This is a genomic window from Nocardiopsis flavescens (genome assembly GCF_900141985.1).
GTDB classification, from domain to species: Bacteria; Actinomycetota; Actinomycetes; order Streptosporangiales; family Streptosporangiaceae; genus Nocardiopsis; species Nocardiopsis flavescens.
In genome coordinates this window covers 1-55,679 of the sequence record NZ_FQZK01000027.1, presented here as the reverse complement: position 1 = coordinate 55,679, position 55,679 = coordinate 1, and the positions used below count along the sequence as shown (strand labels likewise).

The following is a 55,679-nucleotide window of genomic DNA, read 5'->3' as shown; positions in this document are numbered from 1 at the left end:
GAGGCCGGCCCCACGGACGCCCGGCCCGAGATCGAGGACCCGCTCGCCGCGTTCGCCCTGTTCGGCACGGAGGTGGACGGGGGCCTGCTCACCGAGCCCCAGGGGGACGCCGGCGGCCGGGTGCTGTACATGCCGCGGGGGCGGGCGCTGGGCGGCACGAGCATCCTCAACGGGATGGTGTACGCGCGGGGCGCCGCCGCCGACTTCGAGGCCTGGGCGCAGGCCGGCGCGGACGGCTGGGGGTGGGCGGACGTGGAGCCGTACTTCCGGCGGCTGGAGGCGTTCGGCCCGCGACCCGGCCCCGGGCGGGGCGCGGACGGCCCGCTGCCGGTGCGGCGCAACGCCGACCCCGACCCCGTGGCCGCCGCGTTCGTGCGGGCGGCCGGGGGCGCGGGGCACCCGGTCCGGGACGACCCCAACGACGGGGAGGACGGCCGCGGGGCGGGCTTCACGCAGGCGACGATGGTGGACGGGCGCCGGGTGACCGCCTGGCGGGCGTACGTGGTGCCGGTGCTGGGGTCGCCGCTGCTCACCGTGGTCACCGAGGCCCGCGTCACCCGGGTCCTGATCGAGGACGGCCGGGCGTCGGGGGTGGAGTACCGGGGCCGGGACGGCGAGGTCCGGCGGGTGCGGGCCGGGCGCGAGGTGGTGCTGGCCGCCGGCGTGTTCGGGACCCCGCAGATCCTGCTCCTGTCGGGGGTGGGCCCCGCCGCGCACCTGCGCGGGCACGGGCTGGCGACCGCCGTGGACCTGCCGGGGGTGGGCGAGAACCTGCGCGACCACGCGGTGGTGCCGGTGGTGTGGGAGCGGACCGCGCCGGCCGCCGGGCCGCAGGGCATCGGGGTCCAGGCGCAGCTGCTGCACGACGGGCCGGGGGACGGGATGGTCCTCCCGGACCGGCAGACCATGGTCATCCCCTACGTCTACTCCACGCTCCGGGAGGGGCTGCCGGAGGCGGGGTTCACGACGGTGGCGGTGGTGCTGCACCCGTACAGCACGGGCACGGTGCGGCTGCGCTCGGCCGATCCGGCGGACCCGCCGCTGGTCGACCTCGGCCTGCTGTCCGACCCGCGGGACGTGCGGGCGCTGGCGGAGGAGGTGGCGATGCTGCGGGAGCTGGTGCGCCGCCCGGAGATGGCCGCGCACGTGGCGGCCGAGGTGCACCCCGGGGACGCGGACCCGCGGGAGTACGTGCGGGCGGCGGCCGACACCGGGCACCACCAGGTGGGGACGGCCCGGATGGGGACGGACGCGCTGGCGGTGGTGGACCCGCGGCTGCGGGTGCGGGGCGTGGCCGGGTTGCGGGTCGCGGACGCGTCGGTGATGCCGTTCCCCCCGGCGGCCAACCCGGCCGGGACGGTGTTCATGATCGGTGAGCGGGCGGCGGACCTCCTGCTCGCGGACGGCGGCGCGGGCTGACCCCGGCGGCGCACCTCCTTGTGATTTCTATCGAATTTCGATAGATTACTATCGTTGTTCGATGGAAGGGGTGCGTGTGAGGGAACCGGAAGAGGGCGTCTGATGGCGATCGTCGTCGACATCGACGTGGTGCTGGCCCGGCGCAGGATGTCCGTGGGCGAGCTGGCCGAGCGGGTCGGCATCACCCCCGCCAACCTCGCCGTCCTCAAGAACGGCCGGGCCAAGGCGGTGCGCTTCACCACCCTGGAGGCCCTCTGCGCGGCCCTGGACTGCCAGCCCGGCGACCTGCTGCGGTGGGAGCCGGGCGAGTGAGGCGCCGATCACCCCTTCTTTCGTTGAACCCTCCGGCCCCCTGTCCCGTTTCCCCCTGTGAGGGGCCGGACGCACCGGGTGCGGACGGCCGGTGATCCACGGACCCGAGGGGGACCATGCGTACCGGAACGAAGATCGCCGTCGGAGCGGGAGCCGCGGTCGTGGTGCTGGGCGGGGCGGCCCTGGTGTTCGGCCCCGGCCTGTACGCCGACATGAACGCGGACAGCGCCCAGGAGGCGCCCGCGGTCGACTCCCCCGGGGTGGGCGGGGCGACCGACCCGGCGGAGTTCGAGGGCGACTGGACGGTGGCGCGGGGCGAGTCCTACGCCGGGTACCGGCTGGACGAGGTTCTCCAGGGCGAGGACGTCACGGTCACCGGCCGCACCCCCGACGTGGACGGCACCCTGTCGGTGGCGGACGGGGCGGTCACCGCCGCCGAGATCACCGTGGACATGACCACGGTGGCCACCGACAACGGGGCCCGCGACGACTACTTCCGCGAGACCGCCCTGAACACCGCGGAGTTCCCCACCTCCACGTTCACCCTGACCGAACCGGTGGCCGTGGAGCCCGGCACCGAGTCGGTGGAGCTGGCCGGGGAGCTGACCGTCCACGGGGTCACCCGGCCGGTCACCCTGGACGCGCAGGTCGGCCTGACCGACGACGGCGCGCGGGTGGCGGGCAGCGTGCCGGTCACCTTCGCCGACTTCGGCGTCCAGGCCCCCGACCTGGGCTTCGTGTCCGTGGAGGAGGACGGGGAGGTCGAGTTCCTGCTCGACCTCGTCCGGAATCCGTGACGGAGCGGCCGCCCGGCGGGACGGCCGGGCCGTCACAGGACCTGCTGACGGCGCTGCACGCGGCGCACGCGGGCAGGCTCCACCGGTACGTCCTGCGGCTGACCGGCGACGGCCCGCTCACCCAGGACGTGGTGCAGGAGACGCTGCTGCGCGCCTGGCGGCGGCCCGAGGTGATGGCGCGGGAGGAGGACGCGGTGCGCGCCTGGCTGTACACGGTGGCGCGCAACCTGGTCGTGGACGAGATGCGCAGCGCCCGGCGCTCCCGGGAGCTGCCCACCGACCGGCCGCCCGAGCACCCGCAGGCCGACCGCAGCCAGGCGGTGCTGGACGCGTGGCTGGTGGCCGACGCCCTGTCCTCGCTGTCCGCGGAGCACCGCGCCGTGGTCGTGGGCGCCTACTACCGCGGCCGCTCGGCACAGGAGCTGGCCGCCGAGCTGGACATCCCGTCCGGGACCGTCAAGTCCCGCCTGCACTACGCCCTGCGCGCCATGCGCCTGGCCCTCCAGGAGAAAGGAGTCTCACCATGACCTCCCCCGCGGAGGGCGGCGCCGATCCGTACCGGGACTGGGACGGCGCGTACGTCCTGGGCGCCCTGGAGCCGGGCGAGCGCCGCGAGTTCGAGCGGCACCTGCTGGTGTGCGGCCCCTGCCGGGGGGCCGTCGCCGAGCTGGCCGGCATGCCCGGCCTGCTGGGCGCGGTGCCCGCGCAGGAGGCCCTGGCCATGGACGCGGCGGCCGGAGCCGAGGCGGCCAGCGGGCCGGGGGCCGTGCCGCTGGCGTCGGTGGCCGCGGCGGCCCGGCGCCGGCGCGCCCGCGGCCGGGCGCTGCTGGCGGCGGTCGCCGCCTGCGCGGTGCTGGCGGCCGGCGCCGGCGGCTGGGCGGCCGGGCGCGGCACGGCCGCCCCCGCCGCCCCGGTCGCGCAGGCGCCGGACCCGCAGGTCCCGCAGACCGTGGAGCTGAGCCCGGTGGGCGAGGTCGAGCTGTGGGCGTCGGTGACGGTCACCCCCACGGCCTGGGGGACCCGGTTCGACTGGACCTGCGACTACCCGGCGAGCGGCGGCGACGAGGACATCGTGTACACCCTGGTCCTGGTGGACGACGAGGGCGCCCGCTCGACCGCGGCGACGTGGTCGTGGAGCGAGTCCGGGGCCCCCTCCGGCCTGGGGGCCTCCACGGCGCTGCCGCTGGACCGGATCGACGGGGTCGAGATCGGCCTGGCCGGGACGGAGGGGGCGCTGGCCTCAGGCCGGGTCTGAGTCCGCGGCGGGGCGGCCGAGCAGGTGGGCCAGCGCGCCGCCCAGGTAGGGGTGGCGGAACCGGTGGCCCGCCGCCAGCAGGCGGGCGGGGACCACGCGCTGGTCGGCCAGCGCGACCTCGTCCGCGCCCTCCCGGCCGAGCAGGGCCGCGGGGGCCCAGCCGGGGACCGGGAGCGCCGCCGGGCGGCGCAGGGTGCGGGCCAGGGCCTGCGCGTACTCGGTGCCGCGCACCGGGTAGGGGGCCACGGCGTTGACCGGGCCGGCCAGGTCGCCGTCCAGGAGGGCGCGCAGGTAGATGTCGGACAGGTCGTCGGCGCCGATCCACGACAGCCACTGCCCCCCGTGGCCCAGGCGCCCGCCCAGCCCCGCGGCGAACAGCGGGTACTGGAGCCCCAGCACCCCGCCCGCCGGGGTCTGCACGATGCCGGTGCGCACCTGGACGCAGCGCACGCCCGCGGCGGCGGCCGGGGCGCAGGCCGCCTCCCAGTCGGCGACCAGGTCGGCGAGGAAGCCCTCGCCCGGGGCGCTGTCCTCGGTGAGCACCTCGTCCCCGCGCTCGGGCCCGTAGAGGCCGATCGCCGAGGCCGTGGCGAACACGGCGGGGCCGCCGTGGGCGGCGCGCGCCGCGGCCAGCTCCGCCAGGGCCCGGGTGGGGCCGATCCGGCTCTCGCGCAGCTCGTCCTTGTGGGCCCGGGTGAACCGGCCCAGGATGGGCTCCCCCGCCAGGTGCACGACGGCGTCGACCCCGTCGAGCAGGTCGGGGGCCGGGTCGGCGGGGTCCCAGCGGCGTTCTCCGGGGCCGCCCGGGTCGCGCCGCACCAGCCGGACCACCTCGTGGCCGGAGGTGGTGAGCAGCGCGCACAGGTTGCGGCCCACCAGCCCGCCCGCGCCGGTGACGGCCACGGTCAGGGTCCGCTCCGACCAGGCGCGGGAGCGCTCCAGGGCGGCCAGGTCGTCGGCGAGCTGGGCGTGCCGGTAGGCGAACATGGGCCGCAGCAGGGCCTCGGGGACGGAGGTGGCGAGCCGGTCGACGACGCGGGTGCCGCCGCCCGGGGCCTCCTCGAAGTCGTGGGCGTGCGTCCACGACAGCACCGCCGACAGCGGGCGGCCCACCAGCCGGTCGGCGAACCGGCGCGGCGGGTCGTAGCGCTCGGGCAGGTGGGCGGCGGTCCAGCGCACCCCGCCGGGGAAGGCGAGCACCGCCGTGCCGTCGCGCAGGGAGCCGGCCTCGGCCTCCAGGCGGACCGGCTGCCAGGGCGGGGCCAGGCGGGCGAACGCCCCGGGCCTGGCGTGCCAGGCGAACACCTCGTCCCGTGGTGCGGGCACCACACTCGTGTACCGGAAGACCATGCCCCCTCCTTCCCCTGCCGCTGTCGCACGTCGGGGCCCACGCTAGCGCGGGAGCCGCCGCAGTCCAGGGGACGGGCCGCGCGGGCGCCGATCCGGCCCGGTTCAGCCGTCCAGGAACGCGGTCACGGCGGCGGCGAGGGCGGCGCGGGCCTCGGCGTCGCCGATGTCGGCCGTCCCGTCGCCGGACTGTTCGCCGTAGGCGCCGAACTGGGCGTGGTTCATCCCCTCGATCTCCACCGACTCGGCGTCCGGGGGCAGGTGGCCGCGGTTGGCGGCGACCGTGGCGGGGTCGGACAGGGCGTCCTCGCCGCCGGAGACCGACAGCACGCGCAGGTCGTCCCGGCCGGCCAGGCCGGCGCCCTCGGTGGCGTAGGAGCCCCACAGGATCAGCCCGGCGGGTGCGGGGTCGGGGTCGCCGCCGGCGTGGGAGGCGGCCATGGCCCCGCCGAGGGAGTGCCCGCCCAGGTACCAGCGGTCCACGCCGCCGCCGTGGTCGGCGATGGCCCGGTCGGCGCGGTCGGGGGCCAGGACCGCGAAGTTGAGCGGCATCCGGGGGATGACCACGGTGACCCCGGTGTCGCGGACGACCGGCGCCCAGGGGGCGGCGTAGGCCTCGGCCTCCACGCGGGCGCCGGGGTAGAAGACGACGCCGGTGCCGGTGCCGCCGCCCGCGGGGGCCAGGACGACGGCGTCGTCGGCGACCTCCACCTCGACCGCGGGCAGGGCGAGGGCCTCGCCCAGCGGGCCGGGCTCGGCCCGGTAGGCGTTCAGGCCCCAGGCGGCGAACCCGCCGGCCGCGACGGCCGCCAAGACCAGGACGAGCGCGCAGGCGAGGAGCGCCCGGCGCAGCGCGGTCCCGCGCCGGGGGCTCACCGGCGCACCCCCGTGGCGGTGGCGGGGTAGGGGCCTTGCGCGGGGGCGCGTACCGCGCCTCGTGGATTTATCACGGAAACCAAGATACTTTCCTGTTAGGACTTCCGGTGACGGGACCCGCCGTCACCGGCACGCGCCGGAGCACGGAGGGCGACCATGGGAGCCAGCGCACACCAGGACACGAGGACGGGACCGTCGGTCCCGGCACAGGCCGCGGCACTGGCGGTGCTGCTGGCCGCGGCCTTCGGCAGCGCGCTGCTGGGGGTGACGGCCAGCCCCGACACCGCGGGCGAGTACGCGCGCCTGGCCCGGCCCGACTGGGCCCCGCCCTCCGCGGTGTTCGGCCCCGTGTGGACGGTGCTGTACGCCGCCATCGCGGTGTCGGGCTGGCTGGTGTGGCGGCGCGGGGGCCTGCGCGGCGCGGCCCTGGCGCTCTTCGCCGGCCAGCTGGTGCTCAACGCCCTGTGGACGCCGCTGTTCTTCGCGGCCGGGATGCGCGGCACCGCCCTGGTGGACATCGTGCTGCTGCTGGCACTGATCACCGCCACCGTCGCGGTCTTCTCCCGCACCTCCCGGGCCGCCGCGCTGCTGCTGGTCCCGTACTGGGCGTGGGTGGCCTTCGCCACCGCGCTCAACGCCGCCGTGTGGTGGCTCAACCGCGGGGCCTGACCCCCCGCCTCCCCCGCCCCGTCCGGCGCCGCCGCGCCCCGGGCGGGGCGTTCGTGTGCCCCCACCGAGGGCGAAAAAATAATTAATTACTATTTATTCTTGACGTTACCTGGATCACTCTGTCATGCTCGTCCGCAGTTGAGGAAGGCGTTCGCGCAGGTGAGCACGTACGCCCTACGCCAAGGAGGACCCCCATGGGCAGACGGCCACCACCCCGGGCGCTCGCCGCCCTCACCGCCGTCCTGTGCGCACTGGTGCTCGCCGGCTGCGGCGCCAGGCTCGGCGAGGACGGACGCATCGGCGTCGTCTACATGGACGCCCAGGGCTTCTACGCCGGGGTCCGCCAGGGCATGCAGGACTACGCCGACGGCTCCGGCCGCGAACTCCAGCTGCTGGAGCTCAACGCCCGCGGCGACGCCTCCGAGGAGAGCACCTTCGTCGACATCGCCTCCTCGGCCGACGTCGACGCCCTGGTCCTGTCCCCGGTCTCGGCGACCGCCTCCATCCCGGCCGTGCGCCTGGCGCACGAGAGCGGGGTGCCGGTGGTCTGCTACAACACCTGCATCGAGGACGAGGCCGCCCGGGAGTACGTGACCTCCTACATCCTGGGCGACCCCCACGAGTTCGGCCGCCTGCTCGGCGAGGCCGCCGCCGACCACTTCGAGTCCGAGGGCGTGGACGACCCCGCCATCGCGGTCCTGAACTGCGAGTTCGTCGAGGTCTGCGTGCAGCGCCGCGAGGGCTTCGAGGAGGCGCTCTTCGACCGCCTGCCCGCGGCCGAGATCGTCGCCAACCAGGAGGGCGCCACCATCGACGAGGCCGTCGACGTGGGCGAGCGCCTGCTCACCGCCCACCCCGACCTGGACGCCTTCTACGGCGAGGCGGGCGGCGCCACCATGGGCGCGGTCCGCGCGGTCACCAACCGCGGCCTGGCCGGGGAGGTCGTGGTCTTCGGCAGCGACATGTCCACCGACGCCGCCCGCGCGCTGGCCGACCACCGCATCCTCAAGGCCAACGTCGACATCTCCGGCACCGCGGTCGGGCTGCTGGCGGGCGAGACCGTCCAGCGCATCATCGCGGGCCAGGCGCCCGAGGAGTTCATCACCCCGGCGCCCATCGACCTCTACACCACCCCCGAGGACGGCCGGGAGTGGCTCCAGGCCCACCCGGACGGCATCCCGTGACCGGCGGCCCCCGTCCACCCGTCCGTCCCGTCCCACCCGTGGAGCACCCATGAGCGACACCACCGCCCCGGCGGCGGCGCCCGACACCGAGGTCGTGGCCCGCGTCCGCGGAGCCACCAAGAGCTACCCCGGCGTCACCGCCCTGGACGGCGCCGACTTCGAGATCCGCTCCGGCGAGGTCCGCGCCCTGCTCGGGCGCAACGGCGCCGGCAAGTCCACCCTCATCCGGCTGCTGTCCGGCGTGGAGGCGCCCGACGCCGGCGACATCGAGATCGGCGGCACCCCGCTGGCCGGCGGCGGCATCCGCCGGGCCGCCGAACTCGGCGTGGGCACCGTCTACCAGGAGCTGAGCCTGGTCCCGGAGCTGTCGGCCGCGGAGAACCTCTACCTCGGCTCCTGGCCCGGCGGGCGCGGGCGCATCGACTACGCCGCCATGCGCGCGGGCGCCGAGGAGGTCTTCGCCGAACTCGGCGTGGACATCTCCCCCCAGACCCGCGTCGGGGAGCTGCCCCTGGCCCAGCAGCAGCTGGTGGAGATCGCCCGCGCCTTCCGCGCCCGGCCCCGGCTGCTCATCCTGGACGAGCCCACCAGCGCCCTGGCCGCGGCCGAGGCCGAGACCGTGCTGGAGGCCGTCACGCGCGTCGCCTCGCGCGGGGTGGGCGTCGTCTACGTCAGCCACCGGCTGGACGAGATCCGCCGGGTCGCCGACACCGTCACCGTCATGCGCGACGGCGCCGTGGTGGAGACCGTGCCCGTCAGGGGGGCCACCACCGCGCGCATCGTCTCCCTCATGCTGGGCGGGGACGCCGGGCAGGAGCAGGCCCCGCCGCGGCGCCGCGCCCACGCCGGGGGCACCCCGCTGCTGTCGGTCCGCGACCTGTCGGTGCCGCCCAAGGTCGAGGGGGTCTCCTTCGACCTGTACCCGGGCGAGGTCCTGGGCCTGGGCGGCCTCATGGGCTCCGGGCGCACCGAGCTGCTGCGCGCCCTGGCCGGGTTCGCGCCCTGCGGCGGCACCGTGGAGGTGGACGGGACCCCGGTGGCGCGCCCCACCCCGCGGGCCATGCGGCGCCTGGGCGTGGGCATCACCCCCGAGGACCGCAAGGGCGAGGGCGTGGTCCCCCTGCTGGGCGTCTCCGAGAACATGGTCATGACCTGGTTCGGCGGCGCCTCCCGGGCCGGGACCGTGCTGCCCTCGCGGGTCTCCTCCCTGGGCCGCGACCTCATCGACCGGCTGTCGATCAAGGCCTCCGGCCCCGACACCCCGATCGTCAACCTCAGCGGCGGCAACCAGCAGAAGGCCGTCATCGGCCGGTGGCTGCACGCCGGAAGCCGCATCCTGCTGCTGGACGAGCCCACCCGCGGCGTCGACGTGGAGGCCAAGGCGCAGATCTACGGCATCGTCCGCGAGCTGGCCGGGCAGGGCGCGGCCGTCCTGTTCGTCTCCAGCGAGCTGGAGGAGCTGCCGCTGGTGTGCGACCGCGTGCTGGCCCTGCGCGCGGGGCGCCTGCACGGCGAGTTCACCGGCGACGACATCACCCTGGACAACATCATGGCCGCCGCGATGGCGGCGTGAACGGCGAGGTAGCAATGACCACCACCACCAAGGTCACCGGCGCGGCGGTCCCCGCCCGCGGCGACTTCATCGGCCGCCACGGCCACCGCCTCAACGAGATCGGCCTCCTGGCCGCCATCGCGCTCCTGTACATCGTCCTGGGGCTCACCGCCTCCGGGTTCCTGAGCCTGGACAACCAGCTCGGCCTGCTGCGCAACGCCGCCACCATCGGCATCGCAGCCTGGGGCGTCACCCTGGTGATCATCGCCGGGGAGATCGACATCAGCATCGGCCCGGCCGTCGCCTTCGCGTCGGTCATCGTCGCCACGGGCGCCACCGAGTGGAACCTGGGCGTGGTCGGCGCCATCCTGGTCACCCTGGCCATGGGCCTGCTGTGGGGCGCCCTGGCCGGGTGGCTCAGAGCCCGGTTCAACGTGCCGTCCTTCATCACCACGCTGGGGCTGTGGAGCGTCCTGGGCGGCCTGGCCCTGTACATGACCGACGCGCTGCCCGTCCCGCTGCCCGAGAGCGCCCTGCTCGACGTGCTCGGCGGGTCCGTGCTGGGCATCCCCACCGCCGCGCTGGTCATGCTGGTCCTGTTCGGCGTCTTCGCCTACGTCGCCAGGTACACCGCCTACGGGCGGTCGGTCTACGCCATCGGCGGCAACGCGGCCGCCGCGCAGCTGGCCGGGCTCAACGTCACCCGGGTGCGCGTCCTGCTGTTCGCCACCACCGGCCTGCTCGCGGCGATCACCGGCGTGCTGCTGGCGGCCCGCCTGGGCTCGGGCAACGGCGGCGCCGCCGCCGGCCTGGAGTTCGACGTCATCGCGGCCGTCGTCATCGGCGGCACCGCGCTGGCCGGCGGGCGCGGCTCGCTCGGCGGCACCTTCCTGGGCGTCGTCTTCATCACCGTCATCGCCAACGGCCTGGTCCTGCTCGGGGTCAACTCGTTCTTCCAGGACGTGGTGCGCGGCCTCATCATCGTCGGGGCCGTCCTGATCAACGTCGTCATCAGCAGGCGCAGCGCCGCCAACCGGCTCGCCTGACCCGAACGGGGGAACAACAGTGAACGCGACGGACTCCGGGCCCCTGCCCGCCACCATGCGCGGGGTGCGCCTGCCCGGCGACTCCACGGCGGTCGTGGACACCCTGCCCGTGCCCGAGCCCGGACCGGGCCAGGTGCTGCTGCGGATCGGCGCCTCGGGCATCTGCGGCAGCGACATCGGCTACATCTACCGCGAGCACAAGACGCACCGCGGCGTCGACGGCCCCGCCTACCGGGGCGTCGTGGCGGGCCACGAGCCCTCGGGCACGGTGGTGCAGGCCGGCCCCGGGTGCCGCCGGTTCGGCCCCGGCGACCGGGTCATCGTGTACCACATCGCCGGCTGCGGGCTCTGCGACAACTGCCGCCGCGGCCACATGATCAGCTGCACCGACCCGGGCCGGGCCTCCTACGGCTGGCAGCGCGACGGCGGCCACGCCGAGTACCTGCTCGCCGAGGAGTCGACCCTGGTCCCGCTGCCCGACGAGCTGTCCTTCGTGGACGGCGCGCTCATCGCCTGCGGGTTCGGCACCGCCTACGAGGGCCTGCGGCGCATCGGCGTCAACGGCGACGGCGACCTGCTGGTCGTGGGCCTGGGCCCGGTCGGCCTGGCCGCGGGCATGATCGGCGGCGGCATGGGCGCCGCCCGCGTCATCGGCGTGGAGCCCGACGAGGGGCGCCGCGCGTGGGCGCGGACCCTGGACGTGTTCGACGCGCTGGCCTCCCCGGAGGAGGCCGCCGAGGTGGTCGCCCGGACCACCGGCGGGCGGGGCGCGGCCACCGCCATCGACTGCTCCGGCTCGCGCGCGGGCCGCTCCCTGGCCCTGGAGGGGGCGGCCGAGTGGGGCCGGGTGTCCCTGGTGGGCGAGGGCGGCACCCTGGAGACCGAGGTGTCGGACACCCTCCTGCACAAGCAGCTCACCCTGTACGCGTCGTGGGTGACCTCGCTGCCCGCCATGGCCGAGCTGTCGGTCAACCTGGTCCGCTGGGGGCTGTCCCCCGAGCGGGTGGTCTCGGACCGCTTCGACCTGTCCGAGGCCGACGCCGCCTACCGGCTGGCCGCGGGCGCGAGCCGGGGCAAGGTGTGCCTGGTCAACGGGGAGGCCGGATGAGCGGCGCGGAGGTCCGCCGCGAGGGGGCGGGGGTCGGCGAGCGGATCGTCCTGGACAACGGGACGGTCCGGCTGACGGCCGCCCCCGGCCTGGGCGGGCGCCTGCTGTCGGTGCGCCTGCGGGGCCGCGAGCACCTGTACCGCAACCCGCGCCTGCTGGACGCGGACCTGCGGGCCGTCCCGGGTGTGGAGCTGGGCCCGGTGGACGGGCCGATGAGCGCGTGGAACAACGTGGGCGGGGACAAGACCTGGCCCGCGCCCCAGGGGTGGGACGGGCCCGGACAGTGGGCCGGTCCCCCCGACCCCGTCCTGGACTCGGGCGCCTACGCGGCCGAGGCCTCCTCCGCCGCCGACGGCTCCGCCGTGCTCACCCTGACCAGCGGGGACGACCCGCGGTCGGGGCTGCGCCTGCGCCGCCGCATCACCCTGGAGCCCGGCACCGCCGGGTTCCGGCTGGACCTGGAGGCGGTCAACACCTCCGGCACCGCCCGCCGGTGGGCGCTGTGGAACGTCACGCAGATCGACGGCTCCGGCGCGGCCGGGGACGCGGGCGGCGTGTACGCGGGCGTGCGCGGGCCGGGCCCGCACACCGTCCCGCTGGTGGCGGGCAACGGCAACCCGCGGGTCTTGGAGCACGCCCCGGGCGTGCTGCGGGTCCCCGCCCAGGACGTGGTGGGCAAGGTCGGCTTCCCCACGGCCTCGGGGTGGCTGGCCCACGTGGGCGCCGCCGGCACCCTGACCCAGCGCTTCGCCGTGGCGGAGGGGGGCGCCTACCCCGACTCCGGCTCGCGCGCCGAGGTCTGGCTGGAGGCGCCGGTGGACCGGCCGCTGGAGCACCTGGGCGGGCTGTGCCCGGTCGACCGGGTGACCGAGGTCGAGGCGCTGGGCCCCCTCGCCGACCTGGCGCCGGGCCAGGCGACGCGGCTGGCCGTCGAGTTCGGCCTCGGCACCGGGACGGGGCCGGTCGCCGGGGTCACCCCGGACGGCTTCTGGGAGCGGGCGCCCCGCTGGGACGCCCGGGACCCCGCGCGGCCCCGCCTGGCCGGGGCGTTCACGTCCCGCCGGGCCGGCTCCCTGGTGCACCGGGAGTCCGGCGCCGTTCTCGCGCGGGCCCTGCCCGGCGAGCCCGTACGGTTCGACACCCCGGTACCCGGGTCCGGGTCGCACACCCCGGCCGACGTGGACTTCACCCCGGAGGAGCGGTGACCGGGCCGCGGCCCCGGGGAGGCGGCGCCCGCCGGGCGCACCCGCCGACCGACCAGAGGACGGAGTGGGCATGACCGACGGCAGGCACACGGGAACGACGGCCGTGGTGACCGGGGCGGCGCAGGGCATCGGGGAGGCCACCGCGGCCCGCCTGGCCGCCGAGGGCGCCTCGGTGGTGCTGACCGACCTGTCCCCCGGCGTGGAGGGGGCCGCCGAGCGCATCCGCGCCCGCGGCGGCCGGGCCCTGGCGCTGCGGGCCGACGTGGCCGACGAGGCCTCCTGGACCCGCGTCGTGGAGGAGGCGCGCGCCGCCTTCGGGCCGGTGGGGGTGCTGGTCTCCAACGCGTACACCTTCGAGCAGGCGCCCGCGCACGAGACCTCGCTCGCCTCCTGGGAGCGGCAGCTGTCGGTCAACCTCACCGGCGCGTTCCTGGGGGTGCGCGCCTGCCTGGAGGACCTGTCCGCCCAGGGCGGCAGCGTCGTCGTCACCTCCTCGGTGCACGCCTGGTTCGGGCTCCCGGGGCGCCCGGCCTACGCCACCACCAAGGGCGGGCTCACCGCGCTGACCCGCCAGCTGGCCGTGGAGTACGGGCCGCGCGTGCGCGTCAACTGCGTGCTGCCCGGCCCGGTGCTCACCGCCGCTTGGGAGGGCGTGGGCGAGGAGGACCGGCGCGCCAGCGTCGAGCAGACCGCGGCGGGCCGCTTCGGCGACCCCGGCGAGGTCGCCTCCGTCATCTCCTTCCTGGCCTCCGCGGAGGCCTCCTACGTCACCGGGGCGAGCCTGCCGGTCGACGGAGGGTGGAGTATCTACAAGGCGTCGTCGTAAGGCGCCCGGAACGGAGGAAGCGATGGCGGCCTACTCGGGGCGCGGTGTGCACGGCCAGACGGTGCGGTTGCTGGGGGAGCGCGTGCTCTCCGGCCGGATCGGCGAGGGCGAGACGATCGACCTGGCCGCGCTCAGCGGGGAGCTGGACCTGAGCCTGACCGCGATCCGCGAGGCGATCAAGGTCCTGGCGGCCAAGGGCCTGGTGGGCTCGCGGCAGAAGAAGGGGACGTTCGTGCGCCCCCGCGGCGACTGGAACCTGCTCGACCCGGACGTGGTCCGGTGGCAGATCGCCGCGGGGGCCGGCGACGTGTTCTTCCGCGACCTGGCCGAGCTGCGCGACGCCCTGGAGCCCGCCGCCGCCCGGCTCGCCGCCGAGCGCCGCACCGGCGGCGACACCGCCGAGCTGCGGGCCGCGCTGGCGGAGATGGGCGAGACCGCGGACGGCCCGGCCGAGGAGGCCGTCCGGGCCGACCTGCGCTGGCACCGCGCCCTGCTGGCGGCGACGCACAACGAGCTGTTCACCCGCACCGACGTCTTCTTCGCCGCGGGGCTGTCCGAGCGCGACCGCCTGGTGCACGGGGGCGCGCACAAGGACCCGGTGCCCAGCCACGGGGCCGTCACCGACGCCGTCGCCGCCGGGGACCCGGCCGCCGCCGAGGCCGCCATGCGCTCCCTGCTCGCCCAGGCCCGGGAGGACCTGCTCCGCGTCACCGAGGACGACGCGCACGAAGACGATCTGGAGAGACCGCAGTGAAGATCACCCGTATCGAGACCTTCCTGGTCCCGCCCCGGTGGCTGATGTGCCGGGTGGAGACCGACGAGGGGGTCGTCGGCTGGGGCGAACCCGTGGTGGAGGGGCGGGCCGAGACGGTGCGCGCCGCCGTCGGGGAGCTGTCCGACCTCCTGCTGGGCCAGGACCCCCGCCCCGTCGAGCACCACTGGCAGCGCCTCACCAAGGCCGCGTTCTACCGCGGCGGGCCGGTGCTCTCCAGCGCCGTCGCCGGGCTGGACCAGGCGCTGTGGGACATCGCGGGCAAGAGCCTGGGCGTGCCCGTGCACCGGCTGCTGGGCGGCCCGGTCCGCGACAAGGTCCGCGTGTACGGCTGGGTCGGCGGGGACGACCCGGCCGAGCTGGCCGACGCCGTCGCCGCGCGCGTGGAGTCCGGGCTGACCGCCGTCAAGATGAACGCGGCCGGGGTGGTGGGCCGCTCGGCCACCGTCCGGGAGATCGACGCGATCGTGGGGCGGCTGGCCGGGGTGCGCGAGGTCCTGGGCCCGGACCGGGACGTGGCCGTGGACTTCCACGGCCGGTTCAACGCCGCCACCGCCCGCCGGGTGCTGCCCCTGCTGGAGCCGCTGCGCCCCATGTTCGCCGAGGAGCCGGTGCTGCCCGAGTACGGGCACCTGCTCGCCGACGTGGTGCGCTCCAGCCCGGTGCCGATCGCCACCGGGGAGCGGCTGTTCGGCCGGAGCGAGTTCCTGCCCGCGCTCCAGGCGGGCATCGCGGTCGCCCAGCCGGACCTGTCGCACGCCGGGGGGATCTCCGAGGTGCGCCGGATCGCCTCGCTGGCCGAGACCTACGACGCGCTGCTGGCCCCGCACTGCCCGCTGGGGCCGCTGGCCCTGGCGGCGAGCCTGCAGGTCGCCTTCGCCACGCCCAACTTCCTCATCCAGGAGCAGAGCATGGGCATCCACTACAACCGGGACGCCGAGCTGCTCGACTACGTCCTGGACGCCGACGCCTTCGCCTTCCCCGACGGGCACATCCACCGCACCGAGGCCCCCGGCCTGGGCGTGGAGGTGGACGAGGACGCCGTGCGGCGGGCGGACCGCACCGGCCACCGCTGGCGGCCCCCGGTGTGGAGCCACGACGACGGCTCCTTCGCGGAGTGGTGAGGGGGAGGTGACGCACATGTCCGTGGAACCGTGGAGCGCCGACCGCTTCGAACTGGGCGAGGGGCTGCGCCTGCACGGCGCCGACCTGCTGGTGGTGGACATCCTCGCCGGCAGGCTCCTGCGGCTGGACCCCTCCTCCCCCGGGCCCGCCCGGGAGGTCGCCTCCCTGGGGGTGCCGCTGGGGGCGGTGGCGCCGGTCCGGGACCGGCCGGGCGCCTACGTCGCCGCGGCGGGCACCGGGGTGGCCCTGCTGGGCGCCGGCGGCGTGGAGCGGTGGCTGGGCCGTCCCGAGGACGGCGCCGCCGCCCCCATGCGCATGAACGACGGCTGCTGCGACCCGCACGGCCGGTTCTGGGCCGGGTCGATGGCCTACGACGGCACGACCGGGGCCGGGTCGCTCTACCGCACCGACCCCGGCGGCCGGGTCACCCGGGTCCTGGACGGCTACACCGTGCCCAACGGCCCCGCCTTCACCGCGGACGGAACCCGCATGTACCTGGCCGACAGCGCCGCGGGCCGCATCGACGCCTACGACGTGTCCCCGGACGGGGAGCCCGGCGGGCGCACCGTCTTCGCCCGGCTGGCCGAGGGCAGCCCGGACGGGATGCAGGTCGACGACGCCGGGCACCTGTGGGTGGCGGTCTGGGGCGCCGGGCGGGTCCACCGCTACGACCCCGACGGGGCCCTGGAGCGGGTGGTCGGGGTACCGGCCGCCCAGCCCACGAGCGTGTGCGTGGTCGACGGGCCCGAGCCGCGGCTGTTCGTCTCCTCCGCGTCCGTCGGCCTCGCCCGGCCCGGCCCCGGCGACGGCGCGGTCTTCTCGTTCCCCGCCGGGGCCGCCGCCCCGGCGGCCCGCACCTTCGGAGGCGCCCCGTGACGCCGCAGGTCGCCTGCGTGGGCGAGACCATGCTGCTGCTCACCGCGGCCGGACCGCTCCCCCTGGACCGGTCCCCGCTGCTGTCCGCGGGCGCGGCGGGCGCCGAGTCCAACGTCGCCTGCGGCCTGGCCGCCCTCGGGCACCGGGCCGCCTGGCTGGGCGGGGTGGGCGAGGACCCCTTCGGGCGGGTGGTCGTGGGGGCCCTGCGCGACCGGGGCGTGGACGTGTCCGGCGTGCGCGTGGACCCGGACCGGCCCACGGGCCTGTTCGCCAAGGACGCCTCCCCCGGGGGGACCACCGTCCACTACTACCGGGCCGGGTCCGCCGGGTCGGCGCTCGGACCGGAACTGGCCCGGCACCCGCTGGTGCGGGGCGCGCAGAGCGTGCACCTGTCGGGGGTGACCCCGGCGCTCTCCCCCGGGTGCGACGCCCTCGCCGAGGCCCTGCTGTCGGACCCGGCGCTGACGGTGAGCTTCGACGTCAACCACCGGCCGCGGCTGTGGGGGCCGGGCATGGCCGCGCCCCGGCTGCTGGCCCTGGCGCGCCTGGCCGACGTCGTCTTCGTCGGCCGGGACGAGGCCGAGGAGCTGTGGGGCACCCGCACCGCCCGCGACGTGCGGGACCTGCTGCCGGACACCGACCGGCTGGTGGTGAAGGACGCCGCGCACGGCGCCACCGAGTTCCACGGCGGACGCGAGGTGTTCGTGCCCGCGCCGCCGGTGGAGGTCGTCGAGCCGGTCGGGGCGGGCGACGCGTTCGCCGCCGGGTACCTGGCGGGGCGCCTGCGCGGCCTCGGCTCCCGGGGGCGCCTGCGGCTGGGGCACCTGTGCGCGGGGCGCGTCCTGCGGGTGGCGGGCGACCTGGCCGCCCCTCCCCCGCCGCGGCTGGTCGACGAACTCCTGGCGGTCCCCGACGAGCGGTGGACCGCGAGCGCTGCGGCGGCCGAGGCCGCCGGGAGAGGGGAAGAGGATGGGTGACGAGGGACTGGACGGCCTGTTCGCGGGGCACCGCGTGCTGGCGATCCTGCGCGGCATGCCGGTGGAGACCACGGTGGCGCTGGCCCGGCGGGCGTGGGACCTGGGCGTGACCGCGATCGAGGTGCCCGCCCGGGACGGGGCCGGGCTGGAGGCGCTGCGCGCCACCGTCCGGGCGGGGGCCGAACGCGGCCACCCGGTCGGGGCGGGCACGGTGATCACCCCGGACCAGGTGCGTGCCGTGGCCGGCGCCGGAGCGGCGTTCACCGTCGCGCCGGGCTTCGACCCCGAGGTCATGGCCGCGTCGGAGGCGGCGGGCATGCCGCACCTTCCCGGGGTGGCCACGCCGACGGACGTGCAGGGCGTGCTGCGGGCGGGCGGGCGCTGGGTGAAGGCCTTCCCGGCGACGGCACTGGGGACCGACTGGTTCCGCGCCATGGGCGGGCCGTTCCCGGACGTGCGGATCGTGGCCACCGGCGGGATGGACGCCCGCAACGCGCGGGAGTACCTCGACGCGGGGGCGCGGATGGTGGCGGTCGGGTCGGCGCTGGCCGACCCCGAGCAGATCCCGCTGCTGGCCGACCTGGTCTGAGCGGGGTCCGCGTGCCGGGGTCCGCCGGGAGGCGGGCCCCGGCACGCCCCTCCCGGCCGGGCCGCCCGCGGCACCTGGCTCCGGGGGTGCTCCGGCCCCGCACCGCATCAGGACGGGGCCGCCGCACCCGGCCGCAGCGCGTTCAGGGCGGGACCACCCGTCTCCGGGCCGCCACGCCCCGGAGACACAGCGCATCGAAGCGGGACCGCCCGGCACCCGGCCGCACCGCCCCCGGTGTCCGCAGCCGGGCCTGACAGACTGGTCCCTGCACACCAGGCGGACAGGCGCGACCGACGACCGACCACGGGGGACCAGCGTGCGACGCGACCACGACATCGTTCTGTTCGGGGCGACCGGCTTCACCGGCGGGCTGACCGCCCGGTACCTGGCGGGCCGGCTGCCCGCCGGCGCCCGGTGGGCCCTGGCCGGGCGCGACCGGGGGAAGCTGGAGGACGTGCGCGAGCGGGTCGCCGCGGCGGCGCCCGGCTCGCCCGTCCCCGACCTGCTCGTGGCCGACGTGGCGGACCCCGCCTCCGTGCGCCGCCTGGCGGCCTCGACGCGGGCCGTCGCCAGCACCGTGGGCCCCTACGCCGTCCACGGGGAGCCGCTGGTGGCGGCCTGCGCGGCCGAGGGCACCGACTACCTGGACCTGTGCGGCGAACCGGAGTTCGTGGACCGCATGTACGCGGAGCACCACGCCGCCGCCGTCGGGAGCGGGGCGCGGATCGTGCACGCCTGCGGGTTCGACTCCGTTCCGCACGACCTGGGCGCGCTGTTCACCGTCCAGCGGCTGCCCGAGGGCGTGCCGCTGCACGTCGAGGGGTTCGTGCGGGCCCAGGGGGCGCCCTCCGGCGGCACCCTGCACTCGCTGGTCGGCGCGTTCGCCGAGCCCGGTCGGGCCCTGGCCGCGGCGCGGCGGCGGCGCGCCCTGGAGGGCACCGTCCCGGGGCGGCGGGTACGGGTCGACCGGCGGGGCCTGCCGCGCACCCGGCTCGCCCGCGGGTGGACGCTGCCGCTGCCCACCCTGGACCCGCGGGTGGTGGTGCGCTCGGCGGCGGCCTCGGAGCGCTACGGGCCCGACTTCACCTACGGGCACTACGCGGCGTTCCGGCGGCCGGTCAGCGCGGTCGCCGCCGCCGCGGGGGCCGGCGGGCTGCTGGCGGCGGCGCGGGTGCCCGCGCTGCGCGACCGGCTGCTGGCGCTGCGCGCCCCCGGCGAGGGTCCCGGCGACGCCGAGCTGGCCGCGGGCTGGTTCACGGTGCACTTCGCGGGCCGGGGCGGCGGGCGCCGGGTGTACACGCGGGTGTCGGGCCCCGACCCCGGCTACCTGGGCACGGCCGTCATGCTCGCCGAGTCGGCGCTGTGCCTGGTCCACGACGACCTGCCGCCCACCCGCGGCCAGGTGACCACGGCGACCGCCATGGGCGACGCCCTCATCGCCCGGCTGCGCGCCGCCGGGTTCGGGTTCGACGTGCTGGATCCCGCCGGGGCCTGACCCCGGCGGGGGCCGGGCCTGACCCCGGCCCCCGCCCCGGCCTCACCCGGCGGTGGCCGCGGCGACCAGGAGCCGCACCCCCTCCTCGTCCCCGTCGAACGGGGGGACCGCCGCGGTGCGGGGGAAGTCCGCCGGGTCCATGCGCGACAGCGCCCGCCGAAAGCCCGGCGAGGACGCGTCCGCCGACAGCAGCAGGGTCCCGTGCACCCACTCCGTGGCGAACCCGGTCAGCGCCGCGGCCCGCCGCGGCGTGTGCCCCATCCGGTCGGTGAAGAACCCCAGCAGCGCCTCGTTCAGCGCCAGGGAGTGCGGACCGGCGATCCGCTGGGCCGCGAGCAGCTCCACGTGCCCGGGCGAGGACCGGAAGACCGCGAGCACGTGGTGCAGGAACAGGCGCAGGCCCTCCTCCGGTTCCCGCTCCCGGAGCAGGGCGAGGTCGAGCCCCGCAAGGAACGCGTCGCCGAGCCGGTGGCGCAGGTCGGCCATGTCGTCGAAGTAGGTGTACAGGGCGGTCGGCGTGACGTCGGCCTCCCGGGCCACGGCCCGCAGGGTCAGGGCCGCGAGCCCGCCCCCGCGCAGGACGCGCTCGGCGGCGGCCAGCAGGTCCGGTGCGCTGATGTCCCCCCGGGGGCCGCGCCTGCGCTGCTTCTTCGTCATCGTGGGATGCTACCGTCTCTATTTGTGCAACGAACAAATAAGATGCCGCTCCGTGCGGCGGGCCTGTTCATCATCCTGGTCCTGATCGCGATCACCCTCGTCTGCGGCCTGTTCCTGCTACTGGACACCCCCCTGCCCGGCTGGTTCGTCGTCGTCGGCCGCTGGCTGCCCGCGCTGGTGGCGCTCGCGGTGCTGCGCCTGGTGCCGCTGCCCGGCGGGCCGCTGCGCTGGATGTCCCTGCGCCCGGGCGGGTGGCGCCGCCTGGTGGGCGGCGGCCTGGCGGCGGTGGCGGCCCTGACCGCCGTCTACGCGCTCTCCGCCGCCGCGGCCGTCCTCCTGGGACCGGCCGAGCCCCAGCCGGCCGCGGCCCTGCTCCGGTTCGCCGTCCTGCTCCTGCCCTCGGTGCTGCTCTTCTCCCTGAGCACGCTCGGGGAGGAGGCCGCCTGGCGGGGCCTGCTCCAGCAGACCCTGGCCGACCTGGGGTTCTGGCGCTCGTCCGCGCTGATCTCCGGGGTCTGGGTGCTCTTCCACGTCCCGCTGCACGGCACCATGGCGCTCCAGGGAGCGCTCCCCTGGGACATGATGGCGGTCACCACGGCCGCGCTGTTCCCCCTGGGGCTGTTCCTCAGCGCCGTGACCGTCCGCTTCGGCAGCGTCTGGCCCGCGGTGTTCGCGCACGCGCTGCCGCTGTCCGCCCTCAACCTGGTGTCCAACGCCGGCGACCTCGGCGCGGGCGCCCTGTGGGGGCTGACTGCGGTGACCGCCGCCCTGCTCACGGCCGCGGCGTACCTGTTCGCCCGGGTCCCCGCGGGCGGTGCGCGGCGCGCCGGGGCCTGACCCCGGCGCGGGCGCCTCAGACCAGCAGGACGGCGACCAGCGCGAGCGCGAGCAGGACCACGAAGGCCACGGCGTGCACGCGGTCGGGCACCCGCCCCACGTGGCGCCGGGCCAGGGCGATGGCGGGCAGGGACCCGGTCAGCAGCAGCGCCGCCGCGACCAGGTCGACCGAGCCCGCGTACCCCTGCCCCGCACCCGCCCCGCCGGTGCCCAGCAGCGCGTAGACCGCGGTCCCGGCCAGGGCGACCGGCAGGCTGAGCGGGTTGGCCATGGCGGTGGCCTCCAGCATGGGCAGCCCCCGGCGGCGCAGCAGCGGCACGGTCATGACGCTGCCGCCCACCCCCAGGAAGCCGGTGACGGCGCCGATGCCCGCGCCCAGCGCCGGGACCGCCCCGCGGCGCGGCGGGCGGGCGCCCCGGCCGTCGGGCCGGTCGAGGAAGCCCCGGCGCAGCAGGCTGTCGGCGATGGTCACCACCAGGTAGGCCACGAACAGCGCGTGCTGGACCGCGCCCCCGGCCAGGGTGGCCGCCCACGCGCCGGCCGCGCTGCCCAGGCCGATGTAGGCGGCCAGCGGCCACAGGTACTCCCGGCGCAGCCGCCCGGCCCGGTACTGGGCCAGGGTCGCGGCGGAGGAGTTGACGATCATGACGGCCGTGGAGGTCGCCACGGCCACCGCCATGGCGTCCGTGCCCGGCTCGCCCCGGGCCAGCGTGAACGCGTAGACGACCGGGACGGTGACGAAGCCGCCGCCGAAGCCGAAGGCCACCGTGGTGAGGCCGCTCAGGCAGCCCAGGGCCAGGAGCGCGAGGAGGGAGGAGAGCACCCGCACCACGGTACGGACGCGGGGACCGGCGCGCATTCGGTGGAACGACAGGAACGATCGCGCACCGGACAGGTCCGGGGCACCCGGTAGGGTCCGGTCCCGTGCGCGACATACCCGTCTCCGAGGTGGAGGACATCGACCGGCCGGTCCTGGCGATCGGCACGGACTACCCGCCCGGGTTCGTGCTCGCCCTGCACCGGCACCGGCGGGCGCAGTTCCTGTACGGCGCCACGGGGGTGATGCGGGTGCGCACCGCCGACGGCGCGTGGACCGTGCCGCCCCAGCGCGCCGTGCTGGTCCCGGCGGGGACCGGCCACGAGGTGACCATGGAGGGCGTGTCCACCCGGAGCCTGTACCTGGAGCCGGCCGCGGTGCCGTGGTTCCCCGAGCGCTGCCAGGTCGTGGAGGTCTCGCCGCTGCTGCGGGCGCTGGTGTCGGAGGCGGTGGACATCGAGCCGCGCTACGACGGGCGCGGGCGGGACGGGGCGCTGGTCGCGCTGGTCCTGCACGAGCTGCGGCGGCTGGTCCCGCTGCCGCTGGACCTGCCGCTGCCCGAGCACGCGGGGCTGCGCGCGCTGTGCGAGGAGTTCCTGGAGGCGCCCGACGTGCACGACCCGCCCGCCCGCTGGGCGGCCCGGCTGCACGTCGGGGAGCGGACGCTGCACCGGCTGTTCCGGGCCCAGACCGGCATGGGGTTCGCGCGGTGGCGGCGGCGGGCCTGCGTGCTGCGCGCGCTGCCCGCGCTGGACCGGGGCGAGCCGGTGGCCAGGGTCGCCGCCGACCTGGGGTACGCCAGCCCGGCGGCGTTCTCCGCGGCCTTCTCGGCCCTGCTGGGCTCACCGCCGCGGGACCACCGGACGGCGCCCCGCACGGCCGCCCCCTGAGCCGCCCGCCCGGCACCGCGCGGCGGCCGTCCGGACGGCGGGAACGCACCGCGCAACGGTCCGCCCCGGCGCAGGGCCGTGAAACCGCGGATACACGGCACGGGCAGGCACCCGCCCCGGACGCACGGCGCGGAGCCCGGCCACCCGGCCGCCGAACCCACGAAAGCGCACGAGCGCCCCGCCCCGCCGGGGACGGCGGCCCCCGGTCAGCCCGGGAAGGCCCGCACGACCTCGGGGACCTCGCGCAGGTGGGTGGCGAGGACGGCCACGGCCGCCTCGCCGTCGTGCCCGCCCAGCAGCTCGGCGATGAGCCGGTGCTCGCGCTCGATGGTGGCCAGCCGCTCGGGGGCCTCGGTGATGGTGCGCACGGACAGGCGCACCTGGCGCGGGCGCATGGCGTCGTACATCTCGGCCAGGACCGCGTTGCCGCGGTGGCGGACCAGGGACGCGTGGAAGAGCTGGTCGAGGCGGGCCATGGTGTTCCAGTCGCGTTCGCGCCCGGCGGCCTCCATCTCCTCGATCAGCTCCCGGGCATCGGCGGGGGCGCCGCGCCGGTGCCGACAGATCTCGGTCGCGGCGTGGGACTCGATGACGAAGCGGGCCTGGTAGATCTCCTTCATCTCGGTGGAGGTGACGACGCGGACCTGGGCGCCGCGGCGCGGGACGAGCTCGACGAAGCTCTCGGCCTGGAGGCGGTGCAGGGCCTCGCGGACCGGGGTCCGCGAGGTGCCGACCTCGGCGGCCAGCACCGCCTCGTCGAGGAACCGCCCTTCGGCGTACCTCCCCGAGAGGATGGCCTCGCCGATCCATTCGTAGGCGCGCTCGCGCGCGGAACGCCGCGCCGTGCCGGGGTTTCCGCTGTTCTTTTGTTCGTCCACCGTCCCACCCTACCTTTGCACTCCGTGGATGCCCCGTGTATACATGTTGTCCACAGCACATGTTTTCATGCTGTGGATCACAACTTTTCGCAAGGAGCCCTATGAGTGAGCTGGGAGAGAAGCGGCACGCCGTCTGGTTGACGGAGCCCTCGACCGCGGCCGTGGAGATGGCCCACCTGGCCGGATTCGGAACCGTCGTCCTCGACATCGAGCACGGACTGTTCGACCTCGCCGCCCTGGACTCCCTCATCCCGTTCATCCGGGCCAAGGGCATGGACGTCATCGCCAAGGTCCTGGGGCCCGAGCGCGGGCCCATCCAGCAGGCCCTGGACTTCGGGGCGAACGCCGTCGCGATCCCCCACGTGGAGTCCGTGGAGCACGCCGCGCAGGTCTGCGGCTACGCCAAGTTCCCCCCGCTCGGGGACCGCTCCTTCGCAGGTGGGCGCACGTCCGGCTACCGTGGTTTCACCGACGAGTGGGTGACGCGGCAGGACCGGGGGACGCGCTGCTACCCGATGATCGAGGACGCCTCGGCGTTCGCCGACATCGAGGCCATCCTGGGGCTGCCCGTCGTCGACGGCATCTTCATCGGCCCCTCGGACCTGTCCCTGCGCCGCGACCGGGGCGCCTACGGCGTCACCGAGGCCGACCTGGACGACCTGCGCCACCTGGCCCGCGCCGCCCGCGCCGCCGGCAAGCCCTGGGTGCTCCCCGCCTGGAGCCCCGCGGAACAGCGCCTGGCCGTGGAGGAGGGGGCCGCGACCATCGTGACCACCATGCAGTACGGCGCCATGTTCGCCGGATTCACCGGGGCGATCGACGCCCTGCGCACCATCGAGAACGATCTGAGGAACCGTTGATGACCCTGAACGTCGCCGTCGCCCAGTTCGCCCCCACCGAGGACAAGGCCGCCAACCTGGCCGAGATCGAGCGCCTCCTGCGCGAGGCCGCCGGCCGCGGCGCGCGCCTGGTCGTCCTCCCCGAGTACGCGGTGTTCACCGCCCCGGCCATGGACGACCGGTTCGTCGACGCCGCCGAGACCCTGGACGGGCCCACCGTGGCCCGCCTGCGGGAGCTGACCGCCGAACTCGGCGTGTTCGCCGTCGCCGGGATCAACGAGACCGCGGAGAACGGGCGCATCCACAACACCCTGGTCGGCCTGGGCGAGGGGGAGGTCCGCGCGGTCTACCGCAAGGTGCACCTCTACGACGCCTTCGGCTACAAGGAGTCCGACCGCGTCATCGCGGCCGACCCGGCCGCGCCCCAGCTGCTGGAGGTCGACGGGTTCACGGTGGGCATGCAGACCTGCTACGACCTGCGCTTCCCCGAGACCACCCGGGTCCTGGTGGACGCCGGGGCGGACGTCGTCGCGCTGCCCGCCGAGTGGGTCCCCGGCCCGCTCAAGGAGTACCACTGGAACACGCTGCTGCGCGCCCGGGCGATCGAGAACACCGTCTACGTGCTCGCCGCCGACCAGAGCGGGCCGACCGGCTCGGGCAACAGCGCCGTCGTCGACCCGATGGGCATCGCCCTGGCCTCGCTCGGCGAGGCCCCGGGCGTGGGGACGGCCGTCCTGGAGCGGGCGCGGCTGGACGCGGTCCGCAGGGCCAACCCCGCCCTGACGCTGCGGCGCTACCGCGTGGCACCAGCGGAGTAGCGCCATGAAGGCATTCGGATCCCACACCCCGAACAGGTCCCGGCGGCGCCTCCAGGCGGCCGCCGCCGGGGCCGCCCTGGCGCTCACCGCGACCGCGTGCTCGGGCGCCGCGGGTGCCGACGGCACCTACGTCCTGCACTACACGACGTACTCCAACTCCACCTCCGACCAGTCCCGCGCCATCCAGCGGTGGGCCGAGGAGGTCGAGGAGGCCACCGACGGCGGCGTCACCGTCCGGTTCCACTACTCGCAGAGCCTGGTGGGCGCGGACGAGTCGGTCCAGGCCACCCTGGACGGCCGCGCCGACATGGCCCAGGTCGGCTCCATCTACGCCGCCTCGGACCTGTCGATGTTCACCGTCATCGAGCTGCCCTTCGAGACCAAGAACCCGGAGGTGCAGATGACCGCCATCGAGCGCCTCTACGAGGAGAACGAGGTCTACCGCGAGGACTTCGACCGCCAGGGCGTGCGCCTGCTGTTCCCGCTGCCGCTGGGCATCGCCGCGGTCGGGCTCCAGCAGGAGGCCCGCGACCTGGACGACCTGCGCGGGCGCAGCGTCCGGGCGGGCGGCCTGACCTCGGAGGTCATGCTGGCCGCGGGCGCCAACCCGGTGGCCATGACGGCCAACGACATCTACGAGTCCATGTCCCGCGGCGTGGTGGACGGCTACACCTCGCTGGCCATCGCCAACCTGCCGACCTTCGGCCTGTCGACGACCACCCCGTACGTGCTCGACCCGGGCATCGGGGCGTACTCGTCCTCGATCGTGGTCGTCAACGAGGAGCTCTTCCAGGGCATGCCGCAGGAGTACCGCGACGCCCTCACCGAGGTCTCCGCGCGGGGGATCTCCTTCGGCCTGGAGGAGATGGACGCGCTGGGCGAGACCTCCTGCACCGAGCTCAGGGAGTCCGGCGCGGAGTTCGCCTCGCTGCCCGAGGACCAGGTGTCGGAGCTGCGCGAGGAGGTGGACGCCGCCGAGTCGTGGGTGGCGCGCTACGAGGAGCGCGGCTACGACGCCCGGTCGGTCCTGGACGACTACCGGCGGATCATCGCCGAGGAGTCGGAGTCCTCCGACTACGCCGACCCGCTGGTCGCCTGCATGGGAGGTGGGGACGCATGACCCGGTTCCGCCCGACGCGGCCCCTGGCGTCCGCGTCCACCGTGTTCAGCCTGGCCGCGGGCCTGCTGCTGCTGGTCCTGATGCTGCTGACCGTGGCCGACGTGGTGAGCCGCAACGTCCAGGGCCGATCGATCCTGGGCACCGTGGACATCTCCACCCTGCTCCTGGTGGCGGTCGCCTTCCTGGGGCTGTCCTCCGCCGAGCTCGACGGCCGCCACGTCGCGGTGAGCCTCATCGAGGAGCGCCTGGGGCACCGCACCCGCACGGTGCTGTCCGCGGTGCGCGCGGTGCTGCTGGTGGTCGTCGGCGCCCTCATGGTCTGGGGGCTGGGCGAGGTGCTGTTCAGCGCCGTCGACCGCAGCGAGACCACCAACGACATCCTGCGCCTGCCCACCTGGCCGGCCAAGCTCGTCCTCTTCCTGTCGTTCCTGCTGTTCTTCGTGGCCGCGGTCGGCCGCGAGGCCGCACGGCTGCGCGCCCGCCTGGCCGGACGCGAGCCCGACGACGGTCCCGCCGCCGCCACCGAGGCGGTCGTCATCGACGCGGGCGCACCGGACACCGCCCCGGAACCGGTGTCCCCGGCCGCGGCCCACCACGGGGAGGTCCCGCGATGACCGGAGGAACGATCCTCATCCTGGTGGCGGTGTTCGCCGTCTTCCTGGGGCTGCTCGCCATCAGGTTCCACGTCGGGCTCTCCCTGATGCTCGCGGGCCTGCTCGGCGTCGTGCTCATGCGCAGCACGGGCGCCGCGGTCAGCACGGCGGCCAACCAGCCGTACTCCACGGCGGCCGACTACTCGCTGACCATCATCCCGCTGTTCATCCTCATGGGCGTGTTCGCCGTGCACGCCCGGCTCGCCCAGGCCGGGTTCGACCTGGCCTCGCGGGTGCTGCGCCGCCTGCCGGGCGGCACCGCGCTGGCGTCGCTGTCCGGATCGGGGCTGTTCGCCGCGGTCACGGGCTCCAGCGTCGCCACGGTGGCCACCATGGCGCGGGTGTCCACGGACGCCATCGTCAGGGCCGGGCACGGGCTGCGCCTGGCCGCGGGCGTGGTCTGCGCGGGCGGCACGCTGGGCGTGCTGATCCCGCCGTCCATCGTGCTCGTGCTGTACGGCGTGGTCACCGAGGAGAACATCGGGCAGCTGCTGCTGGCCGGCATCGGCCCGGGCCTGCTGACGATCCTCGTCTACGCGGTCACCATCGTGCTGCTGGTGGTCCTGGGCGACCGCCGCAGGGCGGCCCGGGAGCGGGAGCGCGAGAAGGTCGGCGCCGCGGCGGCGGGCTCCGCGGGGACCCCCGCGGCACCCGGCGGCGACCCGGCCCCGGAGGCGGCGCGGGACCCCGCGGGCAACCGCCCCCCGCCCCTGGACCTGGTCGGCTTCGGCTTCCTGGTGGTCATCTTCGCGGTGTCCATCGGCACGATCTACCTGGGCGTGGCCACCGCCACCGAGGCGGCGTCCTTCGGCGCGGTGTCGGCTCTGGTCATCCTGCTCATCCGCACCCGCCCGCCGCGGTGGATGCGCGTGGTCAGGGACTCCGTGGCCGAGGCCGTGGGGATGACCGCCATGACGTTCCTGCTCATGGTCGGCGCCGGGGTGTTCACGTACTTCCTGGCCCTGTCCGGGGCGAGCACCGCGGTCGTCAACGCCGTCCTGTCCGCCGACCTCAACGCGTACGTGGTGCTGGTGCTGTGCCTGCTGGTGCTGCTGCCGCTGGGCATGTTCCTCGACGGGATCTCGATGATCCTCATCGCGGGGCCGCTGCTGCACCCGATCCTGGTCGGCTACGGGTTCGACGGCATCTGGCTGGGCGTGCTCATCGTGAAGGTGGCCGAGATGGCGCTCATCACGCCGCCGGTCGGCATGAACGCCTTCGTCTACTCCGGCGCCGTGCCCGAGGCCGGGCTGGGTCGGATCTTCCGCGGCATCGTGCCGTTCATCATCGCCGACTTCGTCGTCGTGGCCATCCTCATCCTGGTCCCCGAGATCACCACCTTCATCCCCTACCTCTCCAGCGCGCAGTAGAGCCGCGCCCCACCGACCGGAAAGGACCTCCCCGTGTTCACCGTGAACGAGATGCCGGGCCAGATCGACGGGTCCCTCGTCGACGAGCTGTCCCCGACGTGCGTCTCCACCCTGGGCCACCTGCGCGACCACGGCTTCGCCCTGGGACTGACGCCCAACCGCCGACCGCTGAAGTTCGTCGGCACGGCCGTCACCGTGCGCATCCCGCACCTGGACTCCACCGCCGTCCACATGGCCGCCGACATGCTGCGCCCCGGCGACGTGCTCGTCGTCGACCAGTCCGGCGACCTCCAGCGGTCGTGCTTCGGCGGCCTGGTGTCCTACACCGCCAAGGCGCGCGGCGCGGTCGGCGCGGTCATCGACGGCTCGGTCAACGACCACGACGAGACCCTCGCCTACGACCTGCCCGTGCTCTCCCGCGGCTTCAGCCCGCTGACCACGCGGATCGCCGGGATCGAGGGCGCGATCAACGTCCCCGTGAGCATCGCGGGCGCGGTCGTGCGCCCGGGCGACGTGGTGTTCGCCGACTCCGACGGCGTGGCGTTCCTGGCGCCCGAGGAGGCGGTGGGCCTGGGCGCCCTGCTCAAGGCCAAGGAGGACGCCGAGATCCCGGCCCGCGCGTCCATCGCCGCGGGGGGCTCGATCGCCGAGTTCTCCGGGGCGGCCGCGTACCGTCCCTGACGGGGACCCCGAACGGCGGGGCCGGGGAGCGTCGGCGCTCCCCGGCCCCGTCCGCGTGCTCGGCGGGGGTGGGGCGTGTGCGCGGCGAGGGCGGGGCGTGTGCGCCGCGGGTCGGCGCACCGCCGGTGCGGCGGGGGCGGGACGCGGGCCCGGCGGGGCCCGCTCGTACCCTGGGGCGATGCCGAGCATCTACCTCATCCGCCACGGCAAGGCATCGCCGGAGGCGCGGGACTACGACGAGTTGAGCCCCACCGGGCACGAGCAGGCACGGCTGCTGGGCGCCGAGCTGGCGCGCCGCGGGCTGCGCCCCGCGGCCGTGCTGTCGGGGTCGCTGCGCAGGCAGCGCCAGACGGCGCGGACCGCGCTGGCCGGGGCCGGGATCGACGCCGCGCCGGTGGTCGACGAGCGCTGGAACGAGTACGGGCACCTGGAGCTGCTGGCCCGCTCCCCCGCCGCCGCGGGCACCCTCCAGGAGCGGCTGGACGCCGGGCTGTCGGCGTGGATCGGCGCCGGCGGCGCGGGGCCGGGCAGCTGGGAGGGGTTCCGCGGCGGGGTGCTGGCCGCGCTGGAGGAGACGGCGGCCGGGCTGGGCCGGGGCGAGTCGGCGCTGGTGTTCACCTCGGCGGGGGTGGTCGCGACGGTGGCGGCGGCGCTGCTGCGAGCCCCGGAGCACGGGTTCCTGGAGCTGAACCGGATCGTGGTGAACGGGTCGCTCACCAAGGTGGTGCACGGGCGCGGCGGCACCCGGCTGCTGTCGTTCAACGACCACGCGCACCTGGAGCGGGACGGGGAGGCGCTCACGACCTTCCGCTGAGCCCGGTGCGCCGCGCGCCCGTGCGCCCGGGCGAGACCGACCGGTCGGTACCCCCCGGGGGGCACGGGCGCGCGGCGGGAGCGTCAGCCCAGGGCGCCGCGCTCGGCCGCCCGGTGCAGGACCGCGCGCAGGGCCAACTCGTAGCCGAACACGCCGCACCCGGCGACGTACCCGGCGGCCACCGGGGCGGTGACGGAGGTGTGCCGGAACTCCTCGCGGGCGTACACGTTGGAGATGTGCACCTCCACCACGGGGGCCTCGATGGCGTCGACGGCGTCGCGCAGCGCGATGCTGTAGTGGGCGTAGGCGCCGGGGTTCATGACCACGCCGGCCCAGCCGCGGGCGGCGTGCAGGCGGTCGACCATCTCGCCCTCGCCGTTGCTCTGCGCGCAGACCACCTCCACCCCCAGCTCCTTGCCGAGTTCGGCCGCGCGGGCCTCGATCTCGACCAGGGTGGTGGTCCCGTACTGGGCGGGGTCGCGGGTGCCGAGCAGGTTGATGTTGGGGCCGTTGAGCAGCAGGACGGTGCGGGAGGGGTCGGCGGCGGGAGTGGACACGGCGCTCCTTGTCGTGGGCGTGCGGCGGTCGGACGTGCACGCCCAGCCTAGGGCGTGCGCCGCCGCCCGCCGGGGGCCGCGGCACCCTCCCCGGCCGGGGTCAGGGGGAGCCGGGACCCGGCAACGGCCACGGCTGCGGGCACGCACCCGCGCAAAGGTCGCAGCACTCCGCAATACGTGCCCCCGAGGCCATCGGCCGTCCGCGGAGACGGCGGGCCGCCGACGGGCCGCCCCGCGGACAGGGGTACCCAGGCGGCCGGGAGCGCCGGGCCCCTCCCCCGGGCCGGACGCGTCCGCCGGCGGCGCACGGGCGGGCCGCCGCAACGGCCGCCCGGCCGGGCCCCGGGCCCCCGGGACGCCGCCCGCACGGGTACCATACCGACCAGTCGGTCCATCACTCCGAGGAGGCGACCCCGTGGCGTCCACCCTGCTGTCCGCCCGCGACCTGCGATTCCTGCTCTACGACTGGCTCGACGCCGAGTCCCTCACCCGGCGCCCCTCCTACGCCGACCACTCCCGCGAGACGTTCGACGGCGCCCTCGACCTGGCCGAACGCGTCGCCACCGACCACTTCGCCCCGCACAACAAGGCCAACGACACCGACGAGCCCCGGTTCGACGGCGAGCGCGTCCACGTCATCCCCCAGGTCGGGAAGGCCCTGGAGGTCCTGGCCGAGACCGGCCTCAACGCGGCCGGGCTGCCCGCCTCCGTCGGCGGCGGGCAGCTCCCCCACGTCGTCGCCGGGGCGTGCAACGCCTGGTTCCAGGCCGCCAACCCGGGCTCCGCCGCCTACCCCTTCCTCACCGTCGGCAACGCCCGGCTGCTGCTCGCCCACGGCACCCCAGAGCAGGTGGACACCTACGTGCGGCCCATGGTGGAGGGCCGGTTCACCGGCACCATGTGCCTGTCCGAGCCCCAGGCGGGCAGCTCCCTGGCCGACATCACCACCCGGGCGCAGGACGCCGGGGACGGCACGTACCGGCTGTTCGGCAACAAGATGTGGATCTCGGCGGGCGACCACGAGCTCACCGAGAACATCGTCCACCTGGTGCTGGCCAAGATCCCCGGCGGCCCGGCCGGGGTCAAGGGCATCTCGCTGTTCATCGTGCCCAAGCACCTGGTGAACGCCGACGGTTCACTCGGCGAGCGCAACGACGTCGTGCCCGCCGGCCTCAACCACAAGATGGGCTACCGCGGCACCGCCAACGCCCTGCTCAACTTCGGCGAGGGGCGGCACACCCCCGGCGGGCGGCCCGGCGCCGTCGGGTACCTGGTCGGGGAGCCCCACCAGGGGCTGCGGTACATGTTCCACATGATGAACGGCGCCCGGATCGGGGTCGGCTCGGGCGCCGCCGCCCTCGGCTACACCGGGTACCTGAAGTCGCTGGCCTACGCCCGCGAGCGGCTCCAGGGCCGCGCGCTCGGCGACAAGGACCCCTCGCGCCCGCCGGTGCCCATCGTCGAGCACACCGACGTGCGGCGGATGCTGCTGGCGCAGAAGAGCTACGCGGAGGGGGCGCTGGCGCTGGTCCTGTACTGCGCCCGGCTGGTCGACGAGGCCGAGACCGCGCCGGACGCGGCGGCGCGCGAGCGCGCCGACGCACTGCTGGACGTGCTCACCCCCGTCGCCAAGAGCTGGCCCTCGCAGTGGTGCCTGGAGGCCAACAGCCTGGCGATCCAGGTGCACGGCGGGTACGGGTACACGCGCGAGTACGACGTGGAGCAGCACTACCGGGACAACCGGCTCAACGCGATCCACGAGGGCACGCACGGCATCCAGGCGCTGGACCTGCTGGGGCGCAAGGCGGTCCGGGGCGGCGGGGCCGGGCTGGCGCTGCTGCTGGAGACGGCGGGGGCCACCTCGGCGCGGGCCCGCGCGCGCGGCGGGGCCGAGGCGGAGTTCGCCGACCTGCTGGACGCCGCGCTGGACCGGGTGGCCCGGACCGCCGCGGCGGCCTGGGCCGGCGGCGACCCCGCGGAGGCGCTGGCCAACGCCACCCCCTACCTGGAGGCGGTCGGGCACGTGGTGGTGGCCTGGATGTGGCTGGAGCAGCTGGTCGCCCTCGGAGACGCGGGGGACGCGCGGGACGCCGGGGACGCGGCGTTCCGCGCCGGCAAGCGGGCGGCGGCGGCCTACTTCTTCCGCCACGAGCTGCCGCGCACCGGTCCGCAGTTCGACCTGGTGGCCTCCCGCGACCGCACGGTGCTGGACACCCCGCCCGACGTCCTCTGAGGCGGGGCCGGGCACGGGCGCTCACCCCCGGTCCCCCGCCGCAGCGGGGGGCCGGGCCGGGGAGCCGGCGGGGGCCAGCGCCGCGCCCAGCAGCGCGACCGCCCCCAGGGCGAGGAACACCGGCCCGTAGCCGCCCACCGCCCCGGCGGCCAGCGCGCACACCCCCGGAGCCAGGGCGGCGGCGAGCGCCAGCGGGGTGTGCATGATGCTGGTGAGCGTGGTGTAGTGCTCCGGGCCCCACCGGTCCGCGACCGCCGTGGCCTGCACCAGGGTGAGCAGGCCGCGCCCCGCGCCCACCGCGAGCGCCGCGGCGAACAGCGCGGCGGGGGCCGCGCCCCCCAGCGCCAGCGCCGCGGTGAGCAGGGCGCCGGCCGCGCAGACCACCAGCACCGCCACCGCCCGCGCACCGGGCCCGGTGCGGCGCTCCCAGGGCGCGTACACGAGGCGGCCCAGCACCTGCCCGATCCCGGTGGCGCCCAGGATCCAGGCCGCCTCCGCGGTGCCGAACCCCTGCTCGCTCAGGAAGGGGACGAGGTCGACGACCACCGCGTGCACGGTGAACGCCCCCAGGGCCAGGGCCGTGGTCAGCGCCCAGAACGCCCGCCCGGCCACCACTCCGCGCACGGCCCGGCGGCCGGACTCGGGGTCGCCGTGCGGCGTCCACCGGGCGCGCAGCGCCCACAGGTGCAGGGGCGCCACGACCAGCGCCAGGACGGCCGCCAGCACCAGGAAGGCGCCGCGCCAGCCCAGGTGGGCCTCCAACAGGACCGCGAGCGGGGCGAACACCGTCCCGGCGAACCCCCCGGCCAGGGTCAGGGCGGTGACCGCGCGCACGCGCGCCGAGCGGTACCAGTGGGTGAGGGCGGCGAACGCGGGCGGGTAGAAGAGCCCGGCCGCGGCGAGCCCGGCCACCTGCCAGGCCGCCGCGAACGCCCACAGCGACGGGGCGAGGGCGCCGGCGGCCAGCGCGGCCGCGGCCAGCACGGCGGCCGCGGTCATCACCGGACGGGGGCCGCGCAGGCGCAGCCACCGGCCGACGAGCGGTGCGGCCAGGGCCGCCAGCACCTGGGAGCCGGAGAAGACGGCGGCCAGGGCGATGGGCGACCAGTCCGCATCGGCGGAGACCGCGGGGACCAGGACGGGGAAGGCGTAGAACAGGACGCCCTGGCTGACGGTGACGGTGACGCACAGGGCGGGCAGCGCCCGGTGCGCCCCCGGGACCGGCCCCGGCCCCGTGGCGCCGGGCCCGGCGCCGCGCCGGAACCACCGGTGCGCCCACCGCCGCGGACGGGGTTCGGCCCCCGCGCGGCGCGGGACGGCGGCGGTGCCGGGGTCGGGAGTGGCGGCGTCCGCCCGCGCGTCCCCGTCCAGGCCGGACGGGGACGGGCCCTGCCCGGTCCCGGGAGAGAGGTCCGCGTCCACCGACCCCCGTTCGCCGGCGGGGGTCCCCGTCGGCCGGAGGCCCGCGGCGGCGATGTGTGCGGCCGACCGCGCGTCCGCTCCCCCGTCCCGGCCGACGGCGGTCTCCCCCGGGCCCGGCGCATCGGGGAGGGTCCCGGCGCGGCTCGGCACCGCGGCGTCGGCGGGGTCCGCTCCGTGCGTCCGGCCGGGCCCGGCCGGGCCGTCACCGGGTGGGCCGTCACCGGGTGGGCGGGCGGCCTGCCCGGCGCCGGGGCGGGCCTGCTCGTCCACGGACCGCCGGGGTCCGAGGACCGATCCGGTGCGGCGCGGGGCCGTGCGGCGCGGCCGTGCGGGCGTGCGCGGGCGGGCGCGGCCGGCCGGGGGCGCCGCCCCGGCGGGGACCCGGGGGTCGGAGGGTGTGCGGGGCGGGGGGACGGAGGGGTGCGGCGGGGGATCGGCCGGTACGGTCACTGCGTTCCACTCTTTCCGGTGGTCGGGGCGGCGCGGGACGCCGTCCGGGGTCGCCGAAGCACCGCCGGGCGCTGTGCGGGGGCGCGCGGCGGTGGGACGCGGCCGGAGTCGGGCGGCGCGTCGGAGAGGGGACCGTGCGGGCGGGCGCGACCGGTCCCCGGGGATCACCGCCCGGGGCGGTGCGGGGACGGGCGCCGGTGCGCGCGGAGCGGGGAGCGCGCCGACCGGCGTCCGGTCCGGTCAGGAACCGGAGGATCGGCCCGCGGCGGCGGGCGGGCGCCGGAGCGCGGGTCTTCTCACCGGGCGGGCACGGGAGAGGAGGGCGAACGGAGCGGGGGCGGGGGTCCGTCGGGTCTGCAAGGGTCTCCTGTCGGAACGTTCCGGGGGGATCCGGATACGGAGCGTGACGTTGTGTGTTCCCTACCCCGAACACCGCGGTCTCCATTCATCTCCCGTCCACTTTGCCTTCACCTGGAATTCCAGGTCGCGCACGCGAAGGGACCCGGACCACCCCCGGACCGGGGCGCACAGGACGCCCGCCCGGGGCCCGGCCGACCCGGTTCGGGAACCCCCGGGAGGCCGCCGGGACGAACACGCCCCCGGGCCGCCGGCGGGGGCCGCGTCCCGGGCCGGGAACCGCGACCCGGACCCGGCGCACCCGGAGACGAGTCCGGTGCGCCCACGCCCCGACCGCCGAAACCGTCACCTTCGGTGACCACACGATCGGGTCGGCGTCACGGCGGAGCGGCGGCGAACCCCGCGGGGGCCGATGGGCCCTAACACCGCACCGGGAACAAAGACACGCAAACACAACCCAGAAAGCGACGATCAACACACAAATTCAGTAATAAACCACAGAAAAAACCTAGGAGTCACTCTGAGTTTGTGGTTGAGTGCGAACCGCCCTCACTCCAAGGGGTCGGCCCCTGCCCCCGGCCGGACACTCACCGTCATCACGAGGAGTCACATGACCATCTCCGTCTCCCGCGGCAAAGCCTTCGCCCTGGCCCTGGCCGCGGCCCTGGCCCTGGCCTTCGGGATCACGGTCGGCACGGCCTCCCCCGCCGCCGCGGCCGGGACCTTCCGGCTGTGCAACGTCTCCTCCGACTACTCGGCCCAGGCCACCTTCGCCAACTCGGGCGGCTTCTCGACGCGCGTGGTCCAGCCCGGCCAGTGCACCTCGGTCGGCCTCGGCTCGGGGACCGTCCGGTACAGCGTGACGATCAAGGGCAACTGGGCCAACTCCCCGTCCAAGACCACCACGCAGTACAGCATCCCGTCCGGCCGCAGCGCCGACTTCCACGCGGGCGGCACCTTCGCCTCCCCCCAGTACACCCCGCTGGTCTACTGACGCACCGCGGGTTCCCCGGATCCGCACCCGGCCCCCGCGGAGTGTTCCGCGGGGGCCGGGTGCGCCCGTTCCGGGCCGGCGGCACCGGACGGGGCGCTCAGGCGGGGCGCAGGCGGCCCGGCTCGGGGACCTCCAGCACGAAGACGTGCCCCAGGTCGGCCTCCTCGTAGCCGTGGTCGGCGTTGGCCACCCGCATCCGGTCAGGGCCCACCTCGACGATCCGCACGGTGACCGGCTCGGCCCGCCCGGGCAGCTCCAGCAGCCAGGGGTCGGCCAGGTAGGCGAGCCCGCGGGCGTCCAGGACGGCGCGGGCGCCGTCCTCGTCGGCGGGCTCGCCGGCCGGGTGCCCGAACGGCGTCATCGGGGTGCGGGCCCCCTCCCCCGCCGGGGCGAGGTAGCCCAGGACCTCGCCGTCCTGCGCACGGCGGTGCGGAATCCAGTCGGCGGGGATCACGTCCGGTCCCCGCGGACGTCCAGGCGCTCCAGGGCGTAGGCGGCCATGGCCTCGCACTGGTAGTCGGCCAGGCCCGGCGCGACCGCCTCGTGGACCTCGCGCCAGGCCCCCTCCTCGGCGTACACCCGCCCCAGGTGGGCGAACGCGTCGGCGTCGGGCGTCCACATACGGGTGATCCGCAGGTAGTGCTCGTGCACCTCCGCCTGCACGAGGGGGTCGGTGACCGGCCGCCCCGCGGCCAGGTGGGCGGCCATCCGCCCCAGCTGGGCGGCCTGCTCGGCGCGCTCGGCGTCCCAGTCGGCCGGGGTGCGGCCCTCGGCGGCGCGGGCCGCCTGGGCCCACTCGTCCGGCCACTGCGTGCGGGCGCGGTCGGTGTAGGCGGCGGTGTCGAACCCGGCGAACAGCGTCCCGGGGTCGAGGTCTCCCATGGTCCCCTCCTCCTCCAGTGCGGCCAGGGTGCGGCGCACGGTGGTGACGAGGGTGTCGACGCGGTCGCGCTCGGCCAGCAGGTCGCGCAGGTGGACGCGCAGCGCCCCGGCCGGGTCGCGGTCGGCGTCGAGCACGGCGGCGATGTCGGCCAGGGCCAGCCCCAGCCCGCGCATCAGCAGGATGCGCTGGAGCCGCAGCAGCTCGGCCGGGCCGTAGTGGCGCACCCCGCCGGGTCCCACCGCGGAGGGCCTCAGCAGCCCGATGCGGTGGTAGTGCCGCAGGGTGCGCGAGCTGACGCCCGTCATCCGGCACACCTGCCCGGTCGGCCAGGACGGCATCGGCACTCCCCTCGTCGGACCGGTCCCTCCGGCCCGGTCACGACGTTAGGCGTTGACCTCGCGTCAACCGCAACCCCGGTTCCGGGCCCGGTCCGGCGCCCCTGCACGCCGGGGCGCACCGCCGACGGACCGGCACCCGCCCCTCACCGGGGCGGGCCGGGGCGCCAGCGGCCGAACCGGCGCGGGCCGCCCGGCCTGCGCGGCCCCGGCCCCCAGCGGCGGACGCTCTCCCAGCGGGGGCGCCAGCGCAGCCACGGCAGCCACGGCACCCCCGGCGGCGGGGGGATCCGCGGGTCCTCCAGGTCGCCCAGCAGGGCCTCCTCCACGTCCTCGAACCGGATGCCCGCGAACAGCATGATGTCGGTGGCGACCATCTCCACCGCCAGGTGCGCGGCCTGGGTGACCTGGTCGTCCTCCGGCCGGCCCGGCCCGTACATGCGCGCGGTCATCAGCGCCTGCTCCACCGCCTGCTCACGCGCCTCCCCGCTGCTGAGGTCGTCGGCGAGGATGGCCAGCACGTCGGCCATGCCGGACACGATCGGCACCAGCTCGCGGCGCTCGTGCGCGCCCATCGCGGCGGTGCTGCGGCACAGGAACAGGCAGCTCTCGGCCAGCAGGATGAGGCGTTCGATGATCTCGTCCTCGTCCAGCACCGGCTGCGGGTCGCCCCAGCGGATCGTGGACAGCCGGATGGTGGTCATGCTGCTCTCGCGGGCCCGGCTCAGCTCCGCCATGGGCCTGCTCAGGTCCCCGAGGCGGTTGACCATCTGCTGGCTGGAGACGTCGCCGTCCTCGTCCAGGGCCTGGGCGACGCCGGTGAGCATGCCCGACATCTCGGTGAGGGCGTCGGCCTCGATCCGGCGCAGCAGCGCGACCAGCCGGGCGGGGAACAGCAGCTGGCTGAACACCAGGGCGACCCCCGCGCCGATGAGCGCGTCCACCAGCCGGTCGATGCCGGGGCTGCCGTCCCCGATGAAGATGGTGGTGAGGATGGCGCTGGCCGCCGCCTGGCCCATGACGATGCGCTCGGCGTTGATGGCGACGGCCACGAGCATGGCCACCAGGGTGGCGGCGCCCATCGTGGCGAGTTCGCCGCTGCCCACGGCCAGCGCCAGCTCGCCCGCGCCGATGCCGATGAACACGCCGGTGAGCAGCTTGAGGGCGTTGGAGCCCCGTTCGCCGCCGGAGGCGTTGAGCGCGATGACGGCCGCGATGGGCGCGAAGAACGGGCTGTGGTCCTGCACGAGGCCGCCCGCGACGGCCCAGGCGATGAGGGCCGCGAGGGTGGCCTGCACCACCGACCAGGTGTGCGCGGTGAGGCGGTCGCGCACCACGGCCGCGGTCTCCTCGATCCGGTGCCGCAGGTCACGGGTGCGCGCCCAAGGCCCAGCCATGTACCACCTCTCCTCACCTCGCCGGAATCCGGGCGCCGTGTCGGGGGGTGCGCGTGGCCGCGGTTCCATTGATAGCGCCAGGGGCGGGGAAAGTGCGGGTTCTGCGTGATCGTCGCGTTTCGCGCGGGGTGCGTATCGGGATTAGGACCCCATTCCTCCATCAGGACGACAAACGGTGAATGCATCCCTGATCACGACCAGCGTGATGTTCTCCCCCGGTCGGCGACAGGCGGCACGTCAGGCCGCGGGAGGGCACGGACGACCGCATCGAACACCGATTCGGGTCGTCCGATACGCGGCCGATCCGGGCCCCGCCCCGCACCGCGGACGCACGCCCCGACGCCGCGGGCCGCCGCGCGGGCCCCGCACCCCCGGATGCGGTCGGACCGCAATCGGGCGGCCCCTCCCCACCGGACGGTCCCGGCGGCCATGATCGGCCTGTCACCACCACGGAAACGGAGAGGACACCCGTTGCGCGCCCATGACGCCGCAGAGAACGACGCCGAGGACGCCCAGGACGCCGGGAGCGGCGCACCCCCGGACTCCCCCGCCGGCCCGGCGGACGCCGCCGGCTGCGGACCCCCCGCCGAGCCGCCGCCGGAGCCCGGACCCGCCGGGGGCGCTCCCCCGCCCGGCGCCGCGCAGGAGGACGGCCGGGCCGGCGACCCGGACCCCGAGGAGCTCGCCTCCTCCCACTACCGGGTGTTCCAGGACCGGGCCCGCCAGGCCACCTGGTGGGCGATGGCCCGCCGGATGCCCGCCCTGGTCGGCCGCGCCCTGGTCCTGGGGTGGCGGGCGGGGCCCGGCGACCTGGCCGCCACCGCCGTGTTCGGGCTGGGGATGGGCGCCGCCACGGCCTGGGCGCTGGTGGCCACCAACGCCGTCCTGGAGGAGGTGTTCGCGGCCGTCCCCACCGCCGACCGGGTCCAGGCGGCGCTGCCCTCCCTGGCCCTGCTCGCCGCGGCGCTCGTGGCCCGGGGCGCCTGCGGGGCGCTGGCCGGGCGCGCCCAGGCCCGGCTGGAACCGCGGGTGGTGCTGGCCGCCGAGCGCCGGTTCAACGAGGCCGTCACCGAGGTGGAGGTGGCCGCGTTCGACGACAGCGACTTCAACGACCGCGTGTTCCGCGGGTACGCCACCGGCTGCGACCAGCGGGGGAACCTGGTCCGCACCAGCGTGGACGCGCTCACCGGGCTGCTGGGGATCGCCGCCGCCGCGGGCGTGCTGGGCTCGATGCACCCGGTGCTGCTGCCGCTGATCCTGGTGGCGATGCTCCCCCAGTGGTGGGGCTCGGCCGCAGCGGCCCGGCTGCGGTACCGGCTGACGCTGCGGCTCACCCGGGTCATGCGGCGCAAGTTCATGCTCCAGAACCTGATGATCGACCGGCGCACCGCCGCCGAGCTGCGCTCGTACACGATGGGGCCGCGGCTGCGCGCCGAGTTCGACCGGTTCGCCGACCGGGAGCTGGAGGCACGGCTGCGGCTGGCGACGCGGATGGCGCTCATCCAGGTGACCGGCGGCGCCCTGGGCGGGATCGCCACGGGGGTCGTGTTCGCGGCGCTGGGGCTGCTGCTCGTCCAGGGGGTGATCCCCCTCGCGGCGGCCGGGGCGGCGGTGGTGGCGGTGCGGGTCGCCCAGGGGGCCCTGGGCACGGTGCTGGTGTCGGTGAACCAGGTGTACGAGGCGGGCCTGTACGTCGCCGACCTGGAGGAGCTGGAGGAGACGGCCCGTGCCCGCACCCCGCGCCGGGGGCTGGCCCCCGCACCGCAGGGGTTCGCGCGCATCAGGGTCCAAGACGTGACGTTCACCTACCCGCGCGGCGCCGACGACGACGGGGACGACGCCCCGGGGCCCGCGCTGGCGGGGGTGGACCTGGAGCTGCCGCGGGGCCGGACGGTGGCGCTGGTCGGCGAGAACGGGTCGGGCAAGAGCACCCTGGCCAAGCTGCTGTCGGGGCTGTACGCGCCCGACACCGGACGGGTGTGCTGGGACGGGACCGACCTGGCGCGGGTGGACCCCGAGGACCTGCGCGCGCGGATCGCGGTCATCGCCCAGGACCACACGCACTGGCCGATGACGGCGCGCCAGAACGTGGTGATGAGCGGCCCCGAGGGGGAGCCGGAGCGGCTGGCGCGGGCGGCGGGCGCCGCGCACGCGGACACGGTGGTGGCGGACCTGCCGCGCGGATGGGAGACCCTGCTGGACAAGCGGTTCGCCCGCGGCCACGAGCCCTCGGGCGGGCAGTGGCAGCGGCTGGCCGCGGCCCGCGGGTTCCACCGGGGCGACGACGGGGCGGCGGTGCCGCTGCTGATCGCGGACGAGCCGACGTCGGCGCTGGACGCCCGGGCCGAGCACCGGTTCTTCACCTCGCTGCACGCCCACGCCGGGCGGACGGGGGCGACGGTCGTGCTCATCACGCACCGGCTGGCGTCGGTGCGGATGGCCGACGTGATCGTGGTGCTGGAGCGCGGCCGGGTGGTGGCGCAGGGGTCGCACGGGGAGCTGATGGAGCGCGGCGGCGTGTACCGGGAGCTGTGGGAGCTCCAGGCCCGGGCCTACCGGGACGACGCGGCCGGGGCCGGACGCGCCGGCTGACCCCGGCACCCGCCCCCGGGTGCCGACGCGGTGCCCGCGCCGCTCCGGCAGCGGGCGCACGAACGTGCCCGGGTCGGACCCGGCCCCGCGGAAGACACGGAGCGCGGTGACCGCGCCACACGGCCCCGCCGATCCGGCGGCGGACGGGTGGCGACTGAACGACGGCGGTTCCCCCGACTCGAACACCACTCTGTAGGAGACACCGAGCGCGGTGGCCGCGCCACACAGCCGCACCGCTCCCGCCGCGAACCGGCGCTCCGGCCGAGCGCCCCGCAGGGGAAGCCGGGCGCGTGCGAACGCTACCGGCACGACCCGTTCCGCGCCGCCGCGCCGGGACGCGGAGCCCCGGTGCTCCGGTCCCCGCGGCCCCTCCCTCCGGAACCCCGGCCGTTTCGGCGGGGCGGTCCCGGGTAGCCGCGTCCCTACACACGACGCCGCGTACGGCGGTAGGGGGAGGTGTCCGGTGATGGGTGTCAAGGCCTTGGCGGTCCCGGTACTGGCGGGCCGTGCCGCGGCCGTGGCCAAGCTCCGGCAGGGGGAGCCCGGCGGGCGCCGCCGCCGTCGCGGGGGCGGGGTCCTGCCCTGGGCCGCGGCCGGCGCCGCGCTGGGGGTGGGCGCCGCGGTGGTGGTCCCGGAGCCGCGCACCACCCGGCTCACCGGCAGGGTCGCGCTGGTCACCGGCGGCTCGCGCGGGCTCGGCCTGCGCCTGGCCCGCGAGTTCGGCGAGCGCGGCGCGTCGGTGGTGGTCTGCGCCCGCGACGGCGAGGAGCTGGAGCGGGCGGCGGCCGACCTGGAGGGCCGGGGCGTGCGGGTGCGCACCGTCCGGTGCGACGTGACCGAGCCCGGAGCGCCCGAGCAGCTGGTGCGGGAGGCCGTCGCCGCCTTCGGGCACCTGGACTTCGTGGTGAACAACGCCGGGATCATCCGGGTCGCGCCGTACGAGGTCCTCGAAGAAGAGGACTTCCGCGAGGCCATGGAAACGATGTTCTGGGCCCCGCTGCGCGTGGCGCGGGCGGCGCTCGGTCCGCTGGCCGAGACCGGCGGCTCCCTGGTGAACATCACGTCGATCGGCGGGCGGTTGAGCGTGCCGCACCTGCTGCCGTACTCGTGCGCCAAGTTCGCCGAGGTCGCCCTGTCGGAGGGGCTGGGCGCCGAGGTGGCGCGCCGGGGGGTGCGGGTCACCACCGTGGTGCCGGGGCTGATGCGCACGGGTTCGCAGCGGGCCGCGGTGTTCGCGGGCAACGCCGAGCGCGAGTACAGCTGGTTCGCCCTGGGCGCGGGGCTGCCGCTGGTCTCGGTGGACGCCGGGCGGGCGGCCCGCCGGATCGTGGAGGCGGCGGCGCGCGGGCGCTCCCACCTGGTGCTCACGCCGCTGGCGGTCGCGATCCTGGCGGCCCGGGGACTGTGCCCGTCGCTGGTGCAGGGGGCCATGCGGGTCATGGCCGGGGCGCTGCCCCGGCCGTCCGCGCAACCGCGGGAGAAGCGGGGCGCGGCGGCCGACACGGGCCTGGTCAACGGCGCGGTGCGCAGGGCCGCCGTGCTCAACGAGCGCGCCGCCGCCGACCTCAACCAGGAGCCGCGCCGGGACGGGTGAGCGGCCGGCGGACGCCGCGCGGCCCCCGGGGCGTCCCCGGGGGCCGCCGCGTCTTCGCGGGGCGGGGCCGCGCGGGGCCCCGCCGCGGGGCGCGCCCCGCGGTCCCGGCCCCGCGACGGCGTGAGGCGGGGGAAGCGCTCCGCCGGCCCGCTCCGGAGCGGGCCGGCGCGCCGGACGGCCCTCAGCAGCCCACGGCGGAGCCCGCCGCGCGGTCGGACACGGGGGCGGGGGCCTCCCCGGTACCGGCCCCGGGCACGGCCCGCGGTCCGGGCGGCGCGAACTCCCCCGCATTCCCCGTCTCCCCGGCGTCCCCGGGCTCCCCCGGCCCGGCGGCCCGGGCGTCCTCCGACGGCAGCAGGTCCGCCAGCCGGTCCAGGGCGCGCTCGGCCGCCTCCAGGTCCCCCTGGAGGTCGCGGTCGGCGGTGTCGCGCGGCGCGGCCCCCTGCGCCTCCAGCGCCCGGGTCGCCCGGTGCAGCGCCAGCGGCGGCACGGCCGGGGCCCGCAGCACCAGGGCGCGCGCCGCCACCAGGAGTTCGCAGGCCAGCAGCGGCCGCAGCGCCGCGATCGCGGTTTCGAGCTGGTGCACCGCCAGCGGGGCGAAGCTGGCGTCCTCCTCGGTCCCCCGGGACAGCACCACCGTCTCCAGGGACGCCGGGGCGGCGGCGGCGCGCAGCGCACCGTAGGCCGACCCGGCCGTGTACTCCAGGATCATGGTGCCCGAAGACCCGGCCGGGCCGGTCGCCAGGAACGCCGGGAGCCCGCTGACCGCCGGGTCGGACAGGGCGCGCAGCCGCCCCAGCAGGGCGGGCGCCGTCTGCGCCAGCGCCAGGCGCAGCGCGTCCGAGCGCAGGGTGAGCGCCGCCATGTGGAACCCGCCGTGGTGGACGACCCGGGTGTGCCCGGTCCCGGCCCCCACGACCAGCGGGTTCTCCTGCGCCGCCGCGGTCAGCGCCCCGACCAGACCCGACATCTCCGCGAGCGCGTCGACGAGGACCCCCTGCACCTGCGGCGCGGTGCGGAACCCGAAGGGGTCCTGCACCCGCGCCGCGGCGGGCAGCCCCGGCCCCAGGAGGTCGCGCAGCCGGCGGGCGACGGTGACCGCGCCGGGCGACGCGCACGCCCGTGCCGCCTCGGGCGAGAACGCCTCGGTGTTGGCGCCCACGGCCGCCGCGGACATCGCGGTGGTCACCGCCGCGGCGCGCACCAGGGGCTCCAGCTCCGCGACGGCCAGCGCCGTGCGGGCCAGGGTGAGGGCGTTGCTGCTGATCAGCGGCAGCGCGTCGGTGTCGGGGAAGTGCCGGGGCGGGGTCCAGGGCGCGGCGGCCGGGCGCTCGCCGAGCAGGGTCAGCGCCGTCCCGGCCAGGGCGGCCAGGTCGCCGGTGCCCACGGTGCCGTGTTCGCGGACGGTGGGCAGCGCCCCGGTGCGCAGCATCCGCAGCAGGGCGCGGGCGGTGTCGGGCGAGACGCCCGAGCCCCCGGCCGCGATCTGGTTGACCCGGACGATGAGCATGGCGCGCACCACCGGCTCGGGGAGCGGGCGGCCCGCGGCGGCGGCGTGGCTGCGCAGCAGGCGGCGCCCGTGGCCCCCGCCGTCCCCGGCGGTGTCCACGCGGACGGTCCGGTTGGCGCCCACCCCCGTGCTGCGCCCGTAGACCGGGCCGCGCGCGGCGGCCTCGCCGGCGCCCCGGTGGGCGGCGGCGATGCGGCGCAGGGCGGCGCGGGTCAGGGCGACGGGTTCGGCGGACCGCGCCGCGGCGGCGACGCGCCCGCAGTCCAGGGGTGATCCGTCCAGGCTCAACATGCCCGCCTCCATCGGTACGCGTGTGACGTGAGGCACCCGTGCCTCTTCCCTCCTCGACTGGAGTATGTCATTCTGCTGCCAGATGGCAACAGTGTTCCATCAGATGAAAATCCACCGGGTTCCGTTCGGGCGTCGAGCGGGCTCAGGACCGAAGGGAAACCCCGTGGCCGAGTCCACGCGCACCGTCGAACGCGCCCTGGAACTCCTCGCCGTGGTCGCCGAGCGCGGCCCGGTCTCCCTCACCGAGTGCGCCCGCGACACCGGGCTCGCGCCCAGCACCGCCCTGCGGCTGCTGCGCACCCTGGAGTCCACCGGGTTCGTCGACCGCGACGACGACGGGGCCTTCTCCTCCGGGCACCGGCTGCTGGGCATCGGGGCCAGGGCACTGTCCAACGACTCGCTCATCACCCTGGCCCAGCCCTCGCTGGCCGAGCTGGCCCGCCAGACCGGCGAGTCCGGCTACCTGTGCGTGGGCACCGCCGACCAGGGCGTCCTCTACATCGCCCAGGCCGAGGGCAACCGCACCATCCGCCACGTCAGCTGGGTGGGGCACCGCTTCCCCCAAGACGGCTCGGCCGTGGGCCTGGCCTTGCGCGGGGAGCTGCCCGAGGCGGGGTTCACCGCGGTCGCCTCCGTGGTGGACCCCGAGGTGATGGCGCTGGCCGCACCCGTCCGCTCGGCCGCCGGGACCGTCGCCGCGCTCAGCGTCGTGGGGCCCGCGTTCCGCCTCGACGCGGAACGGGTCGCCGCGCTGGGCGCGCTGCTCACCGCCGAGGCCGAGCACGTGTCAGGGTTGCTCGGTGCCGTACGGGAAACAGACGACACGGACGGCACGGACGACGACACCGGGGACGCCGCCGGCGACACGGCCGACGGGCGGACCCGCGCGAGGGAAGGGGGGTCGTGACCCCGCCGGGGTGAGTGCGCCCGCACGGCGCGCGCATCCCCCGACCCCGACCGGACCACCCCCTCCAGGAGAACCCGATGATTCGCTTCGACCAGGTCACCAAGGCCTATCCGGACGGCACCGTCGCCGTCGACGGCCTCGACCTGACCGCGCCCACCGGCCGCACCACGGTGCTGGTCGGCCCCTCGGGCTGCGGCAAGACCACCTCCCTGCGGATGGTGAACCGGCTCATCGAGCCGAGTTCGGGCACCGTCCTGCTGGACGGCCGCGACACCGCCGGCCTGGACACCGCCGAGCTGCGCCGCGGCATCGGCTACGTGATCCAGAACGCGGGCCTGTTCCCGCACCGCACCGTCGCCGACAACATCGCCTCCGTCCCCCGCCTGCTCGGCTGGACCCGCCGCAGGGCCCGGGACCGCGCCCTGGAGCTGCTGGAGCTGGTCGGCCTGCCCGCCTCCTACGCCGGGCGCTACCCCGCCCAGCTGTCCGGGGGCCAGCAGCAGCGGGTGGGCGTGGCCCGGGCGCTGGCGGCGGACCCGCCCGTGATGCTCATGGACGAGCCGTTCAGCGCGGTCGACCCGGTCGTGCGGGCACGGCTCCAGGAGGAGTTCCTGGCGCTCCAGCGCGAGATCGGCAAGACCATCCTGTTCGTCACCCACGACATCGCCGAGGCCGTCACCCTCGGGGACCGGATCGCGGTGCTGCGGGTGGGCGGGCACCTGGCCCAGTTCGCGGAGCCGCACGAGCTGCTCACCCGGCCGGTGGACGACTTCGTCGCCGACTTCGTGGGCCGGGACCGCGGCTACCGCGCGCTCGACTTCGCCGCGCCCGCCGCGCTGGAGGTGCGCGAGGAGCCCGCCGTCCGGCTGGGGGCCACCCTGGAGCAGGCGCGCGCGGCGGCCCGCGACGGATGGGCCCTGGTGGTGTCGGACGAGAACCGGCCGCTGGGCTGGATCGACGTGGGGGCCGCCGCTCCGGGCACCGCGGGCACCGACCCGGTGGGGCACGGGCACCTGCTGCTGGGCGGCACGACGGCCCGCCGCTCGGGCGGCCTGCGCGAGCTGCTGGACGCGGCGCTGTCCTCGCCCTCGGGCCGGGGCGCCGTCACCGACGACGCCGGCGCCCTGACCGGCACCGTCACCCCCGAGGACGTGGTCCGGGCCATCACGGCGGCGCGCGCCGAGGACGCCGCCGCGGGCGCCGGGCGCGAGACCGGCCCCGGGGCCACGGCCGCCGGCGGGGACCGGAACCGGGCCGCCGCGGAGGGGACCGCATGATCGCCCTGCGCTGGCTCTCCGACAACGCCGGGGTGATGGCCGAGTACTTCCTGGCCCACGTGTGGCTCTCGGTCCTGCCGCTGCTGCTCGGGCTCGTGCTCGCCCTCCCCCTGGGCTGGGCCGCCCACCACTTCGGGTTCCTCTACCGGCCGCTGGTCGCCGGGTCGGCCCTGCTGTACACCCTGCCCTCGCTGGCGCTGTTCGTCCTGCTCCCCCAGGTGCTGGGGACGCGGATGCTCGACCCGGTGAACATCGTGTGCGCGCTGACCGTCTACACCGTCGCCCTGCTGGTGCGGGTGGTGGCCGACGGCCTGGCCGCGGTGCCCGAGGACACCGTGCGGGCCGCCGACGCGATGGGCTACACGGCGGTGCAGCGGTGGGCGGCGGTCGAGCTGCCCGTCGCCGTCCCAGTCATCGCCGCCGGGCTGCGCGTGGCCTCGGTGTCCAACGTGAGCCTGGTGTCGCTGGGCGCCCTGCTGGGCATCCCGCAGCTGGGCTCCCTGTTCACGCTGGGCTTCCAGCTCGGCTACCTGCTGCCGATCGCGGCCGGGATCGTCCTGTGCCTGCTGCTGGCCTGGCTGCTGGACGGCCTCATCCTGGCCGCGGCCCGCCTGCTGACCCCCTGGAAGAGAGCGGAGACCCCGGCATGAACCTCATCGAGTGGTTCGCGGACCCCGCCCACTGGGCCGGCCCCGACGGCATCCCCCGCCAGGTCCTCACCCACCTGGTGTACTGCGCCATCGCCGCCGCGGTGGCGATCGTGGTCGCGCTCCCCGCGGGCCTGGTCATCGGGCACACCGGCCGCGGCGCGGTCGTGGTCGCCGGCCTGGCCAACGCCCTGCGCGCCCTGCCCACGCTGGGCCTGCTCATCGCCGCGGTGCTGCTGGTGTCCCCGCACGTGGGATCGCAGCTGGCGTTCACGGTCCCCGCCCTGATCGTGCTGGTGGTGCTGGCGATCCCGCCGATCCTGACCAACGCCTACGCCGGGGTGACCGCCGTGCCGCCGCAGGTGCGCACCGCCGCCCACGGGATCGGGATGCGCCCCTGGCAGGTGCTGCTGACCGTGGAGCTGCCCTGCGCCCTGCCGCTGGTCATCTCCGGGGTGCGCAGCGCCTCCCTCCAGCTGGTGTCCACCGCCACCGTCGCCGCCTACGTGTCCCTGGGCGGGCTCGGGCGCTACATCATCGACGGCCAGGCCCAGCTCGACTACACGCAGATGCTCGCCGGGGCGATCCTGGTCGCCCTGCTCGCGATCGTCGTGGAGGCCCTGCTGCTCCTGCTGGAGCGGCTGGTCGTCTCCCCCGGCCTGACCGGGCGGCTGCGCAGGCTGCCCGACCCCGACCGGGCGCCGGGCGCCGGACCCGACCCGGCCCCGACCGCCGCACCGGTCGCGGCCCCGGCCTCCGGGAGGGCGCCGTGACCACCCCCCGCACCGGCCCGGCGGCCCGGGCCCGCACACCCCTGGAGGCTCCCATGACCCCTCGACGGACGCCGCGCGCGGCGACGGCGCTGGCCGCCGCGCTGGCCCTGCTCACGGCCACCGGCTGCGGGATCGGCTCCGACCCGCTCGCCGCCGGGGAGGAGGGGGCGGACCGGGACGGCTCGGGCCCGGTCGTGGTCGGGTCGGCGAACTTCCTGGACAGCCTGCTGGTGGCCAACATCTACGCCGAGGCACTGCGCGCCGAGGGCATCGAGGTGGAGGAGCGGTACAACATCGCCAGCCGGGAGGCGTACGTGCCCGGGCTGATCGACGGGTCCATCGACCTCATCCCCGAGTACAGCGGGGCGCTGCTCCAGTACGTGGACCCCGAGACGGAGGCGACCGCCGACGCGGAGGTGCTGGAGGAACTCCGGGTGCAGCTTCCCGAGGGGCTGGCCGTGCTGGAGGCGTCCGAGGCGCAGAGCAAGGACGTGCTGGTGGTCACCGGGGAGACCGCCGCCGAGCACGGCCTGGAGACCGTCTCGGACCTGGTGCCGCTGGCCGGGGAGATGACCCTGGGCGGGCCGCCGGAGTGGAAGACCCGGCACAACGGCATCGTGGGGCTGCGCGAGGTGTACGGGCTGGAGTTCGCGACGTTCGTGGCGCTGGACGCCGGCGGGCCGCTGTCCCTCAACGCGGTCACCAACGGCCAGGTGGACGTGGTGGACCTGTTCACCACGGACCCGGCCATCGGGGAGCGCGACCTGGTGATGCTGGAGGACGACCGGGGGCTGTTCCTGGCGGAGAACATCCTGCCGCTGGTCCGGGACCGGGCCGTGGACGGGGAGGCACGCGCCGTCCTGGACGCGGTGTCGGCGCGGCTGAACACCGACGACATCCGGGAGATGATGGGCCGGATCATCTCCCAGCGGGAGAACCCCACCCTGGTGGCGCGGGACTGGCTCACCGCCAACGGCCTGGCGTGAGCCGGGGCGCCGGGGGCGGGGCGTCGTTCGGCGCGGGCTCGCGGCCGGGGGCGGGGCCCGGAGCCCGCGCGGACCGGGTCAGACGACCTCGGACATCTCGGCCTGGAGCCGGGTGGCCTTGCTGAGCAGCCCGCGCATGAGGACGAGCAGCAGGGCGAAGGCCACGCCCCCGGCGGTGGTGACCACGGCGGCCCCCAGGGCCCCGAGCAGCTCCATGCCGTCGTCGGGCGAGGGGATCTCGGCGAACAGCAGGTGCGCGGTGACCCCGCCGGTGAGCAGGGACGCCGCGAGGGTGGCGCCGATGATGACGTCGACCCAGCGGAAGGCCCGGGAGGTGAAGATCGCGTCGCGCTCGACCATCCCGAGCAGCGCCCAGACCGCGACCAGGGCGACCTGCACGCAGGCGACGCCGAGGATCGCCACGACGACGTAGGGGACCTCGAAGGGGGCGTAGGGCGGGAAGTACGCGACCTCCTCGGCGGCGGCGCCGGGGATGACGACGAACTGGCCGAACAGGCCCGCGAGGATCGCCAGGGCGACACCGGCGCGCAGGACGAGGGTGATGTAGCTGTGCATATATCGATTCTCGATAGTTTTCTATCGAAAGTCAATAGGTCGCGCGGATCTCGTCCTCCGTGTAGACAGCCGTGCGGGCGCCGCGGTTCTCCCGGATCCACGGCCGGGCCGGCCGGGGGGATCCAGGCGCCGGGGGCGGCGCGGTCCCGGCCCGGCCGGCGTCCCCGACCGGCGTTCCTCCCGGGCGCCCGCCCTCCACCGCGGCGGCGGTGCCCGCCGGAGGACGCAGGGCTCCGCCGGGTACGGGGTACCGCACGGGGCGGCCGGTGAGGTGGCCCCGCCCCGGGCGCCTACGCGATCCCGCGCTCGATGGCGATCTCGGCCGCGGCGCGCGGCCCGTCGGGGAAGGGCTCGCCGTGGCCGGGCAGCACCACCGCGTCCTCCCCCAGCTCCGCCAGCCGCTCCAGCGAGGCCATCGCCTCGTCGCCCCGGTGCGTGGACATCCGGCTGATCGTGGTGGGGCCCGTGCGCCCGGTGGTGGCGTCGAAGGTGACCAGCGCGTCCCCGGTGAACACCACGTCGCGGTCGGGCCAGACGAACATGGCGCTGCCCGGCGTGTGCCCCGGCGCGCCCACCACCCGCGGGGCCCCGGGCACGTCCTCCAGGACCTGGCCGTGGACAAAGGTGGAGAACACCGGCACCGGCGGCGCGTTGAACGCCCCCGACCCCTCCAGGTGGGCGAGCAGCCGGGCGGCCCGCGGGCGGCGCAGCAGGTAGGGCAGCATCGAGCGCTCGGGCGGGGCGTGCACCATCGCCTGGGCGGGCCCGCCGCCCAGCAGCGGGGCGTCGCCCTCGTGCACCCACACCGCGGTCCCCTCGTGGTGCAGGGCGCGGGCGGCCAGGCCGATGTGGTCGGGGTGGCCGTGGGTGAGCAGGACGGCCCGCAGCCGGCCGCCCACCCAGGAGACCGCGTCCAGGAGGCCGGAGCTGTGCGTGGGCAGCCCGGCGTCGACCAGGACCAGGCCCTCGCCGGTGTCCACCAGGTAGAAGTTGACCACCTCGTCTCCGAGGCGGAAGACGCCGGGTGCGACCTCGTCGGCCAGATGACCCATGGAATCCTCTCCGCGGACGAAAGAGCGCGCCGCCCGCCTGCGGCGTCACCCCTTTCTCTACCGGAGCGGTCGCCGCGGGTGGGCGACCGACACCCTCAGCCCGCCCCCGGGACGGTGGTGAGGCGGACCACGGCGTCCATGGTCAGGGCGCGGTCGTGGGGTTCCAGCTCCAGGGCCCGGTGGATGGTCAGCCCCTCGATGAGGGCGTCCACCTGGCGGGCGGTGAGCGGGTCGAAGTGGAGTTCCAGGGCCCGCCTGCTGCGCAGCATCCAGGCCCGGGTCAGCTCCCGGTAGGCGGGGCGGCGGGCGGCCAGGGTGTACAGCTCGTGGGTGAGGACGAGTTCGCGGGGCGAGGTCATCAGCTCGTCGTGGACCAGGGCGGTGACGGCCTCGCGGGCCTCCTCCAGGGTGCGGGCCCGCACGAGGCGGCGCTCGAACCGGCGGCTGAGGTCCTGGGCGAAGCGGGAGAAGACCTCGCGCAGCAGCTCGTCCATGCCGGCGAAGTGGTAGGTCATCGACCCCAGCGGCACCCCGGCGCGGGCGGCCACCTTGCGGTGGGAGGTCCCGGCCACGCCCTCCTGGGCGATGAGGTCGGCGGCGGCCCCGATGATGCGCTCCCTGCGTTCGGGGTCCACCTGTCCGGTCGCCACCCTGGCTCCTCTCCGCCGACGGTCACCGGGGCCATTGTCGCGGATTGCGGGGGGTGCGCGTCCGGGTTCGCCCGACCGGGAAGTGTACGATCGTACGCGACGGATGTACGGTCGTACACCCCTGCCGTTCCCCTGGAGGGCCCACCCATGACCGCGCCGGACTCCCCCACAGCGCCCGGGCCCGCGGGCCGCACCCCCGTGGACCGGCAGGTCCGCGGCGCCCGCGCCGCGGTGTCCCTGCTGTTCCTCACCAACGGCGCCCTGTACGCCAACCTCGTCCCCCGCTACCCCGAGATCAAGGCGGCGCTGGAGCTGGGCAACGCCGAGTACGGGCTGGCCATCGCCGCGTTCCCGGCCGGAGCGCTGGTCGCGGGCATGGCGGCCGGGCCGGTCATCCGCCGGTTCCGCTCCGCCCGGGTGGCGGCGTTCGGAACGGTCCTGACGGCGCTGGGCATGCTCGCCGCCGCGCTGGGGCCGACCTGGGCGGCGCTGGCGGGGGCGCTGCTCCTGGCCGGGGCGTTCGACGCGATCGTGGACGTGGCCCAGAACGCGCACGGGCTGCGGGTGCAGCGGCTGTACAAGCGGTCGGTGCTCAACTCCTTCCACGCCCTGTGGAGCGTGGGCGCGGTGACCGGCGGCCTGATGGGGGCGGCGGCCACCGGCCTGGGGGTGTCCCCGGGCCTGCACCTGGCGGTGGCCGCGGTCCTGCTGTCGGCGGTGGCGCTGACCGCGTACCGCTGGACGCTGCCGGGGCCGGACCGGGTGGAGCCGCTGGAGGAGGCGCGGGCGGGCGCCGGGGGCGCGGGGGCCGGGCGCGCCGTCAGCGGCGCGGCCTGGACCAAGTACGCGGTCCTGGCGGCCCTGGCGGTCATCTCCATCGCCGGGATCATGGTGGAGGACGCGGGCAGCACCTGGGGCGCGGTGTACCTGTCGGACCACCTGGGCGCGACGGCGTCGCTGGCGGCGTTCGGGTACATCGCCCTGGTCGGGGCGCAGTTCGTCGGCCGCATCGCGGGCGACGGGCTCACCGACCGGTTCGGCCAGCGGGCGGTGGCCCGCGCCGGCGGCGCGATCGCCGCGCTGGGCCTGGGCACGGCGCTGCTCTTCCCCAGCGTCCCGGGCACGATCGCGGGGTTCGCGGCGGCCGGGTTCGGCGTGGCCACGCTCATCCCCTCGGCCATGCACGCGGCCGACGAGCTGCGCGGGCTCAAGCCGGGGACCGGGCTGGCACTGGTGAGCTGGCTGATGCGGGTGGGGTTCCTGTGCTCGCCGCCGGTGGTGGGGGCGATCGCCGACGCCACCTCGCTGCGCACGGGTCTGATGGTGGTCCCGCTGGCGGGCCTGGCCGTGGTGCTCCTGGCGGGTGCCCTGGCCGACCGCTCGGGACGGGCGCCGGGAGGTCCCCGGGCGGCTCAGGCCCCGGAGGGGGCGTCCCCGGAGAACCCGACGACGAGCGGCGCGGAGTCCCCGGCCAGGTAGAAGTGGTCGGGGAAGTGCTCGACGTGCAGGTGGTGGCGGGGGCCGGCGTCGGGGTCCGCGGCGAAGCCGGCGACGCTCTCGGCGAGGACGGCGAGATACTCCGGTGCGCCCCCGATCACCAGGGTGCCGCCGTCCACCCGGATCCGGACCTTCCCCGTGGCCCGGTGCCGAACACGGACCTCCGCCAACGCCCGGTCGTAGGGCGCGGGGTCGGCGACCGGGGGCAGGGCGAGGTCGCCGCCGCCCTCCCGGAGCAGCCCGGCCAGGGCGAGGAGTTCGGCCGGGGTTCCGGAGAGCAGGGACTCGCCCGTCGTCTCCGCGTACAGTGCCCGCACCCGTCGCCCTCCCCGGTGGACCTTCCCGGCAGGGGCCGGGCCTCCATGGTCCCGCACCGGGGCGGGGTGGGGCGCCGGGGGCCTGTGCTGTAGTGGTTTCTCTCCGGCCCGGAGGGCTGGACCGCAAGCGGTGCGGTGAGCCGGGCCTGCGCCCTGGTGGTTCTTCGCCGGGCCGGGGAGCCCGGCCACAGGCCGGTGCCCCGGAGTCTGTGCCGTAGTGGTTTTCCGCCGAACCGGAGCGCCAGGCCGCAAGCCCGGGGCCGGACCGGGCCCTGCGCCATGGTGGTTGTTCTCCGAACCGGAGCGCCCGGCCACTGCCGGTCGGCGGACCGCGGCCCCGGCCACAGCCGGAGGGTGTCGCTCCCCGCTCAGGTCGCGGGGGTGAGAGCTCGACCGGAGTTCTCCAAAAGCTCAACCGCTTGGAAACGGCGGCCAGCGGAGCGTAGACCTGGCCCCGGCGCAGTCGGCGCACGGCAGACCGCAGGGCGGGCGCGTTCGATGCACGTCCGGAGCGGTGGGGGTGTGATCCGGGGCTGGGTCAAGCGAGGCGATCCCAGCCCAGCCCTTGAGACGGGAGGAATGCCCCCTACAAAGGGTGGGGGGCGCGAGGAGCGGCCCGTACGTAGAGCCCACCCATGCCCTCCCAACGCCATAGGGGGTGAAACGTGCACTGTCTTGGGGCCCCAGGCACAACCCGTGAGCGTTGATCGACACCCCGGCTCCAGGGGGCTGGCGAGGGCGTACTCGGCTCCGCGAACCCCTGGGGGTGAAGGCCGCGCGTACCTGCTCCACTCAGCCAATGGTGGTTGTCCACCCGCCTGGAGCCCCCGACCATAGCCGGAGGGTGTCGCTCCCAGCTCAGGTCGCGCGGGGTAGGGCCGCGCGTACCTGCTCACCCGGCCGCGCGGGGGTGAGGGCGGCGCGGGCCTGCGTGCTGGCGGCCCCGGCCCGTTGTGGTGCGGGAGGGTACTTGGGTGCGGGTCACTACGTCTGGGGCTGGTGTTCCAAGCGAGGTCGGGAGCAACCGCGGCTGTGCAGGTGGACCTTTCCTCCGTTCCTACGTGGCTGGGCGGGGCAGGCCTCGCCCGGACCCGCCCCCGGACAGCACACCCCCACCACCCCGGACGTGCGGCCCACGTGTCTGCCTGTCCGTCTGCCCTCCGTTGCATCGTGGGGGCGGATCCGGCTCCGCCGGTCTGTGCCTTCCCAAGCGGTGACCGTCCTGGAAACCTCGGAGTCCGTCCCACCCCCTCGGGCGCAGCATGCGGGAGCGTGCCCCGACACCCCCTGCGGTCGGGCCGAGCAGGTATCCACGGCCCTACCCCGCGCGACCTCGCGTGGGAGCGACACCCTCCGACTGCGGCCGAGCACTCCGGGCGGGTGGACAACCCCCAGCGGCGCGGCGAGCAGGTACGCGCGGCCCCACCCCGCGCGCCCCAGCATGAAAGCAACACCTTCTGATATCCATCGCGAATAGCGACCATTGGGCGTGAGCCGCGGCTGCGATCCCGCATGGGACAACCTGTCCGCCCACCACAGCAGGAAGACAAGCATAGCGATCAAGGACCGGGAGCGACTGGAGGGCCACTTTTCAGCCTACGCCCCGGAGTCAAGCGGAGCCGTCCAGTCAAGGCTGAGTCGGCTACAGTATCGCCCCGACCTGTGAGATAGATTCCTCGTTCACATCGGACTCCAGCCCGAAACTAAATAATTAAATCTCAAATTCATCCAAAAAAAGAGTCAACCCAGAGGAATCCTTCAATCGTTCAATTCCAGCCTCCAAACACTCAGATAAACTTGCACCCTCAATGCGAATCAAATAAGCACCCCCCACCCCAGGACCAGAGAGAACCAAGGTCCAAGGTTTAATCACATCCATCCTTCTCTCGTGGTCAAATTTAAGGATCGCGGTGATCTCATAGTTCCCCAAGCGCTCCAACAAACCTTCGATATCAAGTCGGCGAGGAGACCCCATTAGCACCCCCTCAACCTCGACGCAATTCCGTCCACATCCATCGTATGGCCAGGCTTTCTCGAATCACTCACAGCAGCAATCACCCCCCAAAGATCATCATTAGTAGGGCCACTAATAATGTTGTTACGCTCCATGAGATTTGCGACAACAGCGTGAGCAGTACGCTTGTTTCCATTATCGAACATGTGACCACCTGCGACATCTCGAATAATCACAGCAGATTTCCGCCAAAAACCCGTGCACCTACTTGCATTGGCCAGAGTCCCCTCGGGGGATCCATGCAATAGAGTTCTTCCCCCGAAACTCTCATTGATATCACTTATCTCACTGGCCGTGACTGGGTTTTTAAAACCACCATTATCACAGTTGTGGTTGAGGACGTCGAGGGACCCCGTGGCCACATGGTAGGTGTGAACACCCTGGACCGTCAGGTTGTGGACCGTGGCGGACTGGGACCAGGCCTGGATCGCGTTGACCTGGACCCAGGTACCGGCGGAGGTCTGCAACCACATACCCGGGACCAGGTCGATCGCGTCGACCCACGCCTTCAAGTCGGGGACCCAGAAGGGGTGCTCATCGGTCGCAATGACCACGTCACCGGCC

General features: G+C 75.9%; 53 protein-coding genes (1 of these 53 running past the window's edge). 37 read left to right on the top strand and 16 right to left on the bottom strand.

What is annotated here, in order from left to right; translation table 11 throughout:
• The 5 genes from BUE45_RS27435 to BUE45_RS27415 form a co-directional block, all read left to right on the top strand.
• Positions 1-1,419: the 3' portion of a GMC family oxidoreductase gene (locus tag BUE45_RS27435; protein WP_073383691.1), read on the top strand. Its footprint begins 108 nt before the window's first position; 1,419 of the gene's 1,527 nt are visible here — the last part of the coding sequence; its start codon lies beyond the left edge, outside the window; its stop codon occupies positions 1,417-1,419.
• 102 nt (positions 1,420-1,521) lie between these two features.
• Positions 1,522-1,731 carry a helix-turn-helix domain-containing protein gene (locus tag BUE45_RS27430; protein WP_073383689.1) on the top strand — a complete coding sequence of 70 codons (210 nt, stop codon included), beginning with the start codon at positions 1,522-1,524 and terminating at the stop codon, positions 1,729-1,731.
• 116 nt (positions 1,732-1,847) lie between these two features.
• Positions 1,848-2,528, top strand: a complete 681-nt coding sequence (locus BUE45_RS27425) for a YceI family protein (protein WP_073383686.1) — start codon at positions 1,848-1,850, stop codon at positions 2,526-2,528.
• Positions 2,525-3,055, top strand: coding sequence for a sigma-70 family RNA polymerase sigma factor (locus tag BUE45_RS27420; protein WP_073383683.1), 531 nt, complete (start codon positions 2,525-2,527; stop codon positions 3,053-3,055). Before BUE45_RS27425 ends, BUE45_RS27420 begins: the two co-directional genes overlap by 4 nt.
• Positions 3,052-3,783 carry an anti-sigma factor family protein gene (locus tag BUE45_RS27415; RefSeq protein WP_073383681.1) on the top strand — a complete coding sequence of 244 codons (732 nt, stop codon included), beginning with the start codon at positions 3,052-3,054 and terminating at the stop codon, positions 3,781-3,783. The genes BUE45_RS27420 and BUE45_RS27415 overlap by 4 nt, the downstream gene beginning before the upstream one ends.
• Here BUE45_RS27415 and BUE45_RS27410 read toward each other — a convergent pair.
• Together BUE45_RS27410 and BUE45_RS27405 are read right to left on the bottom strand one after the other, a co-directional pair.
• Positions 3,769-5,133, bottom strand: a complete 1,365-nt coding sequence (locus tag BUE45_RS27410) for a TIGR01777 family oxidoreductase (protein WP_073383678.1) — start codon at positions 5,131-5,133, stop codon at positions 3,769-3,771. The genes BUE45_RS27415 and BUE45_RS27410 overlap by 15 nt on opposite strands.
• Positions 5,134-5,235: 102 nt before the next feature.
• Positions 5,236-6,006, bottom strand: a complete 771-nt coding sequence (locus BUE45_RS27405) for an alpha/beta hydrolase (protein WP_073383676.1) — start codon at positions 6,004-6,006, stop codon at positions 5,236-5,238.
• A gap of 156 nt (positions 6,007-6,162) precedes the next feature.
• On the opposite strand from BUE45_RS27405, the gene BUE45_RS27400 reads away from it, so the two are divergent.
• From BUE45_RS27400 to BUE45_RS27340, 13 genes are all read left to right on the top strand, one after another.
• Positions 6,163-6,675, top strand: a complete 513-nt coding sequence (locus BUE45_RS27400) for a TspO/MBR family protein (protein WP_084737953.1) — start codon at positions 6,163-6,165, stop codon at positions 6,673-6,675.
• 194 nt (positions 6,676-6,869) lie between these two features.
• Positions 6,870-7,859, top strand: coding sequence for a substrate-binding domain-containing protein (locus BUE45_RS27395; RefSeq protein ID WP_073383673.1), 990 nt, complete (start codon positions 6,870-6,872; stop codon positions 7,857-7,859).
• A 49-nt stretch (positions 7,860-7,908) separates the two neighbouring features.
• Entirely contained in the window at positions 7,909-9,432 is a 1,524-nt protein-coding gene (locus tag BUE45_RS27390; protein ID WP_073383670.1) for a sugar ABC transporter ATP-binding protein, read from the top strand.
• Between the two features lie 14 nt (positions 9,433-9,446).
• Positions 9,447-10,457 carry an ABC transporter permease gene (locus BUE45_RS27385; RefSeq protein WP_073383668.1) on the top strand — a complete coding sequence of 337 codons (1,011 nt, stop codon included), beginning with the start codon at positions 9,447-9,449 and terminating at the stop codon, positions 10,455-10,457.
• 19 nt (positions 10,458-10,476) lie between these two features.
• The gene (locus tag BUE45_RS27380; protein WP_245833493.1) at positions 10,477-11,565 is read left to right on the top strand and encodes a zinc-dependent alcohol dehydrogenase family protein; all 1,089 of its coding nucleotides are present in this window, start codon (positions 10,477-10,479) and stop codon (positions 11,563-11,565) included.
• On the top strand, positions 11,562-12,770 hold the full coding sequence (locus BUE45_RS27375) for a DUF4380 domain-containing protein (protein ID WP_073383665.1): 1,209 nt from the start codon (positions 11,562-11,564) through the stop codon (positions 12,768-12,770). Before BUE45_RS27380 ends, BUE45_RS27375 begins: the two co-directional genes overlap by 4 nt.
• 70 nt (positions 12,771-12,840) lie before the next feature.
• Positions 12,841-13,596, top strand: coding sequence for an SDR family NAD(P)-dependent oxidoreductase (locus tag BUE45_RS27370; protein WP_073383663.1), 756 nt, complete (start codon positions 12,841-12,843; stop codon positions 13,594-13,596).
• A 22-nt stretch (positions 13,597-13,618) separates the two neighbouring features.
• Positions 13,619-14,350 carry a FadR/GntR family transcriptional regulator gene (locus tag BUE45_RS27365; protein ID WP_073383660.1) on the top strand — a complete coding sequence of 244 codons (732 nt, stop codon included), beginning with the start codon at positions 13,619-13,621 and terminating at the stop codon, positions 14,348-14,350.
• Positions 14,347-15,492, top strand: a complete 1,146-nt coding sequence (dgoD, locus tag BUE45_RS27360; protein WP_073383658.1) for a galactonate dehydratase — start codon at positions 14,347-14,349, stop codon at positions 15,490-15,492. Before BUE45_RS27365 ends, dgoD begins: the two co-directional genes overlap by 4 nt.
• 16 nt (positions 15,493-15,508) lie before the next feature.
• The gene (locus BUE45_RS27355; protein ID WP_073383655.1) at positions 15,509-16,369 is read left to right on the top strand and encodes an SMP-30/gluconolactonase/LRE family protein; all 861 of its coding nucleotides are present in this window, start codon (positions 15,509-15,511) and stop codon (positions 16,367-16,369) included.
• Positions 16,366-17,346, top strand: coding sequence for a sugar kinase (locus tag BUE45_RS27350; protein WP_073383651.1), 981 nt, complete (start codon positions 16,366-16,368; stop codon positions 17,344-17,346). The genes BUE45_RS27355 and BUE45_RS27350 overlap by 4 nt, the downstream gene beginning before the upstream one ends.
• Complete coding sequence (locus BUE45_RS27345; RefSeq protein ID WP_073383648.1) at positions 17,339-17,935, top strand: bifunctional 4-hydroxy-2-oxoglutarate aldolase/2-dehydro-3-deoxy-phosphogluconate aldolase; 597 nt, start codon at positions 17,339-17,341, stop codon at positions 17,933-17,935. The genes BUE45_RS27350 and BUE45_RS27345 overlap by 8 nt, the downstream gene beginning before the upstream one ends.
• Before the next feature lie 316 nt (positions 17,936-18,251).
• The gene (locus tag BUE45_RS27340) at positions 18,252-19,430 is read left to right on the top strand and encodes a saccharopine dehydrogenase family protein (RefSeq protein WP_073383646.1); all 1,179 of its coding nucleotides are present in this window, start codon (positions 18,252-18,254) and stop codon (positions 19,428-19,430) included.
• Between the two features lie 42 nt (positions 19,431-19,472).
• Here the strand turns inward: BUE45_RS27340 and BUE45_RS27335 are convergent, their stop codons facing one another.
• Entirely contained in the window at positions 19,473-20,087 is a 615-nt protein-coding gene (locus BUE45_RS27335; protein ID WP_073383643.1) for a TetR/AcrR family transcriptional regulator, read from the bottom strand.
• A gap of 24 nt (positions 20,088-20,111) precedes the next feature.
• On the opposite strand from BUE45_RS27335, the gene BUE45_RS27330 reads away from it, so the two are divergent.
• Positions 20,112-20,924: a CPBP family intramembrane glutamic endopeptidase gene (locus BUE45_RS27330; protein WP_143173502.1), complete on the top strand. Its 813-nt coding sequence runs from the start codon at positions 20,112-20,114 to the stop codon at positions 20,922-20,924.
• A gap of 16 nt (positions 20,925-20,940) precedes the next feature.
• Here BUE45_RS27330 and BUE45_RS27325 read toward each other — a convergent pair whose 3' ends face one another.
• Positions 20,941-21,747 carry a sulfite exporter TauE/SafE family protein gene (locus tag BUE45_RS27325; protein WP_073383724.1) on the bottom strand — a complete coding sequence of 269 codons (807 nt, stop codon included), beginning with the start codon at positions 21,745-21,747 and terminating at the stop codon, positions 20,941-20,943.
• 101 nt (positions 21,748-21,848) lie between these two features.
• Here BUE45_RS27325 and BUE45_RS27320 point away from each other — a divergent pair, with 101 nt between their 5' ends.
• Positions 21,849-22,631 (top strand): AraC family transcriptional regulator, encoded by a 783-nt coding sequence (locus BUE45_RS27320; RefSeq protein ID WP_073383638.1) that lies wholly within the window; start codon positions 21,849-21,851, stop codon positions 22,629-22,631.
• Between the two features lie 206 nt (positions 22,632-22,837).
• Here BUE45_RS27320 and BUE45_RS27315 read toward each other — a convergent pair whose 3' ends face one another.
• Positions 22,838-23,509 carry a GntR family transcriptional regulator gene (locus tag BUE45_RS27315; protein ID WP_073383634.1) on the bottom strand — a complete coding sequence of 224 codons (672 nt, stop codon included), beginning with the start codon at positions 23,507-23,509 and terminating at the stop codon, positions 22,838-22,840.
• Positions 23,510-23,610: 101 nt separating this feature from the next.
• Between BUE45_RS27315 and BUE45_RS27310 the strand changes: the two genes are divergently transcribed.
• The 7 genes from BUE45_RS27310 to BUE45_RS27280 all read left to right on the top strand — a co-directional run bounded on the left by BUE45_RS27310 (position 23,611) and on the right by BUE45_RS27280 (position 29,804).
• Positions 23,611-24,369 (top strand): HpcH/HpaI aldolase family protein, encoded by a 759-nt coding sequence (locus tag BUE45_RS27310; protein WP_073383632.1) that lies wholly within the window; start codon positions 23,611-23,613, stop codon positions 24,367-24,369.
• Positions 24,369-25,166, top strand: a complete 798-nt coding sequence (locus tag BUE45_RS27305; protein WP_073383629.1) for a carbon-nitrogen hydrolase family protein — start codon at positions 24,369-24,371, stop codon at positions 25,164-25,166. The genes BUE45_RS27310 and BUE45_RS27305 overlap by 1 nt, the downstream gene beginning before the upstream one ends.
• Positions 25,167-25,170: 4 nt before the next feature.
• Positions 25,171-26,286, top strand: coding sequence for a C4-dicarboxylate TRAP transporter substrate-binding protein (locus BUE45_RS27300; protein WP_073383626.1), 1,116 nt, complete (start codon positions 25,171-25,173; stop codon positions 26,284-26,286).
• Positions 26,283-26,900, top strand: coding sequence for a TRAP transporter small permease (locus tag BUE45_RS27295; protein ID WP_073383623.1), 618 nt, complete (start codon positions 26,283-26,285; stop codon positions 26,898-26,900). Before BUE45_RS27300 ends, BUE45_RS27295 begins: the two co-directional genes overlap by 4 nt.
• Positions 26,897-28,309: a TRAP transporter large permease gene (locus tag BUE45_RS27290; RefSeq protein WP_073383621.1), complete on the top strand. Its 1,413-nt coding sequence runs from the start codon at positions 26,897-26,899 to the stop codon at positions 28,307-28,309. The genes BUE45_RS27295 and BUE45_RS27290 overlap by 4 nt, the downstream gene beginning before the upstream one ends.
• Before the next feature lie 33 nt (positions 28,310-28,342).
• Complete coding sequence (locus tag BUE45_RS27285; RefSeq protein ID WP_073383618.1) at positions 28,343-28,990, top strand: RraA family protein; 648 nt, start codon at positions 28,343-28,345, stop codon at positions 28,988-28,990.
• A 178-nt stretch (positions 28,991-29,168) separates the two neighbouring features.
• The gene (locus BUE45_RS27280; RefSeq protein WP_073383616.1) at positions 29,169-29,804 is read left to right on the top strand and encodes a histidine phosphatase family protein; all 636 of its coding nucleotides are present in this window, start codon (positions 29,169-29,171) and stop codon (positions 29,802-29,804) included.
• Positions 29,805-29,887: 83 nt separating this feature from the next.
• Here the strand turns inward: BUE45_RS27280 and aroQ are convergent, their stop codons facing one another.
• Positions 29,888-30,361 carry a type II 3-dehydroquinate dehydratase gene (aroQ, locus tag BUE45_RS27275; RefSeq protein ID WP_073383613.1) on the bottom strand — a complete coding sequence of 158 codons (474 nt, stop codon included), beginning with the start codon at positions 30,359-30,361 and terminating at the stop codon, positions 29,888-29,890.
• Between the two features lie 415 nt (positions 30,362-30,776).
• Here aroQ and BUE45_RS27270 point away from each other — a divergent pair, with 415 nt between their 5' ends.
• Entirely contained in the window at positions 30,777-32,594 is a 1,818-nt protein-coding gene (locus tag BUE45_RS27270; protein ID WP_073383611.1) for an acyl-CoA dehydrogenase, read from the top strand.
• Positions 32,595-32,615: 21 nt separating this feature from the next.
• Here BUE45_RS27270 and BUE45_RS27265 read toward each other — a convergent pair whose 3' ends face one another.
• On the bottom strand, positions 32,616-34,016 hold the full coding sequence (locus tag BUE45_RS27265; RefSeq protein ID WP_245833492.1) for an MFS transporter: 1,401 nt from the start codon (positions 34,014-34,016) through the stop codon (positions 32,616-32,618).
• A 1,417-nt stretch (positions 34,017-35,433) separates the two neighbouring features.
• Between BUE45_RS27265 and BUE45_RS27260 the strand changes: the two genes are divergently transcribed.
• Entirely contained in the window at positions 35,434-35,817 is a 384-nt protein-coding gene (locus BUE45_RS27260; protein WP_073383608.1) for a hypothetical protein, read from the top strand.
• A 97-nt stretch (positions 35,818-35,914) separates the two neighbouring features.
• On the opposite strand, the gene BUE45_RS27255 is transcribed toward BUE45_RS27260, so the two are convergent.
• From BUE45_RS27255 to BUE45_RS27245, 3 genes are all read right to left on the bottom strand, one after another.
• The gene (locus BUE45_RS27255; protein WP_073383606.1) at positions 35,915-36,271 is read right to left on the bottom strand and encodes a hypothetical protein; all 357 of its coding nucleotides are present in this window, start codon (positions 36,269-36,271) and stop codon (positions 35,915-35,917) included.
• The gene (locus BUE45_RS27250) at positions 36,268-37,038 is read right to left on the bottom strand and encodes a MerR family transcriptional regulator (RefSeq protein WP_073383602.1); all 771 of its coding nucleotides are present in this window, start codon (positions 37,036-37,038) and stop codon (positions 36,268-36,270) included. The genes BUE45_RS27255 and BUE45_RS27250 overlap by 4 nt, the downstream gene beginning before the upstream one ends.
• A gap of 143 nt (positions 37,039-37,181) precedes the next feature.
• Positions 37,182-38,432: an FUSC family protein gene (locus tag BUE45_RS27245; RefSeq protein ID WP_073383599.1), complete on the bottom strand. Its 1,251-nt coding sequence runs from the start codon at positions 38,430-38,432 to the stop codon at positions 37,182-37,184.
• Positions 38,433-38,903: 471 nt separating this feature from the next.
• On the opposite strand from BUE45_RS27245, the gene BUE45_RS27240 reads away from it, so the two are divergent.
• Positions 38,904-41,024, top strand: coding sequence for an ABC transporter ATP-binding protein (locus tag BUE45_RS27240; RefSeq protein ID WP_281256381.1), 2,121 nt, complete (start codon positions 38,904-38,906; stop codon positions 41,022-41,024).
• A 466-nt stretch (positions 41,025-41,490) separates the two neighbouring features.
• Entirely contained in the window at positions 41,491-42,618 is a 1,128-nt protein-coding gene (locus BUE45_RS27235; protein ID WP_073383597.1) for an SDR family NAD(P)-dependent oxidoreductase, read from the top strand.
• A gap of 181 nt (positions 42,619-42,799) precedes the next feature.
• On the opposite strand, the gene BUE45_RS27230 is transcribed toward BUE45_RS27235, so the two are convergent.
• Positions 42,800-44,419, bottom strand: a complete 1,620-nt coding sequence (locus tag BUE45_RS27230; RefSeq protein WP_178378670.1) for an aromatic amino acid lyase — start codon at positions 44,417-44,419, stop codon at positions 42,800-42,802.
• Between the two features lie 163 nt (positions 44,420-44,582).
• Between BUE45_RS27230 and BUE45_RS27225 the strand changes: the two genes are divergently transcribed.
• The 5 genes from BUE45_RS27225 (at position 44,583) to BUE45_RS27205 (ending at position 49,009) form a co-directional block, all read left to right on the top strand.
• Entirely contained in the window at positions 44,583-45,326 is a 744-nt protein-coding gene (locus BUE45_RS27225; protein ID WP_073383592.1) for an IclR family transcriptional regulator, read from the top strand.
• Positions 45,327-45,403: 77 nt separating this feature from the next.
• A complete protein-coding gene (locus BUE45_RS27220; protein WP_073383591.1) occupies positions 45,404-46,603 on the top strand; it encodes an ABC transporter ATP-binding protein in 1,200 nt (399 codons plus the stop codon).
• On the top strand, positions 46,600-47,253 hold the full coding sequence (locus BUE45_RS27215; RefSeq protein ID WP_073383589.1) for an ABC transporter permease: 654 nt from the start codon (positions 46,600-46,602) through the stop codon (positions 47,251-47,253). The genes BUE45_RS27220 and BUE45_RS27215 overlap by 4 nt, the downstream gene beginning before the upstream one ends.
• Positions 47,250-48,023 (top strand): ABC transporter permease, encoded by a 774-nt coding sequence (locus BUE45_RS27210; protein WP_073383587.1) that lies wholly within the window; start codon positions 47,250-47,252, stop codon positions 48,021-48,023. Before BUE45_RS27215 ends, BUE45_RS27210 begins: the two co-directional genes overlap by 4 nt.
• A 53-nt stretch (positions 48,024-48,076) precedes the next feature.
• Positions 48,077-49,009 (top strand): ABC transporter substrate-binding protein, encoded by a 933-nt coding sequence (locus BUE45_RS27205; RefSeq protein ID WP_073383716.1) that lies wholly within the window; start codon positions 48,077-48,079, stop codon positions 49,007-49,009.
• A gap of 78 nt (positions 49,010-49,087) precedes the next feature.
• On the opposite strand, the gene BUE45_RS27200 is transcribed toward BUE45_RS27205, so the two are convergent.
• The 3 genes from BUE45_RS27200 to BUE45_RS27190 form a co-directional block, all read right to left on the bottom strand.
• Positions 49,088-49,585, bottom strand: coding sequence for a DUF2975 domain-containing protein (locus tag BUE45_RS27200; RefSeq protein ID WP_073383584.1), 498 nt, complete (start codon positions 49,583-49,585; stop codon positions 49,088-49,090).
• 290 nt (positions 49,586-49,875) lie between these two features.
• On the bottom strand, positions 49,876-50,637 hold the full coding sequence (locus BUE45_RS27195) for an MBL fold metallo-hydrolase (RefSeq protein ID WP_073383582.1): 762 nt from the start codon (positions 50,635-50,637) through the stop codon (positions 49,876-49,878).
• Positions 50,638-50,732: 95 nt separating this feature from the next.
• The gene (locus BUE45_RS27190; RefSeq protein ID WP_073383580.1) at positions 50,733-51,287 is read right to left on the bottom strand and encodes a TetR/AcrR family transcriptional regulator; all 555 of its coding nucleotides are present in this window, start codon (positions 51,285-51,287) and stop codon (positions 50,733-50,735) included.
• 147 nt (positions 51,288-51,434) lie between these two features.
• On the opposite strand from BUE45_RS27190, the gene BUE45_RS27185 reads away from it, so the two are divergent.
• A complete protein-coding gene (locus BUE45_RS27185) occupies positions 51,435-52,766 on the top strand; it encodes an MFS transporter (RefSeq protein WP_073383577.1) in 1,332 nt (443 codons plus the stop codon).
• Here BUE45_RS27185 and BUE45_RS27180 read toward each other — a convergent pair.
• Together BUE45_RS27180 and BUE45_RS27170 are read right to left on the bottom strand one after the other, a co-directional pair.
• Entirely contained in the window at positions 52,700-53,101 is a 402-nt protein-coding gene (locus tag BUE45_RS27180; RefSeq protein ID WP_073383574.1) for an Imm32 family immunity protein, read from the bottom strand. The two genes, BUE45_RS27185 and BUE45_RS27180, sit on opposite strands and share 67 nt — an antisense overlap.
• A 1,974-nt stretch (positions 53,102-55,075) precedes the next feature.
• On the bottom strand, positions 55,076-55,679 hold a 604-nt coding region (locus BUE45_RS27170), incomplete at its 5' end, for a polymorphic toxin-type HINT domain-containing protein (RefSeq protein WP_143173500.1).

What these genes read in the sequence shown, in the direction of transcription:
- BUE45_RS27430 (WP_073383689.1), top strand. Translation starts at nt 1,522, where the DNA reads ATGGCGATCGTCGTCGACATCGACGTGGTGCTGGCCCGGCGCAGGATG.
- BUE45_RS27425 (WP_073383686.1), top strand. Translation starts at nt 1,848, where the DNA reads ATGCGTACCGGAACGAAGATCGCCGTCGGAGCGGGAGCCGCGGTCGTG.
- BUE45_RS27415 (WP_073383681.1), top strand. Translation starts at nt 3,052, where the DNA reads ATGACCTCCCCCGCGGAGGGCGGCGCCGATCCGTACCGGGACTGGGAC.
- BUE45_RS27410 (WP_073383678.1), bottom strand. Translation starts at nt 5,133, where the DNA reads ATGGTCTTCCGGTACACGAGTGTGGTGCCCGCACCACGGGACGAGGTG.
- BUE45_RS27400 (WP_084737953.1), top strand. Translation starts at nt 6,163, where the DNA reads ATGGGAGCCAGCGCACACCAGGACACGAGGACGGGACCGTCGGTCCCG.
- BUE45_RS27395 (WP_073383673.1), top strand. Translation starts at nt 6,870, where the DNA reads ATGGGCAGACGGCCACCACCCCGGGCGCTCGCCGCCCTCACCGCCGTC.
- BUE45_RS27390 (WP_073383670.1), top strand. Translation starts at nt 7,909, where the DNA reads ATGAGCGACACCACCGCCCCGGCGGCGGCGCCCGACACCGAGGTCGTG.
- BUE45_RS27385 (WP_073383668.1), top strand. Translation starts at nt 9,447, where the DNA reads ATGACCACCACCACCAAGGTCACCGGCGCGGCGGTCCCCGCCCGCGGC.
- BUE45_RS27375 (WP_073383665.1), top strand. Translation starts at nt 11,562, where the DNA reads ATGAGCGGCGCGGAGGTCCGCCGCGAGGGGGCGGGGGTCGGCGAGCGG.
- BUE45_RS27370 (WP_073383663.1), top strand. Translation starts at nt 12,841, where the DNA reads ATGACCGACGGCAGGCACACGGGAACGACGGCCGTGGTGACCGGGGCG.
- BUE45_RS27365 (WP_073383660.1), top strand. Translation starts at nt 13,619, where the DNA reads ATGGCGGCCTACTCGGGGCGCGGTGTGCACGGCCAGACGGTGCGGTTG.
- BUE45_RS27355 (WP_073383655.1), top strand. Translation starts at nt 15,509, where the DNA reads ATGTCCGTGGAACCGTGGAGCGCCGACCGCTTCGAACTGGGCGAGGGG.
- BUE45_RS27345 (WP_073383648.1), top strand. Translation starts at nt 17,339, where the DNA reads ATGGGTGACGAGGGACTGGACGGCCTGTTCGCGGGGCACCGCGTGCTG.
- BUE45_RS27335 (WP_073383643.1), bottom strand. Translation starts at nt 20,087, where the DNA reads ATGACGAAGAAGCAGCGCAGGCGCGGCCCCCGGGGGGACATCAGCGCA.
- BUE45_RS27310 (WP_073383632.1), top strand. Translation starts at nt 23,611, where the DNA reads ATGAGTGAGCTGGGAGAGAAGCGGCACGCCGTCTGGTTGACGGAGCCC.
- BUE45_RS27305 (WP_073383629.1), top strand. Translation starts at nt 24,369, where the DNA reads ATGACCCTGAACGTCGCCGTCGCCCAGTTCGCCCCCACCGAGGACAAG.
- BUE45_RS27300 (WP_073383626.1), top strand. Translation starts at nt 25,171, where the DNA reads ATGAAGGCATTCGGATCCCACACCCCGAACAGGTCCCGGCGGCGCCTC.
- BUE45_RS27295 (WP_073383623.1), top strand. Translation starts at nt 26,283, where the DNA reads ATGACCCGGTTCCGCCCGACGCGGCCCCTGGCGTCCGCGTCCACCGTG.
- BUE45_RS27290 (WP_073383621.1), top strand. Translation starts at nt 26,897, where the DNA reads ATGACCGGAGGAACGATCCTCATCCTGGTGGCGGTGTTCGCCGTCTTC.
- BUE45_RS27280 (WP_073383616.1), top strand. Translation starts at nt 29,169, where the DNA reads ATGCCGAGCATCTACCTCATCCGCCACGGCAAGGCATCGCCGGAGGCG.
- BUE45_RS27260 (WP_073383608.1), top strand. Translation starts at nt 35,434, where the DNA reads ATGACCATCTCCGTCTCCCGCGGCAAAGCCTTCGCCCTGGCCCTGGCC.
- BUE45_RS27250 (WP_073383602.1), bottom strand. Translation starts at nt 37,038, where the DNA reads ATGCCGTCCTGGCCGACCGGGCAGGTGTGCCGGATGACGGGCGTCAGC.
- BUE45_RS27245 (WP_073383599.1), bottom strand. Translation starts at nt 38,432, where the DNA reads ATGGCTGGGCCTTGGGCGCGCACCCGTGACCTGCGGCACCGGATCGAG.
- BUE45_RS27235 (WP_073383597.1), top strand. Translation starts at nt 41,491, where the DNA reads ATGGGTGTCAAGGCCTTGGCGGTCCCGGTACTGGCGGGCCGTGCCGCG.
- BUE45_RS27230 (WP_178378670.1), bottom strand. Translation starts at nt 44,419, where the DNA reads ATGTTGAGCCTGGACGGATCACCCCTGGACTGCGGGCGCGTCGCCGCC.
- BUE45_RS27220 (WP_073383591.1), top strand. Translation starts at nt 45,404, where the DNA reads ATGATTCGCTTCGACCAGGTCACCAAGGCCTATCCGGACGGCACCGTC.
- BUE45_RS27215 (WP_073383589.1), top strand. Translation starts at nt 46,600, where the DNA reads ATGATCGCCCTGCGCTGGCTCTCCGACAACGCCGGGGTGATGGCCGAG.
- BUE45_RS27210 (WP_073383587.1), top strand. Translation starts at nt 47,250, where the DNA reads ATGAACCTCATCGAGTGGTTCGCGGACCCCGCCCACTGGGCCGGCCCC.
- BUE45_RS27205 (WP_073383716.1), top strand. Translation starts at nt 48,077, where the DNA reads ATGACCCCTCGACGGACGCCGCGCGCGGCGACGGCGCTGGCCGCCGCG.
- BUE45_RS27200 (WP_073383584.1), bottom strand. Translation starts at nt 49,585, where the DNA reads ATGCACAGCTACATCACCCTCGTCCTGCGCGCCGGTGTCGCCCTGGCG.
- BUE45_RS27195 (WP_073383582.1), bottom strand. Translation starts at nt 50,637, where the DNA reads ATGGGTCATCTGGCCGACGAGGTCGCACCCGGCGTCTTCCGCCTCGGA.
- BUE45_RS27185 (WP_073383577.1), top strand. Translation starts at nt 51,435, where the DNA reads ATGACCGCGCCGGACTCCCCCACAGCGCCCGGGCCCGCGGGCCGCACC.